Below are 56,404 nucleotides of genomic sequence, written 5' to 3' on the forward strand. Positions count from 1 at the left end.
GTATACCGCTTGCTGCTCATAGACACCTCCGAATCGACCATTTTCCATGGCCATGAGATGTCTAGGAAACCCTGGGCGTATCACCCTGATCCGCGGCTGAAGTCTCCTTTCTTGCTGCTGATCTTAGGCAACTCTAAAACTTGCCAGCCACACGCCATTACATAATCCGGTCTGTATTTTGCTTACGGATCAGTGGGTTAGGGGGGGCTTTACGCCCTACTTTCTCCGCCAACTGTAGTGCAAGCCATCAATCGGCCGACCTTTCTTGCAGCCTCGGCAGCTCTTTCCTTATAGGTCCCGCCGTTTCGCGCGAACGATGGCGAGCATTTGGGCCGCCATGCTCACATCATCGTGGCTGTGACCTTGAACACCTCCACCGCTTGAGTGAGTTGTGTGGAATGTTGCTCCAGCGAACGCGCAGCGGTGCTTGCTGCCTCGACCAGACGTACATTCTGCTGGGTGGTTTCGTCCATCTGGGCGATGGTGTGGTTGACCTGTTCGATGCCGCCGGCCTGTTCCTGCGAGGCGGCGGAGATGTGGCCCATGATGTCGGTGACGTGCTGGACACTGGCGACGACCTCGCCCATGGTGGTGCCGGCGGTATGCACCAGTGCGGAGCCATCGGCGACGCGTTGCACCGAGTCGTCGATCAGGCGCTTGATCTCCTTGGCGGCGTCGGAGGAGCGGTGCGAGAGGGTGCGCACTTCCGATGCCACCACGGCGAATCCGCGGCCCTGTTCGCCGGCGCGTGCGGCTTCGACGGCGGCATTCAGGGCGAGGATGTTGGTCTGGAAGGCGATGCCGTCGATGACGGAGATGATGTCGGCGATGCGCCTGGACGCCGTTTCGATGCCGGACATGGTGTCGATGACCTGGGCGACCACATCGCGGCCCTGCGAGGCAATGGACGCGGCACTTACGGCAAGCTGATTGGCGCGGCCTGCGTGCTCGGCATTCTGCTTGACGGTGGAGGTCAGCTCTTCCATCGAGGCGGCGGTTTCCTCGAGGCTGGCGGCCTGCTGTTCGCTGCGGCGCGCCAGTTCCTGGTTGCCGCTGGCGATGTCTTCAGCGGCAAAGCCAATGCTGTTGGAGGTGGTCTGGATATGCGTGACGATGTCAGTCAACCGGTGCACGGTGCTGTTGGCATCGTCGCGCATGGACGCGAACACGCCGTGGAAGTCGCCGGACATGCGCACGGTCAGATCGCCGTCGGCGATCGAGCGCAGCAGCTCGGAGAACCGGGCCAGGTTGGTGTCGGAAGTGGCCATCATGGTGTTGAGGTTTTCCACCATCAGGCGAAAGTCGTGCTCGAAGTGTTCCGGCTGGCCGCGTAGCGCGAAGTCGCCGGCGCATGCGGCCTGGGTCAGTGCGTGGATCTGCGCATTGATGGCGCGCAGGTTCTGCTTGACCTGCTGCATGGTGGCCGTGATGGCGGCTTTTTCGCCAGGATAGTGTTCGATCTCCGGTGTCAGGTCGCCAACGGCGTAGCGCCCCATGACCTCGGTCATGCGCAGCTGGGTTTGCACATGCGCATGCACCAGCGCATTGGTGTCCTGCACCATGTGGCCGTATTCGCCAGGAAAGCGCTGCGCATCGGTGCGGTAGCTGATCTCGCCGGCGTCATGCCGACTCGCCATGGTGCGCTGTGCGGAGATCACGTCCTGCAGGCGGTGCTGCATCTGCTGCATGGCACGCAGCAACTGGCCGGATTCGTCGTTGGCGGTCGGGGCATCCTGGCTGCGCAGGTCGCCTTCGTTGATGCGCTCGGCCAGCCGCAGCGACTGGCGCAATGGCAACACCACGCTGCGGGTAAGCAGGAATGCGATGCTTGCACCGAGCAGCAATGCAACGATGGTGGAGATCATCATCAGCATCGCAAAGCCGCGTGCGGTGGCGACGGCCTGCCTGGCGGCGAGGCGGTTCTTGGCTTCCTGCAGGTCGATGAAGGCGTTGATGCTGGCCAGCCAGTCGATGAAGGCGGGGCGTGCCTGCTGCAGCAGCTGCTGCTCGGCATGCGGCTTGTCCGCAGCATCGCGAAACGCGCGGACCTGCGCGATCAGCGGCATGGTGCGCTGCTCGATGGATTTGATCCGCTGCAGGATCGCCTTTTCGTTCGCGTCCGTCGACGCCGCAATCAGAGCGTCCAGCGGCTGTGCGGAGCGGGCGTAGTCGGCGGCAAGCTTGTCGATCGATTGCTCGGCGGCGTGACGCTCTGCCGGCTCGTCCATCAGCACCACATCGCGCAAGGCGATCGCGCGGTCGTGCACGCTGCCGCGGAAGTTGATGGCATAGCGTTGCTTGACGCTGTTGACTTCGTTGATGGCAGTGAGCTGCTGATCGATGCTCCGCACGCGCTGGATGCCGACCACGGTCAGGATCACCATCAGAACGATGATGGCGAGAAAGCCGAGCGCCAGGCGCTGACCAATGCGCAGATTCGAGAGGAAATGCATAGGGTGATCCGACAGGCAATAGGGCGGGAGGTCCCCAATAGCAGGGAGGCGAAGACTTGCGATACGGCCGGGGAGGCAGGATGGCCGTAGCATCGGGTGGGTCTCGACCTGATCGATAGCGGCCTCGACCAATGAAACTGAACTCTGCGCCGCAGCGGGTTCAGGTGCGGTTGGATCTGCTCGAAGCGGCCTGGCTTGCCGAATCACGCATGGCGATGCTCACCCCCAAGGCTCGCTCGATCGCCTGACCTGCACTGAGGCGTGGCGCCCGAGTGCCTGTCTCGCGCACTACGGCGGCCTGCGGCGCCGGGGCAGCCTCCGGCGCCGTAAAGCCGGCCTGCGGCCGCCGACGCTCCCGCGCGGCGGAGTGGCCATGTGATCGATTCAGTCGGTTTGCCGCTGGCGGCTGGACGTCGGCGGTCGCAGGCAAGATGATGTGCGGCCGGTGGTGTCCTTGATGCGCTGCGGGTCGTTCGCGTGTGGTGGGTCCTGGTCCTTCTCAATGGTTGAAACGATGCATCGATGGTCGACCGGTCAGCCGGCTGCATGCCGCGCGGGGAGTGCTCGCTGCGGTACGTGCGGCGGCAAGCGTCAAACCGCGCCGTGTGTGCGCGCCGCATGAGCGCCTCGTTTCCGCACGGCAGTAGCACCATGGCGCAAGCGGTCCGCACGCATGATTGGGATGGCAGCGTGCTGGGGCCTGTTGCGCACTGGCCGCCGCCGCTGCGCAATGCGGTGAACCTGATGCTGGCCTCGCCCGAGAGCATGTACGTGGTGTGGGGCGACGCGCTGACGTTCTTCTACAACGATGCGTATGCGCCGATCCTGGGGCCGCGACAGGCGCAGGCGCTGGGCGCGCCGCTGCGCGAGCTGTGGGCCGATGCCTGGGAGGCGGTGCGCGCGCCGATCGAGGCAGCGTTCGCGGGGCGTGCATCGCGCTTTGAAGAAGTGCCGATCGGCATGAACCGCTATGGCGCGCCGGAACAGACCTGGTGGACGTTCTCGTTCTCGCCGATCTATCTCGACGATGGCCAGGTCGGCGGCGCGTTTTGCGTCACCAACGAGGTGACTGCGCGCAAGCTGGCGCAGGCGCGGCTGGCCGACGAGCACGAACGCCTGATCCGCCTGTTCGAGCAGGCGCCGATGTTCATGGCATTCCTGAGTGGGCCGCAGCATCGTGTCGAATTCGCCAATCCGTGTTATTCGCGCCTGGTCGGCCACCGCGACGTGATCGGCCGGCCGTTGGCCGAGGCCTTGCCGGATGCGGTCGAACAGGGGCATGTGCAGCGTCTGGACGAGGTGTACCAGTCCGGGCGCGCCTATTCGGCCAACGCACTGGTGTACGACGTGCAGGCGGTGCCGGGCGGGCCCAGCGAGCGACGCCTGCTGGACCTGGTCTACCAGCCGATTGCCGGCGCCGACGGCACTGTCTCGGGTATTTTCGTGCAGGGCCTGGATATCACCGACCGCATCAGCCTTGAGCGCGCCGTGCGCGAGGCGGAGGTGCGCAACCGGCAGATCCTGGACAGCGTGATGGACTACGCGATCATCGCCACCGACATGCGCGGGCGGGTGACCTCGTGGAACGAGGGCGCGCGTCGCATTCTGGGCTGGAGCGAGGCGGAGATGCTCGGGCAGTCGCTGGAGCGCACCTTTACTCCCGACGATGTCGCACGGCGGCAGATTCTGATCGAAGCCGCTGCCGCGCTGGAGAGCGGCAGCGGCATGGACGAGCGCTGGCATGTGCGCAAGTCCGGCGAATGGTTCTGGGCCAACGGCTCGCTGATGGTGTTGCGCGACGAGACCGGAGCGGCAATCGGCTTCGTCAAGGTATTGCGCGACCGCACCACCGAGCGCCTGGCCAGCGAGGCCTTGATCAAGAGCGAACGTCGGCTGGATGCGCTGGTGCGCGCGTCGTCGCAATCGATCTTTTCCGCCACCGCCGACTGGAGCGCGCTGCGCCTGCATGAAGGCGATGGCCTGCAGGACGATGGCCTGCCCAGCAATGCGCGTTGGCAGCTGGAATGGATCTATCCGGACGATCGCGGGCAACTGGCCGATGCCATCGCAACGGCGATCGCCCACAAGGCCGGCCTGGAGCTGGAGATCCGCGTGCTGGACGCCGCGCAGCGCGTCCGCTGGACCTTGCTGCGTGCGGTGCCCCTGCTGGATGTGCGCGGCGAGATCGAGGAATGGTTCGGCACGGCATCGGATGTCACCGACCGGCGGCAGGCCGAAGAGCAGCTGCGCCTGCTGACCGAGACGCTGGAAGAGCGCGTGCGCGAGCGCAGCGCGGCATTGCTGCTGGCCGAGGAAAAACTGCGCCAGAGCCAGAAGATGGAAGCGGTGGGGCAATTGACCGGAGGGCTGGCGCACGACTTCAACAACCTGCTGACCGCCATCACGGTGGGGCTGGAGCTGTTGCAGACACGTGTGGAGCAGGGCAGGTACGACCGGCTGGAGCGCTACGTGGACATGGCGCAGACCAGCGCTGCGCGCGCGACTGCGCTGACGCAACGCCTGCTGGCGTTTTCGCGTCGGCAGACGCTGGCACCCAGCGCATTGGAGGTGGACACGCTGGTACAGGGCATGCGCGAGATCATCTCGCGGACCCTGGGGCCATCGATCAGCTTGCAGGTGTTGCCGGCGCCGCAGGCGTGGAAGGTGCTGGTGGATGCGCCGCAGCTGGAAAACGCCCTGCTCAATCTCTGCCTCAATGCACGCGATGCCATGCCCGATGGCGGCGAACTCATCATCAGCCTGCATAACCGCTCGCTGGATCAGGCCGCGGCGCAGCAACTGGATCTGCCACCGGGCGACTATGTGTGCCTGAGCGTGCGCGACACCGGCACCGGCATGAGCGCCGATGTCATGTCCAAGGTCTTCGAGCCCTTCTTCACCACCAAGCCGATCGGGCAGGGCACCGGACTGGGCCTGTCGATGATCTATGGATTCACCCGCCAGTCCGGCGGGCACGTGCGCATCGAGTCTGAAGTCGGTGTGGGGACCACCATGGCGCTGTACCTGCCGCGGTTCGACGGCGAGCAGGCGGGCACCGAGACCAGCGACGCGGCCGAGCCGCCGCCGGCCGCCGCGGTGCGGAGTTGCAGTGTGTTGCTGGTGGAAGACGAGCCTGCCATTCGCGCGCTGATCTGCGAAGTTCTCACCGAGGCCGGTTACCGCGTGATCGAAACGGGTGAAGGCAGCGCCGCGGTGGAGCGGCTGCGCTCATCGGAGGCCATCGATGTGCTGGTGACCGATGTCGGGCTGACCGGCGGTTTGAACGGGCGCCAGGTTGCCGATGCGGGCCGGCAGTACCGGCCCGGCTTGCCAGTGCTGTTCGTGACCGGCTATGCAGCGACCGCAGCGGTGGGCGCGGGACAACTGGACGATGGCATGGAAGTGTTGACCAAGCCGTTCCTGGCAGCCGACCTGGAGCGGCGTGTGGCGCGGTTGCTGGAATGGCGTTCGCAGTGACGCAGGATGTCGACGATCACTGTAGGAATGGCGTGGTGCTCGACCGCCAGGGTGCGTGCATGGGGTGATGCGTCGCTCACTGCGGTTTCGAGCAGGCGCAACAGCGATCGCTTTGCGTCTCACGCGATCTGCCTCCTGTGGCGGATGTGTCGGCGTCCTCACAAACAAGGGTGAGAGAAGTCACGAATGACGAGCTTCGCCCATGCGTGTCACAGCGTGAATCATCGGGAATGTCTGATCGATCACGCAAAATTCGGGTGGTGGCCCGGCGTGTCAAGCCAAGCGAGGTGATCAGTTCAGGGCCAGGCAATGGGCAATCGCGCATGCATGTTAGATTTGACGGCATGGAAAACGTGAAGCCGATGATCGCAAACCGTATCACTACCGGAACGACGGGGCTTGACACCATCCTTCGCGGTGGCCTGCCCGCCAACCGGCTGTATCTGCTGGAAGGCCAGCCCGGCTCCGGCAAGACCACCATGTCGCTGCAGTTCCTGCTCGACGGTGCCGCCAAGGGCGAGAGCTGCCTGTATGTCACGCTCTCGGAAACCATCGATGAGCTCAACGAGGTGGCTGCCTCGCATGGCTGGTCTTTGCAGGCGCTGCATGTGTTCGAGCTCGCTTCGGCAGAAGCGTTCCTGGGCGATGGCCGCCAGCAATCCATCCTGCATCCCTGGGAGATGGAGCTGGACGGCACCATCAAGCTGATCCAGGCCGAGGTCGATCGGGTCAAGCCGGCGCGGGTGGTGTTCGACTCGTTGTCGGAGCTGCGCCTGCTTGCGCAGGATTCGTTGCGTTACCGGCGGCAGGTGCTGGCGCTCAAGCAATTCTTCGCGCCACGCAATATCACCGTGTTCCTGGTGGATGATCTGACCGATGAGAATGGCGAGCGCGATGCGCATCTGCATAGCCTGTGTCACGGGGTGATCTCGCTGGAGCGGATGACGCTGGATTTCGGTGCGGCGCGGCGGCGGATGCAGGTGCAGAAACTGCGGGGCGTCAATTTCATCGCCGGCTACCACGACATCGCCATTGCCACCGGCGGCATGCGGATCTATCCGCGGCTGATCGCCTCCGAGCACCACGTGCCGTTCGTCGGTGATACGGTGTCCAGCGGCGTGGAGCGCATCGATGCACTGTTGCATGGCGGCCCATTGCGCGGCACCAGCACGCTGCTGACCGGACCTGCCGGCTCGGGCAAGACCAACGTTGCCCTGCAATACGTGAGCGCGGCCTGCGAACGTGGCGAGCATTGCTGCGTGCTGCAGTTCGACGAGCGCACCGGTACGTTGCTGACGCGGGCCGAGAACCTGGGCATGGATCTGCGCAAGCATCTGGCATCGGGGCTGCTGGAACTGCATCAGATGGACCCGGCCGAGCTGACACCGGGCGAGTTCGCCTGGACGGTGCGGGAGAGTGTGGAGGCGCGCAACTGCCGCGTGCTGGTGATCGACAGCCTCAACGGCTATCTATCGTCGATGCCGCAGGAAAAACAGCTGATGTTGCAGATGCATGAGCTGCTGTCGTATCTCAACCAGAGCGGCGTGACCACGTTCCTGATCAATCCGCAGAGCGGTCTGGTGGGCACGATGTCAACCGGCAATCTCAATATCTCCTACATGGCCGATACCGTCATCCTGTTCCGGTTCTTCGAAGCGCAGGGGCGGATTCGCAAGGCCTTGTCGGTCATCAAGAACCGTAGCGGCGCGCATGAGGATTCGATCCGCGAGATGCAGATCGGCAGCACCGGCCTGCACCTGAGCGAGCCGCTCGAGAAATTCCATGGGGTGCTGACCGGCACGCCGCAATTCGTGGGAGACGGTGCGCCGTTGCTGGATCGTGCACTTGACCAGGTGTGATGCGGATGGATCGATCGTTCATATCATTGCGCCGTTCGGGCGCGATGCCGACAGCATTGCCAGCATCGTCGGCGAGCGCGGGCTGACGCACAGGGTCTACGGCGCCTTGACCGCGCTGGCCGGCGACCTGCGCGACAGCTCCGGGGTGGTGGTACTGACCGAAGAAGCGGTGGGCGGCAATCTGCAGGAGCTGCAGCAGATCCTGCAAAGCCAGGCGGCGTGGTCGGATATTCCGTTCGTGCTGCTGCGCGCACCGCGTGGTAGCCATCGCGGCCGGCATGCCAACCTGCCGGCCGAAATGACCAACGTCATCGAGCTGGAGCGGCCACTGAGTTCGGCCTCGCTGTTGAGCGCGGTCTCCACCGCGTTGCGGTCGCGGCAGAAACAGTTCGTGATCCGCGACCAGATGGCGCAGCTGGCCGAGAGCCGGGCCGCCCTGGCGCTGAGCGAAGCGGAGCTGCGCCGGGTCACCGATGCCTTGCCGGTGTTGATCGCCTTCATCGACAAGCATCTGGTGTACCGCTTCGCCAACCGTTCCTACGAAGACTGGATCGGTATTCCGCCGCAGGATGTGATCGGTCGGCCGCTGGTGGATGTGGTGGGCCCGGCAGTGGTGGCCGAGCGCCGTGCCTGGATCGAGGCGGCACTGGCCGGCCAGGCGCTCACCGTGGAAGCGAGCTGGCCGCACGCCGACGGGCGCCGTCGCGATGCCGAAATCCGCTACATGCCGCGTTTCGACGCGGACGGGCAGGTGGACGGATTCCATGTATTTGCCACCGATATCACGGTGCGCGCGCAGGCGATGGAGTCGATCCAGCAGCAGGCCAGCCTGCTCGAAGCCAAGGTGGCCGAGCGCACCGCCGAGCTGCAGCAGCAGATGCAGGCGCGCGAATCCAGCGAAGCCGCGCTGCGCCAGGCGCAGAAGATGGAGGCGGTGGGCCAGCTCACCGGTGGCATCGCGCACGATTTCAACAACATGCTGACCGGTATCCTGTCGGCGCTGGACCTGGCGCGCTTACGCATCGATCAGGGGCGCACCGAAGGGCTGGGACGCTTTCTGGATGTGGCCTCGGCATCGGCCTTGCGTGCTGCCGCGCTGACCCAGCGGCTGCTGGCATTCTCGCGCCGGCAATCGCTGGAAGCGCGGCATCTGCACGTCAACGATCTGGTGCTATCGCTGCAGGACCTGCTGGCGAGCACGCTGGGCGAGTCGGTGCGCCTGGACACCGATCTGTGCGATGCGCTGCCGCAGGCCTACGTCGACGAGAACCAGCTGGAAAGCGCGCTGCTCAACCTGGCCATCAATGCCCGCGATGCGATGCCCAATGGCGGGCTGTTGCGCATCGCCACGCGGCACCTGCGGGTGGAGGACAGCGCGCTCGAACTCGGCCGTGGCATCGCCCTGGCGCCGGGCGACTACGCGGTGGTGTCGGTGACCGACACCGGCACCGGCATGCCGGCGGATGTGCTGGAGCGCGTGTTCGAGCCGTTCTACACCACCAAGCCGATCGGGCAGGGGACCGGGCTGGGCATGTCGATGATCTATGGCTTCATGCAGCAGTCCCATGGACAGGTGTGGGTGGAGTCGCAGGTGGGCGTGGGTACCACGGTCAGCCTGTACCTGCCGGCCGGCAGCAGCGTGCAGAGCGTGGCGCTGGAGCCGCAGGCCGGCGCGGTGGTGGCCGGCCAGGGACAGCTGGTGCTGGTGGTGGAGGACGACGAACAGGTCCGCCTGTTGGTCACCGAATTGCTGGGCGAATTGGGTTACCAGGCCGAGGTGGTGGCCGATGCCGACGCCGCACTGCCGATCCTGGCATCGCCGCAACGGATCGACCTGCTGGTCACCGATGTGGGCCTGCCGGGGCTCAACGGGCGCCAGCTGGCGGAGATCGCGCGGCAGTCGCGCGGCGATCTGCCGGTGATCTTCATGACCGGCTATGCGGAGACCGCGCGCGACCGCGGCGAATTTCTCGGCCAGGGCATGAGCATGATCGCCAAGCCGTTTACGCTGGGCGAGTTCAGCGGGAAATTGCACGAGGTGCTGGGACTTTCGTCCTGAGCCACGGCGCGGGGTGCTGCTGGGCCGATGGCCAGGGGTGCATCACCACTGCTGGCGTCCCGCTGCCGACGTGGCTGCAGCGCGCCCGAGCAGCATTGCCGAACACCAGGGCCGTTCGACGCGTGCCTGCGCGATGACGTCGCGCGTTGATCGAGCACTTGCAGCAATGCTCAGCGCGCCGCGCGACCGGGTTGCCGGGTACTGGCCATCGCTTCGACCACGGCGATCTTGTCCGCTACCGCCTTCTGCATCGGCGAGCCGGTCTCCAGTAATCCATGCAGATGGCGCCAATGCGTGGTGGCCGCGGTGTAGTCGCGCTGCTGGAAGTCGCTGATGCCCAGCAGCCACAGCCCGCGCTGGTTGTCCGGCTCGCGCGCGATCAGCTGCTGCAACTGCGCGCGTGAGGCCGCATCGATGGCGAAGTCGCTGTGCGTCGCCATGTCGGCGGCGATCCAGCCGACGATGGCGGCGCTGGTATCCGGTGCGATCTTCAGCGCTTGCGCATAGGCTTGGCGTGCCTCTGCGGGGCGGTTGTTCTGCTCATGCGTCTTGGCCTGTTGCATCCACGACTCCAGCGCCTGCATCTGCGCGTCCTGCGCGGCACTGGCAGCCTGCGTTTGCGCAGGCTCGGCCACGGGCACGGCTTGTGCGCCTGGTGGTGCGGCCGGCGGCGGCGCGGCGACCACGCGCTGCACGATCGCCTCGGGCGTGCCCACCAGGCGATACAGGCCGGCGGTGGCGAGCGGCAGGGCCACCGCCAGCAGAACCGGCAGCGCGTAACGTCCACTGCCATGGCGCGTCGGGTTGCGCAGCAGCGGCAACAGCAGTAGCAGCAGCGCTGCGGCGACCAGCAGGGCGCTGGCGAGATAGAAACCGGTCATCACCACTCTTCCTCTGCCTGCGGTGCTGCCGGTGTGCCCACCCGCGCGCGTTTGCGCACGGTGTGGATCACCACGCCGGCGCCGGCGCCGAGCATCAGCAGCGGCCCGAACCACAGCAGCCAGGTGCCGCGCCTGACCGGCGGGTCGTACAGCACGAAGTCCGAATAGCGCTCGACCATGTACTGCTTGATCTGCGCATCGCTCCTGCCGGCCTGCAGTTGCGCAAACACCTGATGGCGCAGGTCGCGTGCCAGGCTGGCGTTGGAATCGGCCAGATTCTCGTTCTGGCACACCAGGCAGCGTAGTTGCGCGGTCAGCCGTTGATAGCGCGCTTCTTCGCTGCGGTCCTTGAAGGGGAGCGGGTCCACCGCCTGCGCCTGCACGCACGGCGCCAGCAGCACGCCCAGCAGCAACACCAGCAACAGGCGCAGCTGCCGGGCCTGTCGACGGCGGTGCGCCTGCAAGCGGCGATAGCCCGCAATCATGGCGCCCCCTTGGGCAACGCGGCGATGGCGGGCAACAGCTCGGCATCAATGACGGCGGGGGTGAGCACGCCGATATGCTTGTAGCGGATCGTGCCCTGCGCATCGATCAGGAAGGTTTCCGGCGCGCCGTAGACGCCGAAGTCGATCGCGGTCTGTCCCGGCTCGTCGGCGATCACCAGCGCATACGGGTTGCCGTAGCGCGCCAGCCACGCGCTGGCATCGGCCGGCGCGTCCTTGTAGTTGTAGCCGATCAATGCCACGCCAAGCGTGCCGGCCTGCGCCATCAGCACCGGATGCTCGTGCACGCATTCGGCGCACCAGCTGCCGAACACGTTGAGCACATAGGGCTTGCCCAGCAGTTGCTCGCGGGTGACGCGCTGCTCGGGCGCATCCAGTCGCGGCAGCGAAAACGCCGGCGCCGGCTTGCCGATCAACGGCGAGGGCACCTCGCGCGGGTTGTGCTGCATGGTCCAGTAGATGCCGAAGCCGAACAGTGCGGCCACCAACAAGAACCCCAGCAGGGGCAGCATGCGCTTCACGGGTGCGACTCCTGCGCGAGCAGGCGCGCATCGTATGCCGGCGAGGTAGCGGCTGTGGGGGCGGACACCGGCGCGCGGAAGCGCCGTGCGCAGGCGCTGACCAAGCCGCCCAGCATCATCAACAGGCCACCGGCCCAGATCCAGCGGATCAGCGGCTTGTAGTACAGCCGCAGCGTCCAGTCGTATTCGATGTGCTGATCGTCCAGCGGCTCGCCGAGCGCCACATACAGGTCGCGGGTGATGCCCGGATCGATCGCCGATTCGGTCTGGATGCGCTCGCTGCTGTACAGGCGTTTTTGCGGGTGCAGTTGCGCCACCAACTGGCCATCGCGGCTGACCCGTACGCTGCCTTGTTCGGCCTTCCAGTTCGGCCCGTCCACCAGCTGCACGCCATCGAAGCGGAAGTTGTAGCCGGCAATCTGCGCGCTCTGGCCGGGCGACAGCCGCACGTCGCGCTCCACCGACAGGCTTTCCGATACCAGCACGCCAGCCACGAACACCGCCACGCCCGCGTGGGCGATCAGCATGCCGGCCATTTCCGCCGGAAAGCGCCGGCCGCGCGGCATCTCGCGCCAGCGCTTGACCACATACAACGCAGTGCCTGCGGCCACCCAGGCGGCGACGCCAATCCCGGCGATCGCCTTGGCCTGGCCGTCGGCAACCAGGCTGCCGCCCAGCGCGCAGGCGATGGCGGCAATGCCGGCACGCGTGCCCAGCGTCTTCAACGGTGCGGCCTCGGCCTTGCCCCAGCGCAGGTACGGGCCGAACGGCAGCAGCAGCACCACCGGCAGCATCAGCAGCGGGAACAGCAGGCCGAAGTAGGGCGGGCCAACGGAGACCTTGCCCATGCCGAACGCGTCGGCGATCAGCGGAAACAGCGTGCCCAGCAACACCATCGCCGCGGCCACGGTCAGCAGCAGGTTGCCGATCAGGATGCCGGTCTCGCGCGATGCGGCGGCGAAGGGTTTGCCGCTGGCGATCTTCGGCGCCCGCAGCGCGTACAGCAGCAGCGAACCGCCGACCACCGCGATCAGGAAGATCAGGATGTACAGGCCGCGCCGCGGATCGGCGGCGAAGGCATGCACCGAGGTCAGCACGCCCGAGCGCACCAGGAAGGTGCCCAGCAGCGACAGCGAAAATGCCAGGATCGACAGCAGGATGGTCCAGGCGCGCAGGCTGCCGCGTTTTTCGGTGACCGCCTGGGTGTGGATCAGTGCGGTACCCACCAGCCACGGCATGAAGCTGGCATTTTCCACCGGGTCCCAGAACCACCAGCCGCCCCAGCCCAGTTCCGCGTAGGCCCACCAGCTGCCGGCCACGATGCCGGCCGTCAGGTAGGCCCAGGCCACATTGGTCCAGGGGCGCGCCCAGCGCACCCAGGCCTGTTCCAGTTCGCCACCCAGCAAGGCGGCGACCGCAAACGCGAAGGCCACCGAAAACCCCACGTAGCCGGTGTACAGCACCGGCGGGTGGAAGGTCATGCCCGGGTCCTGCAGCACGGGGTTGAGTTCGCGGCCGTCAAGCGGAATCGGCGACAGCCGTCCGAACGGATTGGAGGTGAGCAGGATGAAGGCCAGAAAGCCCACCGAGACCAGTCCCAGCACCGCCAGCACGCGCGCGGCGAAGTGCTGCGGCAGATGCCGGCTGAAGGCGGCCAGCAACACCGTCCAGGTGGACAGGATGGCGATCCACAGCAGCAGCGAGCCTTCGTGCGCGCCCCACACCGCAGCAATGCGGTAGTACCAGGGCAGGGCGACGTTGGCGTTGGCGGCGACATAGGCCACCGAAAAATCCAGCGACAGCAGCGACCAGGCCAGCAGGCCGAAGGCCAGCCACACGAACACCGCCTGGCCGGCGGCGGCGGGCCGTGCGATGGCCATCAACGCGGTATTGCCGCGCCAGGCTCCGATCAGTGGCAACACGCCCTGTGCAAGCGAAAGCAGCAGCGCCAGGATCAATGCGATCTGGCCAAGTTCAGGCGTCATGGGCGGGTCGCACGGTGCGGGAGAAGAAGCTCATCGGATGGGGAATGCGTGCTGCGCCCTATCAACGCGGCGCAGCCAATGGCGCGGCGGTGGCAGGGATCGGCTTGCCGACATGGCCTTCGGCCATCGCGTCCTTGAGTTCTTTCGGCATGTAGGTTTCGTCGTGCTTGGCCAGCACTTCGGTGGCGACGAACCGCTCGCCCTGCATGCGCCCGTTGGCGATCACCGATTGGTTGTCGCGGAACAGGTCCGGCAGGATGCCGGTGTACTCGACCTGGGTGGCTGCGTTTTTATCGATGACGGTGAAGCTGACTTTGAGCGAGTCGTTGGCGCGCTGGATCGAGCCGGCCTTGACCATGCCGCCCAGGCGAAACTGCTGGTAGCCGGACGCTTCGCCGGCATGCACCTGGCTGGGCGTGAACAGATAGCTCATGTTCCGCTGCAGCGCCAGCACGATCAGTGTCCCGGCCAGCGCGGCGGCGGCCAGCACCCCGACCACCAGCCACAGGCGTTGTCTGCGGGTGGCGTTCATGGTGCGTCCCGCTCCAGCACCGGCTGCTCGCGGCTGCGGCGCGGCATCTGCCGCTGCAGTTGCCCGCGCAGCGCGCGCGGCAGCCGGCGGCGGCGCAGCCACGGCGACGCAAGATCGGCCAGCAGCACCAGCACGAACACCGCGTACGCGGTCCACACGTACTGGCCGTAGCCGCCCATCGCCAGAAAGGCGCTCATGCGGTGCGCTCCGTCAATACGATGCGGCGTGCCCAGTCCTTACCGCTTTCCAGCGCCAGCAGGTCCACCCGCACGCGGCCGAACAGGCTGGCGACGTAGTAGCACTTGGTGGCCAGCATCATCGTCAGCAACGGCCACAGCATGTCCGCACCCATCTTGGACGGGCCGAGCAGGCGCACGGTGGAGCCTTGATGCAGCGTGTTCCACCACACCACCGAGTAATGCACGATGGGCAGGTTCACCAGGCCGACCAGCGCCAGCAGGCCGGCCGCGCGCATCGCCTGACGGCGGTCTTCCACCGCGTGATACAGGCCAAGCACGCCCAGGTAGAGGAATAGCAGCAACAATTCCGAGGTCAGCCGCGCATCCCAGGTCCACCAGGTGCCCCACATCGGCTTGCCCCACAGCGCGCCGGTGCACAGGGTGATGAAGGTGAAGGCCGCGCCGATCGGCGCAGAGGCCATGGTCACCACTTCGGCGAGCTTGATCCGCCACACCAGCGCGATGAACGCCGACACGCCCATCGCGGCGTAGATGAAAAGGCTCATCCAGGCGCTGGGCACGTGGATGAAGATGATGCGGTAGGCGTCGTGCTGTTGATAATCCGGCGGCGCCAGCACCAGCCCGCCGTAGGCGGCCACTGTGCCGAGCAGCAGCGCCAGCGCCAGCGCCCACGGACGCACGGCACCTGCAACGCGATAGAACATCGGCGGCGAACTGAGCTTGTGCAACCACAACGGGATCCACTTGGTCATGCCGGTGTCGTCAGTTGGAATGTCTGGAAGGCGACAGGGCATCGACTGCGGCGCCGGCGTTGACCTGCAGCTGGCCGTCGGAGACCTTGCTGGTGCGCTGCAGGAGCTCGCGCAGTGCACTGGCATCCATCGATGGCTGCAGCGACAACAGCAGCGCGGCCATGCCGCTGACATGCGCGGTGGCCATCGACGAGCCGGAAGTGAAGTCGTAACGGCCGTTCGGCTGCGTGGTCAGGATGTCCGTGCCGGGGGCGCTCAGCACGCCGGGCATGGCCGCGCCGCTCCCGCTGCTGCGCACCACCAGCACGCCGGGCACATCATTGGGAAACCCATCCAGCCGGCCATTGGGCGGCATCGCCGCGACCACGATGCGGCCCTGCTGCACCAGGTGGGCCAGCATCTTGCTCAGCAGTGGATCGGCCGGGCCACCCAGGCTCAGGTTGACCACGCGCGCGGCGCTGTTGTTGATCGCCGCCAGCGCCTTGGCCAGGGTGAAGGTATTGCAGCGTGCAGTGGCGCCGACGGTGGGCGCGTACCAGCAGGCCTTGTAGATGTTGAGCATGGCCTTGGGCGCCATGCCGACGATGCCCTGATGGTTGTTGCTGCCGGCGGCGATGATCCCGGCCACTTCGGTACCGTGCGAATCGCTGCTGGTCGTGACCGGAGTGTTGTCGACCAGATCGTGCACTTCGCGGATGCGCGCCTTCAGGTCGGGGTGGCTGGTGTCCACGCCGGTATCGACCACCGCCACCACCACACCACGGCCCTGGGTCACCGCCTGCGCGCTGGCGGCATCGGTGTCGATGAAACCGCGCTGCATGTCCACGTACGGGTCGTTGTAACCGGACAACGGTGTGTTCTTGTCTGCGGCGGCATCGGCGGAAAACACCGAGAAATCCTGCACCGGCTGTACCAGCTCCACGCCTTCGTCGTCGGCCAGCGTGCTGACCAGCTCGTCGCGCGAGACGCCCGGCGGCGGCTGCAGCACCGCGCAGTACAGGCCCAGCGAGGTGATCGGCCAGCCGGCCACCTCGCGCAACTTGTAGCGCTGCTTGATGGCTTCCATCCGCACGGCGGCCTTCTGGCCGGCGCCGTAGTAGCTAGAGGCATAGCCGATCAGGCTGGAGCCGGCGCGGGCCGGCGGTGCGCTGAGCGGGTTGGCCACCGCCAGCAGGATGTCGCGGCTGCTGTCGGGCGTGTGCGCATCGGTGGCAGCGGCTGCCGGCGCGGTGCCGGCGGCAGCGGTTTGCGCAGAGTCCTGCAGGGCGGCGGCCTGCGCGGTGCCTTGCGGGCCGGTGCCAAGCAGGGCGGCGAGCAGGCCGATAGTGAACAGGCGGCTCATGGAGCGGAGACGATCTCGGCCAGCCGGATGCCCGGATTGGCACGCAGTTGCTGCACCGTCTGCTGCGGCTGGACTGGCGGCTGCGGTGCGGCCGGCACCACGGTGTAGGCGCCCATGGCGTTGGGTCCGCCCACCACCTGCAGCTGCTGCGCATGCAGCAGACGGTCCCAGTCGGCCACGGTCATGCTGGCGTCCGGCACCACGCGGATGGCGCCTTGCGGCACCGGCAACGCGGTGGCGCTGCTGAGCGTGCGGTAGTCGTGCGACGGCGCCGGCGACGCCAGCTTGACGCCCATGACACCCAGGCCGATGGCCTGTACCAATGCAGCGGCGGCCAGGGCGCGCACCGTCCAGCTGCCGGAGCGGCGTGCGGCCGGCGGCGGTGCGATGCGCTGTTCGGGAGCGTCCAGTCGGCCGAGCAGACGCTGCAATCCGGCGTTGGGGTCGAGCCTGACGGCGCAGGGCAATGCCAGCGCCTGACGCAGGCGGTTCTGCTGGGCGAACTCGGCGCCGCAGGAGGCGCACTTGGCCACGTGCGCGATCAACCAGGCACTCTCTTCCTCGGTGGCGCTATCCAGCAAGACGGCCGGCATCAATTCCCAGGCGTGCGAGCATTCCTTGCCAGGCGCGATGAAAAACGTCTTCATTGCAGGGTCTCCGTGTAAGGAGCGCTGCCGGCCAGGCCGGGCAGCACATTGCGTAATTTGACCCGGGCGTGGAACAGCCGGGCTTTGATCGTGCCCACCGGGCACTGCATGATGTCGGCGACTTCTTCCAGCTTGTGGCCGACGCCGTAGACCAGTTCGATGACCAGGCGCTGGTCCGGCGATAGCCGCTCCATGCCCTTGTCCAGCCAGTCGCGCAGCTCGCGGTCGTCGCCGTCGTCGGCGCTGGGGGCGTGGTCTTCCACCACGGCGGTGTCGTCGATGGCTTCGCCGTCGTGCTGGCGCAGGCATTTGAGCCCGCAGCGGTAGGCGATGCCCATGATCCAGGTGGACACCTGCGAATCGCCCCGGAAGTCGCCGGCTTTCTGCCAGGCGATCCAGAAGCAATCGTTGATGGCCTCTTCGATGATGTCCGGGCGGCGCGTCAGCCGCGACAGGAACCGGCACAGCCGGCCGTGGTAGCTGTGGTACATGCTCGCCAGGGCGTCGCGATCGCCCGCTGCCATGCGACGCAGCAGCATGCGATCGGTGGCATCGCCGAGGGTGTCGGAATCATTCATCGAAGCAGGCATGGCAGAGGACACATCTAGGTGCCCGCGAGCGGGCAAAAGGTTGCGGTTGGATCAAAAGCTGCGCGAGACCATGCCCACCCACGGCGTCTCGCCCGGGCCGCCCTGCGCGCGCGGGGTGTTGTTGCTGGTCAGTACCCGGTCCAGCTTCACCGTCCATGCCGCGCGGTTCCATGTCAGGCCCAGTTGCCCATACCGATAGCGGCCGGAACTCGGTGCGCCGTAGGCCATGGCCGGGAAATCCGAGACGCCGGCGCCTGCCGAAAGGCTGAACCTGGCCGACAGCGGAATGCTGGCGGTGACGTCGACCGCAGTGATCCACAGCGAGCGCTGGGCACGCGGGAAGTTGAAGGTGGACAGCGAGAAGGTCAGCAGGTCGCGGTAGGACCAGGCCAGGCTCGCTTCCTGGCGGTCGAAGCTGCGCGACTGGCGGTCGGCCGGATAGGCGTAGTACAGCAGGCTGGCCTGCATCTGCCAGCGGTCGTTCAGCATCCAGCCACGCGCACCCTGCAACGTGAGCGCCACCGGCCTGCTGAAGGAGGGCGATTGCAACGCCGCGGAGGCCGACATCGACCAACCGGGTGCGGGCAGCCAATAGCCGGCCGCCTGCAGGGTGACGCGATTGGGGGCGATGGAGATGCCGCGGTCGATCAGGGTCGAGGCGACCGCGACCGCGCCGCCCAGACTATCGGCCAGCGCGCTGCCGCAGGGGCTGGCCATCAGCGCGAGCAGCAGTCCCCGGCGCAGCCGCGAGCGGCGAAGCAGCCGCCGCCGGCAGTGCGGGTGTGTGCAGCGTGGGCCGGCGGAAAGGAGTCGGTGGCGCCGCGACGCTGCGCCTGTGGCGGACCATGGCTGCCCGTCGCAGGCGCAGTGGCGGCGCGTTCGCAAGAGGGCCTGCTTGGTAGGCAAAACGTTCGGCAAGGGCGTTGGATATCGGCACGGAGCGGGGCGCGATAGTGACCCATCACGCAGCACGAGACCGCCGCAGCTGCGACGGTTCGGTCCGTATACGCGAAGAGACTGCATCGCGCAACGCGGTCCCGCCCGGCTGCGCGGTGCGGCTGCGGGGGGCTGCGGATGCCCACGGCAGGGGCGACGGCTCGTCGGCCGTGCCTGACTTGATGCAGGCACGGCGGTGTGCGACGCGCTCATCCCCCGCGAGCGCCGAACCCGGCCCAACACGCCGTCGCCGGCATCTCCCGCCTCGCCATCGGCGCCGTGCCGGCCGCCGTGGCGCTGTCCCGCCCGGCGCGGATCAGTGCAGGGTGTTGAGGTAGGCGATCAGGGCGTCCAGTTCCTTTTCGTCTTCCAGGCCCTCGTACTTCATCTTGGTGCCGGGCAGGGCCTTCTTGGAATCCTGCTTGAGAAAGCTTTTCAGGCTGGCCGCATCCCAGGTGCGCTTGCTCGCCTTGAGTTCCGGCGAGTAGCCGCTGAAGTCCGCCACGGTGCCGGCTTGACGGTTGACGATGCCGAACAGGGAGGGGCCCTTCTTGTTCTTGCCTTGGGTGGCGCTGTGGCATTCGGCGCATTCTGTGGTGAACACGCTCTTGCCATCGGCGGCACGTGCCGGCGTGGACAGGGTGGTACCGGCCAGCAGCAGCCCGGCCAGCGAAGCGCACATCAGGGTCTTGTTGAATGGATGCATGTGGGTCCGTACGGTTGCGTGCAACGTGGGGGAGATCAGAACATCAGGTTGACCGACACCGTGAAGCTGTCGAGATCGCGCGGATTGGTGATCGGCGGGCCGCGGAACACGTTGGACGTGCTGCCGTTGAACTTGTCGAAGCGGAACCAGCCGGCGGACAGGCGCAGGTTGGCCATCGAGGTATAGGTGCCGTCCTTGCCGAACGGGGTCCAGTACAGCAGGATCAGATTGCTGGTGGTGTCGGGAATGCCCACTGGCGAGTACCGCGCCGCATCGAACGAGCCGGTGTTGATCATGTGCGCGGCCAGCACGCCATAAGTCTGTTTGTAGGCATAGTTCACGCTGAAGGTCTGATCGCGCACGCTGCCGCGTTCCAGCGCAGGCATGGTCGGGTCGGAAGGAATCAGTGGGCTGCCGTACTTGCGCCGCTCGTAGATGTTGACGTAAGCCAGCGACGCCACGTGTTCGCGGGTGCCGAGGAATTGATAGGTCAGGTCGTAGCCGAAGTCGGTGAGATCGTCGCTGGGCCCGTTGCGCGGACGCTGCCGGCGCGTGTTGAGCGCGGTCAGGCCGACCGAGAAGAACTGCCGCTTCATGTCCTTCATATAGGCCAGGCGTGCATAGCTGGTGTCGCTGAGCTTGCCCGGGTCGCCGTTGATCGGCCAGCCGAGGCGATCCTGCGCCGAGGGCGACAGCGCGCTGTAGCTGCCCACCTCGCCGTACCAGTTCTTGTCGTACAGGCCGTACACGCTGGCGCCGATGACGCGGTTGGACAACGCCGAGGAGCTGAGCATCGTCGATGCACCGCCGTTGGAGGCCGGGGTCAATGTGGAGGCGTTGGGCAGCACATGGATCGGGTCGGAAATGCCCGGATTGTTGTTGACGCTGACACCGATCATGGTGTCCTTGCCGGCCATCTCGAACGGCTTGCTGACAAAGCGCAGGTCCACATCGTCCAGGCGCGTATCGAAGGTGGCATTGCCGCTGTTGGTGGAGCGGATCTTGGAGTAACCGCCCACGTTGTCGCTGACCCGGCCGGCCAGATACAGATCGGCCTGGCGCAGGCGCGCGGTGCTGTCGCCGCGGCTGGGGTTGTTGCGCGACCAGGTGAGCTGGCCGGAAACCGGAATCTTGGTGCCCTCGCCATTGGTATCGGTGAAACCGCCCAGCTTGAAACGCATGCCGTAGGGCGTGAGCGAGGGGCCGTAGGAACCGATATGGCAATCCGCGCACGAAGAGCCGGTCTGGCGAGCGAATGAGGGGATGGCCTGTGCCTGCGTGCTGGCCAGCAGCAACAGCGGGCCGGACACGCACAACAAGGACGTCAGGGAGACAGTGCGCGATGCGGCGGCACGGTGCGGAGCAGGCTGGGGAGTAGGCATGACAAGTCCTTGTTCGACGGAACGGAGTAGGGCAGGGCGGAAACGGCGACGGGCGGGGGAACCGGCAGTGCTCATGCGTGCTTGCCCGGCAGCACGCGGCGCAGCAAGCCGTCGCGCAACACCAGGTGGTGCCAAAGCGCGGCGCCGATATGCACCAGCACCAGGGCCAGCAGCGCCCAGGCGGCGTTCAGATGCCAGGCGCCCAGGGTGTCGCCCAGGTCTGCATCGGCTTCCACCAGGTTGGGCAGGGCCAGGCCGAACAGATAGACCGTCTTGCCGAAGGCATTGCTGAGCGACCAGCCGATCAGCGGCAATGCGAGCATCAGGCCGTACATCGCCAGATGGGTGGTGCCGGCGGCCAGGCGCATGAGCAGCGATGCGGGCGGGCCGGGCGGCAGGGAGCGCAGCCGCAGGCGCAGGCCCACCCGCAGCACGAACAACAGCAGCACCATCAGGCCGAAGTGACGATGGCCTTCCAGCAGCCACTGGCGCAGTGCGCGCCCATCCAGTTCGGCACGCAGCAGGATCAAGCTGGCCGCCATCACCAGGCACAGCACCGTCAGCCAGTGCAGTACGCGCATGGATTTGGGTAGTGGAATGACGCGCGCGGCCGGCGCTGCCTGGTCCGGCAACGGCCGCGTGGCGGCACTGGCGGTGGCTGTCGCGTCGGGCGCCTGAGGGGGTGAACGCATCTGGTCGGTATCCTCACCGGTGGTGGTCGTTGGTTCCGGCAGTCCGCAGTGCGCTGCCAGGCCTGGCTCCCCACGCCGGCCGACAGCAGCGGCCAGGTGAACGTGCATCGATATGTGCGGCGATGCCGATGAAAGGTTGCATCGCGCCAACGAATTTTTATCGCTTCGCTGCGTGACCCACGAGGCATAGCACCGGCTGCTGCGCTTGCGCGGACGCCGTTTCGCAGGGCCGTAACACCGCGCAACCTTTCGCACATCCCGGCGCACTCAGGCATGTCGCACTAAGTGCAGTCAGCGGTTACGCCCACCCGACCATGGCCTTCGAACCCATCCAGTTGCATACCCACGGCGACGATCGCGGCTCGCTCGTTTCGTTGGAGCAGCAGCGCAATGTCCCGTTCGAGATACGTCGTGTGTACTACCTGTTCGGCACCCGTGGCGGCGTGCATCGCGGCCAGCACGCCCACCGTCAGCTCAACCAGCTGGCCGTGGCCCTGCATGGCTCGGTGACGATTCTGCTGGACGACGGCAAGGGCGATGGCCCGACCGAGGTACGCCTGGACGACCCATCGCAAGGCTTGCTGCTGGGACGCATGGTGTGGCGCGACCTGCACCATTTCAGCCCCGATTGCGTGCTGATGGTGCTGGCCGATCAGTACTACGACCCGGGCGATTACATCCTGGATTACGACCAGTTCCTGCGCGAGGTGCGTGGCGAACTTTGCATCCATGACCGCAGGCTGGAAGCATGAGTGCGCGCAAACCGCTGGTGATCGTCGGGGCGGGCGAGTTCGCACAGATCGCCTGCGAATACTTCCAGCACGATAGCGACTACGAAGTGGTGGCCTTCAGCGTGGAGCGCGACTATCTGCTGCGGCCCACGCTGGCCGACCTGCCGGTGGTGGCTTACGAGGAACTGGAGCAACGGTATCCGCCTGGCCAGTACGAGGCGTTCGTCGCCATTCCCGCGACCCAGTTGAATCGCCTGCGCAGGCGGTTCTATCAGGACATGCAGCAACGCGGCTACCGTTGCGCCAGCTACGTCAGCTCGCGCGCCTTCGTGTGGCGCAATGCGCAGATCGGCGCGAACTGCTTCATCTTCGAGGGCAATGTCGTCCAGCCGTTCACCCGCATCGGCGACAACTGCATCCTGTGGAGCGGCAACCATATCGGTCATCGCACCGTGGTGCAGGATCACGTGTTCATTGCATCGCATGCAGTGATCTCCGGCTATTGCGACATCGGGCAGGGCAGCTTCATCGGCGTCAACGCCACGCTCAGCGACAAGGTACGCATTGCCGCAGACAACATCATCGGCGCCGGGGCGCTGGTGACCCGGCACACCGAAGCCGGCCGCGTGTATGTCGGTTCGCCGGCACGCGCGGTGGCCGGCCGGTCCAGTTTCGACGTGGAGCTCTGAAGCCCATGTTCGACTGGATCAAGCGCGGCCTGGTGTTCGATGTGGCACGCGATGGCGTCGGCGGCTGGATGCAGCACGCGGCACTGACGCCGACGCCATACCGGCTGTCTGCGCAGACCCTGCGGGTGTATGCGGGTTTCCGCGATGCGCACGGCGTGAGCCGGATCGGTTATGTGGATGTGCGTGCGGATGCGCCTACCCAGATTGTCGGCGTCAGCCGCGAGCCGGTGCTGGACATCGGGCGCGATGGCTGCTTCGACGACAACGGCATGATCCTGGGCGATGTAGTGGCCGGGCCGGATGGCCTGTACATGTTCTACGTAGGCTTCCAACGCGTGGCCAAGGCGAAGTTCCTCGCGTTCACCGGCCTGGCGGTGTCGCGCGACGGCGGCGGCACGTTCCAGCGTCGCCAGGAAACGCCGCTGCTGGACCGCGCGCCCGGCCGCAGCACGATCGCCGCGGTGCACTCGGCACGTTACGAAGATGGACGCTGGCGGCTGTGGTACGCGGTGGGCGACGACTGGGAAACCATCGCGGGCCAGCCGTATCCGCGTTACCACATCCGCTATGCGCAGACCGATGACCTGGCCTGCATCTGCGGCGACGATCATGTCTGCCTGCGTCCGCGCGACGACGAATACCGCATCGGCCGCCCGCGCGTTTACCGGCTTGGCGAGCGTTACCTGATGTACTTCACCCGCGGCGACACGCGCGGTGGCTACTTCCCCGGCATCGCCTTCAGCCGCGATGGTCTGCACTGGGAGCGCGACGATGGCCAGCTCGGGCTGCAATTGTCCGAGGAGGGCTGGGATGCGCAGACGCTGTGCTACCCGGCATTGATCCAGCAAGGCAATTGCGTACTGATGTTCTACAACGGCAATGCGATGGGGCATGCCGGCTTTGGCCTGGCCGATGCGGCGCTGCCGGCGGAACTGCAGGGCGGCCATGTATTCGGTTAGGCCCTATCGTGCCGGCGATGCATCTGCGTGGGACGCACTGGTGGCGAGCTCGCGCAATGGCAACCTGCTGCATCGGCGCGGATATATGGACTACCACGCCGACCGCTTCGCCGATGCGTCGTTGCTGGTGGAGCGCGGTGGCGAGGTGATTGCGGTGTTTCCTGCGAGCGTGCAGGGCGGCTGCGTCAGCAGCCATGCCGGGCTCACCTATGCCGGCCTGGTGTCGTCGATGGCGATGCGGGCCGGTGCGGCCCTGCAGGTGTTCGAGCAGATCGCCACGCATTACCGGGCCGCAGGCGCGCAGGAGATCGTCTACAAGCCAGTGCCGCATGTCTTCCATGCGTACCCGGCGGAAGAGGAGCTGTACGCCCTGCATCGGGTGGGCGCGCAGGTGTATCGGCGCGACCTGTCGTCGGTGATCGCGCTGCGCCAGCCGTTCGCCTTCAGTGCCGAGCGGCGGCGGTCGATCGCCAAGGCGCGCAAGGCCGGCGTGCAGGTCCAGACCACTAGCAGTCTTGAGGCCTTTCATGCATTGCTGACCGAGGTGCTGCAGCGCCATGGCGTGGCGCCGACCCACCGGCTGGACGAACTGCAACTGCTGCAGCTCCGGTTCCCGCATCACATCGTGCTGCACGAGGCGCGCGCGGGCGGGCAGTTGCTGGCAGCGGCGCTGGTGTACGACTTCGGCCGCAGTGTCCACACCCAGTATCTGGCCGTCTCCGAACCGGGGCGCCGGCTGGACGCGCTGAGCCTGCTGCTGGCCGAGCTGATCACCCAGGTGTACGCAGGGCGCGACTACTTCAGTTTCGGGATTTCAACCGAGCAGGGCGGGCAGGTGCTCAATGAGGGCCTGGTTGAACAGAAGGAGCGCTTCGGCGCGCGTGCAGTGGTACAGGATGTCTATCGATGGACTTTGTAATGGATGTGCCTTTCCTGGATCTGCGTGCAACCAACGCACGCTACGCGAACGAGCTCAAGGCCGCGGCCGCGCGCGTGATCGATGCCGGCTGGTATGTGCTTGGCCAGGAGCTGGCCGCATTCGAGGACGAATTCGCCCGCTATTGCGGCGGCGCGCATGCGGTTGGCGTGGGCAACGGGCTGGATGCGTTGTCGCTGATCCTGCGTGGGTATCGCGAACTGGGCGTGTTGCGCGAAGGCGACGAAATCATCGTGCCGGGCAACACCTTCATCGCGACGTTTCTGGCGATCAGCCAGAACCGGCTGGTGCTGGTGCCGGTGGAGCCGGACCCGGCCACCTTCAACATCGATGCGGCCAGCGTGGAAAAGGCCATCGGGCCCCGCACGCGCGCCATCATGGCAGTGCATCTGTATGGCCAGCTGGCCGATATGGCGGGCCTGCAGAGGCTGGCGCACCGGTACGGGCTGCTACTGATCGAAGATGCCGCGCAGGCGCATGGCGCCACCGCGCACGGAACCCGCGCGGGCGCCTTCGGCGATGCGGCAGCCTTCAGCTTCTTTCCCACCAAAAATCTTGGGGCGCTGGGCGATGGCGGTGCCGTGGTGACCTCCGATGCGCACCTGGCCGAGCGCATCCGCGCACTGCGCAACTACGGTTCCGAGGTGAAGTACCACCACCTGCATCAGGGCGTGAATTCGCGCCTGGACGAGCTGCAGGCCGCCTTGCTGCGGGTCAAGCTGACCTATCTGGACGAGGAGATTGCATTGCGGCGTGCGGTGGCGCAGCGCTATCTGCAGGAGATCGACAATCCGTTGATCAGCCTGCCGGCGGTGGCCTCCGTCGAGCAGCATGTGTGGCATCTGTTCGTGGTGCGCAGCGCGCAGCGCGACGCCTTGCAGGCGCATCTGCTGCAGTGTGGCATCCATACCCAGATCCATTACCCGGTGCCGCCACACCGGCAGCCGGCGTACGCCACCCTGGGAGACGTCTGCCTGCCGCTGAGCGAGCAGTTGCATCGCGAAGTGCTGAGCCTGCCGATGGGTCCGGCGCTGGATGCGGCATCGGTGGAGCGGGTGATTGCCGCTTGCCAGACCTTCGGCGCCCGCGCATGAATCTGCTGCGCAGCAGCGCGTATACCGGCGTGGCGACGCTGGCGAAGTTGCTCGCTGCATTGGTGGTGGTCAAGCTGGTGGCCATCTACGCCGGGCCGCAGGGGGTGGGCCGGCTCGGCCAGTTCCTAAATCTGATGTCGGTGCTGGCGGTCCTGGCCGGTGGCGGCATCAGCGCCGGCATCGTCAAGTACGTGGCAGAGTACCGCGACGATGCGCAGGCGCAGGCGCGGCTACTGGGGGCGGCGCTGTGGTACGCCTTCTGCGCGTCCTGCCTGCTGGCGCTGCTGGCGGTGGTGTTCAGTGGCGCGCTCGCCGAGCGATTGCTGGGCGATGCCAGCTACCAGCCGCTGATCTGCGTGCTGGCGGTCGCGCAACTGGGTATCGCCGTGCTCAATTACCTGCTCGCAGTGATCAACGGCTTCATGGATGTACGGCGTCTGGCGTTCGTACAGGTGAGCGGTGCGGTGCTGAGCGTGGCGCTGGTGGCATGGCTGTCCAGCAGGGCGCAGCTGCAGGGCGCCCTGCTGGGGCTGGTGCTGGGACAGGTGCTCTGGCTGTTGGCCGGCGTGCCGGCGCTGTGGCGCAGCCCGTACTTTCGGCGCGAGATGTTGCGCATGCGTTTCGATGCGGCGATGACGCGGCGGCTGGCGGCGTTTTCGATGATGACGCTCACCTCCACGCTGGTACCACAACTGGTGATCCTATTGGTGCGCGACCATCTGGTTGCCCGGTTCGGATGGCAGCAGGTGGGGTACTGGCAGGCGGTGAGCCGGGTGTCGGACGCGTACCTGCTGTTCTTCACCACCGCCATCAATGTGTATTACCTGCCCAAACTGGCCTGCCTGCACGAGCGTGCGGCACTGGCGCGCGAGCTGCGCGCCGCCTATCGGTATGTCATGCCCGCAGTGATCGTGATGGCGCTGGGCGTGTATGTCTGCCGCGATTGGGTGACCTGGCTGCTGTTCGATCCCCGGTTCGCTGCGGCCAGGTCACTCTATGGCCCGCAGCTGGTAGGCGACGTCATCAAGGTCGCGGCCTTCGTGCTGTCGTATCTGATGCTGGCCAAGGCGATGACGCGCCTGTTCGTGGTGTCCGAGTGCGTGTTCGCAGCCAGCTACCTGGGATTGGTCTATGTGTTCACTGCGCGATACGGGCTGATAGGTGCGATGTATGCCTTCGTGGCCAACTATGTCCTGTACCTGCTGTTCAACATCGTGGTGGCGCGCCGCTACCTGGTGCAGCCGACATGAGCGTGCATGCGCAATCGCCAGGGCGTGCGCGCTGGCCGCTGGTGTCGGTGCTGATTCCTGCGTTCAACCACGAGCGCTTCGTGCAGCGTTGCCTGGACAGCGTGCTGGAAGATCCGTACCCGTGCAAGGAGATCGTCATCATCGACGATGGCTCCAGCGACGCCACTGGCGAACGGATCGCGCAGTGGATCGCCGACAACGGGCAGCGGGTTCCGGTGCAGTTCGTGCAACGGGCCAATCGCGGAGTGGCAGCCACGCTCAACGAGCTGGCGTTGCGTGCGAACGGCGAGTATCTGCGCCTGGGGGCCAGTGACGATTATCTGCTGCCCGGAGGGCTGGATGCGCAGGTGCGTTACCTGCGCGCACATCCGCAGAAACTGGCGGTGATCGGCGATGCCTGCGTGGTCGACGCGCATGGACAGCTGCTGCATGCCAGCGCCATGCGCGATCTGCATAAGGTGAAGGTGGATCTGTACCGCTCCGCATCCGGGATCCGCCGGGCGGTGATCCGGCACTGGGCGGTCAGCGGCGCGGTGGCCTTGCTGCGACGCAGTGCCTTCGACGCGCGTACCGGCTGGGACGAGACGCTGCGGATCGAGGACTGGGATTTCTTTCTGCGTCTGGCCGCACGCGATGCGCTGGGCTTCGTGGACATGCAGGTCTGCGCGTACCGGTTGCACGGCAACAACCTCAGCAAGACGGTCGATGTCGCGGCGCGTATCGCCAATCTCTCCGAGTCGCGGCAGGTGGCGCTGCGCTGCGCCGGATTGTTCGATGAGCCCGAGCGCACCTTGCTGCGTGCGCAGGCATGCTACGTCGCTGCAAAGGTCGCGTTCCTGCAACGTCGTCCGCACGCGGTCATCGCGAATCTGCTGGCCTATGCCTGGCTCTCCCTGCCGGCCGGTGCCCGATCCAGGCATGCGCGCAGCGCGACGGAGCCGGCATGAGCATACTGTTGCGACGTCCGGCAACCTACCTGGCGCTGCCGATGCTGCTCAGCAGCGCGGTGACGCTGGCGACCTATACGTTGCCCGATGGCTACCTGGACGGCATCGCACTGCTTGCCCTTGCCGCGGCGGCCACGGTCGTGCTCGATGCGGTCCTGCAGACCCGGTTGCCGGCGGTGGAGCGGTTCCGCAGCTATCGCTATGCCGGCACCCGCGATGCCTTCCTGGCGATGGCGCTGGCGGCGGCCGTCACGCTGTTCTGCATTGCCGATGTGGTGCTGTTTCCGATTCCGTTGTTCAGCGATCCGTCGTCGTATGCGACCCTGAGTCCGTTGCGCTCGCATGTGCGGCACATCTCCAACATGTGCTGGATCCTGCCGCCGATTGCGCTGCTCTGCGTGCGCCATCGCGGCCTGCGTGCGGCGATGGTGGTGTTTGGGTTCGTCTTTCCCATCCTGGTGATCGACCGCAACCGCATCTTTGCCGGCCTGTTCTCCTTCGTGCTGGTGATGCTGCTGCGCCGCGATCCGCTGCGGCGGCTGCCGTGGAAGACGATAGTCGTGCTGGTGCTGGCCGGTGGCGGGGTGTTTTCGGTGCTGGGCACGCTGCGTTCGGGCTCGTTGGCGACGGTGGCGTTGCCGTTCGGTACGTTCTATCGCGCCATGCCGCAAGGCGTGCAATGGCTGCTGCTGTACATCAGCGCGGGGCCGTACAACTTCGGTGCGATGCTGGCCAAGGGCTACGTCAACGCCAGCTTCCTGATCAACCAGTTGGTGCCCTTCAGTGGCTCCATCGCTACCGCCGGTACCAGCATTCCGCTGGATGCGCCCAATATCAATGTGGGCACCGAGTTCTTTCCGTTCCTGATGGCCTGGGGCGCGCCGGGGGCCGTGCTCGCATGGCTGGCGCTGTACGCCGGGCTGGTGTGGAGCGTGCGGCGGCTCAACGGATCGCTGTCGATCTTCCACGTGCTGATCTTCCTGCGCCTGGCCTATGCCTGCCTGATGTCGCCTTTCGCGCCACAGGCCTTCACCTGGACCAACTTCGGCTTCATCGCGCTGTGTCTGGTGCTGCACGCCTGCACCGTGCTGTTGCCCAACCGCCACGCCGCACAACCGTCTGCTGCGTGAGCGCGGCGATTCCACCCTCCTGTTCCAGAGCCTGCGCCCCATGAATCAACACGACGAAATCTATCTGATCGACCTGTGGCGCATCCTGCGCCGCGAGTGGCGCTGGGCGCTGGCCGCGTTCGTCGTGGTGGTGGGGCTCAGTGTGGTGTTCCTGCGCGTGGCCAGGCCACAGTGGGAGGCCACCGCATGGATCCAGGTGGGCGAGATCGGTCCGACGCCGGCCGGCCGCGACCCGAAGGTCGAGCCGTTCCAGCGCGTGATCGATCGCATGAAGACGCGGCTGTTTCAGGATACGGTGCTGCAGCGGGCCGGCGTGCCGCTCAAGAGCCGCGCCGCCCAGCTGTACCGGGGCAGTCTCAAGCCGGACCCCGATCCGTATGCCAATCTGATCGGCATCACCATCCGTGCCGATTCGTCGCAGCAGGCGCGCCGCCTGGCGATGACGACGGTCGATACGCTGAAGCACCTGCACGACGACACCAACACCACCGCGCTTGCGCTCGCCCGCACCCGCCTGCAGGGCCTGAGCGAGGACCTGCGTGTTGCCACGCGCAACCGCGACCAGCTGCAGCGGCAACTCGACGCCGGGCAGGGTGGCGCGGCGAGCCCGGCACAGGTGCTGGCCGGTGTGCTGCTGACCGACAGCAACACCACCATCCGCGCGATCAAGACCGAGCGCGACGATCTGGTGGCGCGGCTGACCGACCGCTATACCTATCAGACCTCGTTGGCGTGGCCGGTGTATGTGCCAGAGCAGCGCGCATTTCCGAATACCGCGATGGTGGGCGCACTCGGTTTGCTCGGCGGTGCTGGGCTGGGGGTGCTGGCGGCGGTGCTGCGCAATGCCTGGCGCCGCCGCGTGGCGGCGACGTCGGCGGCTGTCGCCTGACATCGACTGCTGCGGCTCGGCGCTTGCGGCCGGCATCCGGCACGGCTGCGCTGCGCACGCCTGTGGCCTGAGCGCTGCGGTCGGGATCGCGGCGAGCGCCATTGGATGTCTGCAGTCTGCAAGTGATCCCCATGCATCGGCGCGCCAACCTGCCTGCAACCAAACCAGCGGGCAGTGGCACTCACGGGTCTATAAAGCGATGCCGCAGTGGCGGCTCCGCGCCCGGAGAGTGCCGTGAGTTCAGCAGGACAGGTGTGGGAGGCGATGCATGTCGGCGGTCAGTGAGCATGCGGCGCGTGGCGGGACGGTCGCACCGGAGCAATTGCTGGAGACGCAACGTGCGTTCGACAGCGTCGCCCCCGACTACGACGGCCCACGCGGCAACAACGCGCTGATCCAGCGTATGCGCACTACCTTGTGGGAGACGGTGACTGCCGAGTTGCCGGTGGGCTCGCGGCTGGTGGACCTGGGCTGCGGAACCGGGCTGGATGCCGCCGAATTCGCACGGCGCGGGTATCGCGTGCTGGCCACCGATTGGTCGCCGGCCATGGTCGAGCGCACTCGCCATCGTGCTGCCAGCCAGGGCCTGGAAGAACGGCTGGCTGCCGCGCATGTCGGCATCCAGCAGCTCGATCGGCTGGACGGCACGTTCGATGGCATGTATTCGAATTTCGGCCCGCTCAACTGCGCGCCGGACCTGCCGGCGGTGGCCGCCGAATGCGCACGCCTGCTGCGTGCCGATGGCTGCCTGGTGTTCTCGGTGATCGGGCGTATCTGTCCGTGGGAAGTGGGCCACTACGCGTTGCGTGGTCGCTTCAAGCGGGCGGCGGTGCGCGCGGCCAAGGGCGCAACGGCGGTGGGCATGAACGGCCACACCATCTGGACCTGGTACCACCTGCCGCGCGAGTTCTATCGCGCCTTCGAGCAGCACTTCGTGCTGGATAGCTATCGCGCCCTGAGCCTGTTCCTGCCGCCGCCGTATCTGGTGGATGTTTGCGAGCGCCACCCGCGCCTGGCACAGCGCCTGGGCGCGCTGGACGATCGGCTCGGCGGACTGCCACTGCTGCGCGACATGGGCGATCACTTCCTGATCGTGATGCGCAAGCGCTGAGTGGAGAGCCCAATGGCCATGGCCGATGTCTGTATGCAGGGCGCGCGCGCGATCACCCTGGCTGGGGTGTCGCACGTGGCGGTCAACATGCGCAATGGCCGCTTCGGCGGTACGGTGGGCACCGGAACCTTGCGGCTGGATCTGCAGGGCCATGTGCTGGCGCCGGGCCTGATCAATGCGCATGAGCACTTGCAGGTCAACTGCGTCCCACCGCTGCCGCAGGTGGCGCCGTTCGCCAACAGCTATGCGTGGATCGAGGCGTTCCAGGCGCATTTCCAGCACCCCGAGGTGGCCGCGGCGCTGCGTGTGCCCAAGGCGGTACGGCTGCGTCACGGCGGCTTGAAGAATCTGCTCGCCGGCGTGACCTGCGTGGCGCAGCACGACCCCTGGCACGCCACCCTGGATGAAGCCGGGTATCCGGTAAGCGTGCTGCGTGAGTTCGGTTGGAGCTACGCGCTGGGCTGGACAGGCTACGGGCCGCCGGTGCAGGGCAGCTTTGCGGCCACGCCGTCGGCGCATCCATGGATGATCCACCTGGCCGAAGGCACCGATGCGGTGGCGCGCGCCGAGCTGGACGACCTCGACCGGCTCGGCTGCCTGGCATCCAATACGGTGCTGATCCACGGCGTGGGGATGGGCGAGCAGGACATCGAACGGGTCATCGCGCGCGGTGCGGCCGTGGTGTGGTGCCCGTCGAGCAATCTGAACCTGCTCGGTCGTACCCTGGACCCCTGGCGCCTGTGCATGGCCGGGCGGCTGGCGCTGGGCAGCGATTCGCGCGTGAGCGGCTCGCGCGATCTGCTCGACGAATTGCTGGTCGCCGCCGACAGCGGCCTGGCGCCGGATCTGCTGCTTGGCCTGGTCACCGAGCACGCGGCACGCATCCTGCGGACGGCATCGCGCGGGCGTATCGCGCCTGGCGCGGTTGCGGACCTGATGATCGTGCGCGACCGCGGCGGCGAGCCCGCCAACAGCATCATCGGTTGCGATCGCAGCGCATTGCGCGCCGTGATCCGCGACGGCAAGCCACGCATTGCCGATCCGGATTTCGCGCCGTGGTTCGATGCCGCCGGCATCCAGAACGTGCCGGTGCTGCTGGACGGCCGTCCCAAGTTGCTCGACGCCGCGCTGGCGGATCCGGCGGTGCTGGCACTGGAACCGGGTCTGCAGTGCGTACAGCGCGCAACGCCTTCGGCATCTGACGCGCTGCTCGCCATCGGGGTCGCGTCGTGAGCGCGGTGCCGGTCCTCGATCCAGTGGATGCGTATGCACTCTGGGCGCAGGCGTATCCGCCGCATGCGCACAATCCGGTGATGCTGGCCGAAGAGCGCGCCATGCTCGGCCTGATGCCGGCGGTGCTGCAGGGGCAGCATGTGCTGGATGCAGGCTGTGGCAGCGGCCGTTACATGTTTCATGCCTTGCGGCGGGGTGCGCGGCACGTCACCGGCGTCGATCTGTCGCCGCAGATGCTGCAGCGTGCCGGTACCGAACTGGCGCAGCACTGGCCAGCTGGGCGGGTGAGCCTGCAGCAGGGCAGCCTCGATCGGTTGCCGCTCGCCGATGCGATGGCCGATTTCAGTGTCTGCGGGCTGGTGGTCGGGCATCTGCCGCGACTATGGCCGGCGCTGGAAGAGCTGCACCGCGTCACCCGTCCCGATGGCATCGTGCTGTGCAGCGACGTGCACCCGATCGGCGATGCGCTGGGGTGGCGCCGCGATTTCAAGGCCGACGGTCGCCATTACGCCGTGCGTCACACCCAGCACCTGTATAGCCACTGGCATGCGGCCTGCACGGCATTGGGCTTTGCGATCGAAGCCGTCGCCGAGCCGATGCTGGACCCGGACGATATTCCCGCTGGTGCGCATTTCGACCAGATGGCGCTGCAGGTCCCGGTGGCCCTGGTGCTGCGGCTGCGGCGCGTCGCGTGAACGACGTGGTGTATCCGCAGTGGCGCCGCGCGGCGCTCGCCACCGGTCTCCCGCTGCAGTGCTACGGACCTGCGCGTCGTGGCGTGCACGTCCATCGCGCGTTGCTGTGCAGCCCATGACCTTGCATGTGGCCCAGCTCAATCTGGTGGCGACTCCCGATGGCCTGAGCATCGAGCAGGTGTTCGCGCACTGGCCGTCGCTGGCCGACATCGCCGAAGCGGTGGCCAGTGCGGGTATCCGCGTGTCGGTGATTCAGGCCTCCGCGCTGGAGGCACGCTTGTCGCGGCACGGCGTGGCCTATCGTTTTACCGCCCTTGGCCTGCGTGGCAGCGCTGCACGCGCCAGCGCGCTGCAGGCACTGCTGCAGGAACTCGACGTCGATGTGATCCATGTGCATGGCCTGGAGTTCGCTGGCGATGCGCGACGGCTTGCGCGTGAGCTGCCGCATACGCCGGTCCTGCTGCAGGATCATGCCAATCGTCCGCCGCGCTGGTGGAGCCGCATGGTGTGGCGTGCGCGCTACCGTGCCGCTGCCGGAATCGCATTCACCTCGCTGGAACTGGCGCGGCCGTTCCAGCGCGCTGGTCTGTTCGGTGCCGCCACGCAGCTGTTTGCCATTCCCGAATCCAGCAGCCGCTTCACACCGGGCGCACAGGCGCTGGCGCGCGAGCAGACCGGCCTGCACGGCGATCCCTGTGTGGTGTGGGTGGGTCATCTGAGCCCGGCCAAGGATCCCCTGTGCGTGCTCGATGCGATCGCCCTGGCCGCACGCGTCGTGCCCGGCCTGCGCCTGTGGTGCGTGTTCGACCAGGCGCCGCTGCTGGCGCAGATCCAGCAACGCCTGCGCGATGATCCGCTGCTGGCGCGCTGCGTGCATTTGCTGGGCAAGGTGGAGCATGCGCACGTGCAGACCCTGCTGCAGGCCAGCGACATCTTCGTCTCTGCCAGCCATACCGAAAGCTGCGGCTACGCGGCGCTGGAAGCCTATGCCTGCGGCAGCCTGCCGCTGCTGACCGATATCCCGGCGTTTCGTGCGCTCAGCGCTGCCGGCGCGGTGGGCGAACTCTGGCCGGTGGGCGATGCCGCCGCGCTGTCGGAACTGCTGGTGCGCGCAGCGCGGCAGCGGCCCAGCCGGGCGCACGTGCGCGCGCATTTCGATGCACACCTGTCGTTTGCCGCAGTGGGGCGGCAATGGGCCCGGGCCTACGCCAGTCTGCTGGGCCACGCGCAGGGGACCACGCGATGAAGCTGGCGCTGGTGGTGCCGGGAGGGGTGGACCGCAGTGGCGAGATCCGCGTGATTCCGGTGTTCCTGACCTTGATCGAATGGCTGGCGCGCCATCACGAGGTGCATGTGTTCGTCCTGCATCAGGAGCCGCTGCCGGCCACCTGGATGCTGCGCGGTGCCAGGGTGCACAACATCGGTGAGCGGCGCACGCGCCTGCGTGCAGTGGCGGCCATCGTCGAGGAACACCGGCGCGCGCCGTTCGATGTGATCCAGGCGATCTTCTCCGGCTACTGCAGCCTGATCGCCGTCCTCGCGGCGCGGCTGTTGCGGCGTCCCAGTGTGGTGCATATCGCCGGCGGTGAACTGGTGGCGTTGCATGCGATCGGCTACGGCGGCCGCCGGCGTTGGCGTGGGCGCCTGCGCGAAGCGGTGATCCTGCGCCTGGCCGACCGGGTGACCGCTGCCAGTGAACCGATCATTGCCTCCCTGCAGGCGCTGGGCCTGCGCGCGCAGCGGGTGCCGTTGGGCGTGGATCTGCGCGCATGGCCGGCGGCGGCGCCCCGTGCCCGCCACGATGCGAGCGCACGTTTGCTGCATGTGGCCAGCCTCAATCCGGTCAAGGATCAGCGCACCTTGCTGCAGGCAATGGCCGCGCTCAAGCGCGCCGGCGTCGCCTTTACGCTGGACATGGTCGGCGTCGATACGCTGGACGGTGCCATGCAGCGTCTGGTGCAGCAGCTCGGCCTGCAGGAGCAGGTGCGCTTCCTCGGCTTCAGGACCCAGCGCGAATTGCGCCCGCTCATGCTATCGGCCGATCTGCTGGTGCTGTCCTCGTTGCATGAAGCCGGCCCCATGGTGTTGCTGGAAGCCGCCGTTGCCGGCGTTCCCACCGTCGGCACCGCGGTTGGGCATCTCACCGAGTGGGCACCGGTTGCAGCGTTGGCGGTTGCGCCAGGCGATTGGGCGGGCATGGCCGAGGCCATCCGGCAGGTGCTTGGCGACGACGAACTGCGCCTGCGCCTGGCATGGGCCGCGCAATGCCGCGCGGTTCGCGAAGATGCGGCGTTCACCACACGCCAGTTCGAACACCTTTACCGCCAGCTCTGCGAGCAGCGACCGCTGCGCTGAGCGCATTGGCCCAGGAATGCGCGCCGTGTCAGAGCGGTACGCATCGCGCAAACCTCAGCTTGGAGATGCGGCTACCGATGCCGTGCGTGTTCGAGTCTCAGCCCGAGGCGATCGAGCGGCGTGAATGCGCGCGTCTTCGCCTGTGCAGCATGCGTGCGATGGTGTAGCGCAAGCTTGGGCCAGCGGCGCTGCCGGGCTGGCGCGTCCATCCAGGGGCGATCCCGCGGCGACGCGCTCCCCGCCTGCCCAGCCTCACGCCGGCTGCAGATATCCATCCAGCGCCGCACGCACCACGTACAGCATGTCGGTGCGCGGAACCGGGCGGGTCAGCCGCGTCATCAGCCGGCGTGCCTGGGTCTGGCGCACCCAGGGCTGATCCTGTAGCCAGAGTTGGGTCTGCAGCATGTCGGCACGCTCCTTGCGGCACTCCGCCGATGGCACCACGCGTTCGCGCAGGTACTGCCGCGCCTCGCTCAACGAACCCGACCACTCGATCCCGGGCAGGGCCGACAGCCACAGGTTGGAGCACGAGGCGGTGGTGAGCGTCTGCCGGGCGGCACGCAGGCGCAGCAGGCGCGGGCACTCGGCGTGCAGCCGCGCCATGACCTGCGCCGGCACCACCGCGCGGTAGTAACGCTGCAGCAACTGCAACGGCGGCAACGCCCACCACGGCGACACCGCCGGGTCTTCCCATAACTGCTGCCAATCGCGTGGGCCCATGCGGGTGGTCAGCAACGCAAGATCGTGCAGATGCATCAGCCGGATGCTGCGATGGCAGATGCCTCCGGCTGCGTGCAGCAGCAGGTGGCACATCAGGGCGCCAATGGAAGGATAGGGGTTCAGGCCCGGCTGTGCGTGCTCCGGCCAGATGCGTGCGGTGATATCCACGCTGCGCACCGGCAGGCGCTCCTGGATGCGCGTGTGCACTTCGATGTTGATGGGGGCATCGCGGTGCTCGCCCAATCCGGCCACCGCATCGCCCTGCACCGGCTTGAACACCTGGTGCTTCCATTGCTGGAACGAGGCCTCATACCCCAGCTCGCACAACAGCGCGGCCGTGGCGAGCGCGTCCTCTGGCGCCACCAGCAGGTCGATATCGGCCATCGGACGATCACCGGGCAGGTACACGCCCAGCCGATGCAGGGCGGTGCCCTTCAATCCCACCAGCGCGATGCCGGCGTTGCGCGCGGCGCTGTCGATGCGGCTCAGCAGTAGCGCGATACGCCGGTGGCGGTCTTCGACATGCTGGCGTTGCTCGTCCAGGAAGCTGTTCCAGTGCGCGTTCTGCCACAACGAGCGGCGCTGCAATAGCGGCGACACGCCATGTGCCGCCGCTGCCGCCGCGGCCAGCTGCCACTGCAGCCGGTCCCATTGCGGCGAATCGTCGCCCGGCTGCGCCAGCTCGTGCGCGAGCCGCTCGGTGGCCGTGTGCAGGCCGTGTCGGATGGTACGAAGCGAAGGCTGCATGCGGGCGTGATCCGGGAGGTCGAAGGGGCGGGGAGGTGCTACGAGTCGGTGGCGGTACTGCACGGTGGTGGCGTATCGGCGTATCGGCGTATTGGCGTATCGGCCTGGCGATGGCGCTGCCGCGCGCCACGATTGCGTCGGGTGCGTCGGTTGCCTTGGCGGGGTGGCAATCCCGATCGCCCGGGTTGGCGATGTCGCGATGCACACCCGTCCGTTTCGCGTTCGCCGGCAGATTCAGGAGACGCTAGCCCACCAGCACCGTGGCCAACGGCCGTGATGGCCGTGATGGCCGTGCGGGCAGGGTGGCAAGCGGTTCGGTGCGGTGCAGCTGTTCGGAGGCGATCAACGCGGACCAGCGCGCTTCCAGCTGCTCGCAGGCCTGCGCAACGGCGTCGGCCGTCATCGTGCCCCGCGCCTGCTGCAGGTCCACCTGGGCGTGCAACAGATCGCGCACGCTGCGGTAGAACTCCGAGTCGTAGGCGCCATGGAACATCATCGCCAGGTCGTCGCTGTCCTGCCAATGCGTCTTGCCGCCGAGCTGGTTCTTCACTTCTTCGTAGAACTTGGTGCCGGGCAACGGATACGACACGCTGACGCCGATGATGTCCGGATTGGCCTGGCTCACCAATGCGCGCGTGGCCAGGATGTCTTCGAGTTCTTCGCCCAGATAGCCCAGCTGGATGAAGAAACCCACGCGGATTCCATGCGCGCCCAGTCGCTGGCGGGCGGCGATCACCCCGGCCACGTCGGTGCCCTTGGTCATCCTGTCGAGGATGCGCTGGCTGCCGCTTTCCGCACCGATCCAGGCCTCTGCACACCCGGCGCGCGCCAGTGCCGCGGCCATGCGTTCGCTGGCCAGATCCGCGCGGGTCTGGATGGTGAATGGAATCGCACCATCGGCCTCGCTCAGGCGCTGCGCAAATGTCTCCACCCAATCGATATGAAAGCCGAAGATGTCGTCGGCCATCCACAGGTGATCGGGCTGGAAGTTGCGCTTGAGATGGATCATTTCGGCGGCCACGTCCTCGGCGCCGCGACGGGTGTAGTGGTTGCCCCAGATCGGCTTGGCGCACCAGTTGCAACGGAACGGGCAACCGCGCGAGGCGGCCATGTTCAGGCTGAAATAGCCGTGTCGCTGCCGCCAGAAGCGTTGGTAGCGCGGCATGTCGACCAGGTCCCAGGCCGGTAGGCCGCTCAGGCGCGGATCCGGTGGCTGCGCACCCGGATGCGCGCGTACCGCCGTCGGATCGCTGCTGGCGATGCGCGCGACACCGGCCAGCCAGGCCTGCGTGTCGATCTGCCGATTGCGTTCGACCCGCTCGATCAATTCGATCAACGGCGCGATGCCTTCGCCGATCAATACCGCATGCGCACCGGCGGCCAGGAACGCGTCCGGGTTGTCGGAGGCATCCGAGCCCGCCACCAACACACGGCAGCCGGCCGCGCGCGCCTGTCCGATCATGCGGCAGGCCGCCTCGCGCATGCGGCTCAGGCACATCTTGGTGAGGAAGTTGAAGTTGTCCTCGTAGAACACCACCAGCTCCGGCTGCGCATCGTGCAGCGCGCCGGCGTAGTCCTCGACGCCGTCGGCCAGCATGGCGTCGAACAGGCTCACGGCATGCCCGCGCTCGCGCAGCAATGCCGCGATCTGCAAGGTGGCCAGCGGCGGGTAAGGCTTGCCGCGCTCCCATTGCTTGGGGTCGTAACGCAGGAAATACGAATGACTGACCTGGATCTTTAGCATCTGCACAAGGCTCTCGTTCTGTCGCCAGGTGGCGCGCAGCGGCGGCGTGCGCAGACACCGGCATTCGGCTCGGCAGTAGGTGCGCGCACAGGCGTCTTTGGTTGCGCCGCTGCGTTGCGCATGGCGGTGACAGGGTGCATCCGCGCATCGCGCACGGCGATGCAACCTTCGCACCTGCCCTCGGCACATACCGGCTGATCGGTGCATTGGATGACAGGCATGCCGCAGTCGGCTGCGTTGGCGCAATACCAGCCGCTGGAACAGACGGCGCAGGCCGCGGTGGCGGCGGACCCGTTCGGCGAGCAACGCGCGCGTGCCTTCAGCGTGCAGCGGCAGATTCTCGGTGCGCTGTTCCACTTCCATAGCGACAGCCCGGCGCTGCTGGCCCTGGTCGATGCCGCCTATGCCGGCCTGCCTGCACATCATCTGGCCGGCGCACCGCAGTTCCATCTCACCCTGGATCTGCTGCCGCGCGCGCACGGCAGCGTGGCCGCCGAGCCGCCACCGGTGCGCACGCATGCGGTGGGCGGCCTGATCTGCGGCGTGATGGACGCCTGCAACCATCTGATGCTGTCGATCCCGGAGCGCCGCGCCATGCTGGTGGTCTCCGAGGACATGCTGGCGCATGCGTACCACGTGCGCTACGAACTGATCGAGTTTGCGGTGTTCCTGCTGGCCGCGCGGGGCATGGGCCTGGTGCCGCTGCACGGCGCCTGCGTGGGCCGGCGCGGCCGCAGCGTGCTGCTGCTCGGCGCCAGTGGCGCGGGCAAATCCACGCTGGCGCTGCACAGCCTGCTGCATGGGCTGGAGTTCATCGCCGAAGACGGCGTGTTCGTGGCGCCGGACAGCCTGCTGACCACCGGCGTCGCCAACTTCCTGCATCTGCGGCCCGAAGCCCTGGGCCTGGTCGATGCGCCCACCCGCGCATGGATCGCTGGCTCGCCGATCATTCGTCGCCGCAGCGGCGTGGAAAAGTTCGAAGTCGACATCCGTCACGGCCAGGCCACGCTTGCGCCCGCGCCCTTGCAGCTGGGTGCCGTGGTGATGTTGTCCAAGCGGCCTGCCAGTACCTCGGGCAATGGTTTGTTGATGCCGGTGCCAGCCGCGCAGATAGCGCCGTGCCTGCAGCGCGACCAGCCCTATGCCGCCGGTCAGCCCGGGTGGCAGCGCTTCGTGGCGCAGGTGCAGCGCATCGGCATGTTCACCCTGCACCGTGGCCCGCATCCGCAGGCCTGCCTGGATGCCTTGCTGCAGGTGCTGCAATGAGACAGCTGCGCGACCGGCCGCATGCGCGTGTCGGCACTGCAGGCGGTGTGGGCGGCTGATGTATCGGCATGCGCGCAATCGGTTCGGGGCGGTGCTGCATCGCTTCGTCGACACGCTGGTGCCGGCGGACCGGCCGGCCGTCGCACTGTACGTGGCATTGTCGCTGGCGGCCGCATTCGTCGGCAGCCTCGTGGCGGTATGTCTGTTGCCGCTGGTGCAACCCGGCCACAGCGTGCAGCTGGCCGGCTACCGGCTGGCCGTGCCCGGTGGCCTGCCGATGCAGGCCGGCGTGTTCGTCGTCGTCAGTGTGCTGTTTGCGCTGTTGCGTTGGCACGGCGCGCGGCTGGCCGCGCGCCTGACCGCCGGGTATGCGCTCGGCCTGCGCCAGCGCGTGCATGCGGCGCTGATGGATGCGCCGCTGCCGGCCTTGTCGGGCGCCAGTTCGGCGGAAATCGCCAACGTGCTCACCTACAACATCGAAATCGCCACACAAGGGTTCAGTGCGGTCTTGCAGTTGCTGGTGGCCGGCATCACCGCGCTGGTCAGTGTGTGCGTGGCGGTGTTGATCGTGCCTGCGTTGCTGCTGGCGACACCGCTGCTCGCGCTGCTGGCATGGCTGGGCCTGCGCATCTCCAGCAGCGATGTGCAAGCGCGCATCAGCCGCGCCTACGTGGCCGACATGACCCAGCTGTTCTGGTTGAGCGAGGACTTCCCGCGCCGCCTGCGCCATGTGCGCTCGTTTCAGCGCGAAGCGGTGGAAACCCTGCAGTACGAGCGCATGTCCACCCGCCTGGCACAGGGTTATGCGCAGCAGCAGGAACTGGTGGCTGCCAGCCGCCTGGTGCTGGAGCTCACCGCGGTGGCTGCCATCGCCGGCATCCTGGTGCTCGCCAACCTGTGGCAGGGCGCCGACCGCGCCGCCTTGATCACGGTCAGTCTGTTGCTCGGCCGCCTGCTGCCGTATCTGGTCACCACGCGGCAGAGCGTGCAGCAGTTGCGATCGGCCTGGCCGGCGCTGCAGCTGTGGCGACGCTACGTGGATCTGGGCACCGCAGGTGCGCATGCATCCAACGCGGTTGCCGACCCGTTGCCGGCGGTGCTGCATGTGGAGCGCATCGATCTGGCACCGCCGCTGCCCGCGCTTGCGATCGACGGCCTGCTGCTCGTGGCGGGGGAGATGACCTTGGTGGTCGGCCCCTCCGGCATCGGCAAGAGCAGCCTGATGGACGTGCTGTCCGGGCAAACGCCGCCGCTGTTGTTCCAGGCGCAGATGAGCGGGCGTCGGCTGGATTTTGCGGCCTATCGACACCTGATTCGCCACAGCGCCTACGTCGGCCAGGCGGTGCGGCCATGGCAACGCAACGTGCGCGAGTGCCTGGACTGGGCGCTGCCGGGGACGCCCGATTTCCGCATGTGGGAAGTGCTGTGCGATGTCGGCCTGAGCGCACGGCTGCAGCGCGAAGGGCAGGGCCTGGACACCGTCATCAATGGGCAGGAGGGGCGCCTGTCCGGCGGTGAGTTGCAACGTCTGTTGCTGGCGCAGGTGTTGCTGCGTGCCCCGACCCTGGCGCTGCTGGACGAGGCCACCAGCGCCCTCGATGCGGATGCCGAACAGCAGGTACTGGTGACGTTGCGGCAGCGGTTGCCGCAGACCGCACTGGTGGTGGTGTCGCACCGCACCAGTCTGGCCGCGGTAGCCGACCGCACGGTTGCGCTGGGCGGTGCACCTGCCGCGAAAGCGCAGGGCAGGGTCGCGGCCATGGCAACCCGCCGCGGCGCATGAGCGCGCAGCGGCGACGCACAACGGTCAGCCGGCGATCTCTTCCAGCGCGCGATTGCGCGTCCGCGGCCCGAAGACAGCGATCACGCTCGCCACGATCGACATGCTGATCACGATGAAGCCCAGCACGCCATGGCTGCCGACCTGGGTGAGCAGCCAGCCGATCAGCACACTGCTCACCGCCGTCGACAAGCGGCTGAACGAATAGCAGAACCCCACCGCCCGCGCACGCAGGCCGGTGGGAAACAGCTCGGCCTGGTAGCCGTGATAGGCAAAGCTCATCCAGGCATTGCAGAACGCAATCATCGCCCCGCACGCCACCATGCCGGCGGCCTGGTGCTGCAGCGAAAACAGCACGCCGAACAGCACCGCGCCCAGCGCCGATGCGGTGATCTGCCATTTGTTTTCCCAGCGCTGCGCAAAGCGCAGCAACAGCAGCGGCGCCAGCGGGTAGGCCAGCGAGATCGCAAACGCATAGGCCAGACTCTTGGTCACCCCGGTGCCCTGCGCCGCGATCAGCGCCGGTAGCCAGTTGCCGAAGCCGAAGAAGCCGATCGCCTGGAAGACATGGAATACCACCAGCATGCCGATACGCCCGCGGTACGGCGCGCGCCACAGCAGCGACAGCTGCACCTGGACGGCGGGCAGGGCGTCGGGCGCCTGCGGCTTCGGCAATGGCGCACCCAGGTCGCGCTCGCAGCGCGCCTCCAGTTGCGCCAGCACCGCATCGGCCTCCGTGTAGCGGCCCTGGCTGGCAAGCCAGCGGGCCGATTCCGGCAGGCGGCTGCGCAGCCACCAGATCGCCAGTGCGAACACGCCGCTCAGCAGCACCACCCAGCGCCAGCCGCTGACGCCCAGGGGCGCGTGCGGCACCAGCAGCCATGCACTCAGTGCCACCGCCGGCACCGCCAGGAACTGCACGAAGAACGCAAACGCGAACGCCGCGCCGCGCATATGCCGGGGCACCAGTTCGGACAGGTAGGTGTCGATGGTCACCAGCTCGATGCCCAAGCCGATCCCGACCACGAAGCGCAACACGATCACGCCGGTGGCCGTGCTCTGCAGCCCCATCGCCACGGTGGCCGCGGTGTACCAAACCAGGGCGAGGGTGAACACCAGGCGTCGACCGAAGCGATCGGCGAACGGGCTCAGCAGCGCGGCGCCCACGAACAGCCCCAGAAAGGTGGCTGCGGCGAATGCGGCCTGATCGGACATGCCGAATGCGCCATCGCTACCCTGGGCGAAGATGCCGTCGGCGATCAGGCCGGGGCTGATGTAGGCGGTCTGGAACAGGTCGTACAGCTCGAAGAAGCCGCCCAGCGCCAGCAGGCCGACCAGCCGCCACAAGCTGGCGCTGGCGGGCAGGCGATCGATGCGCGCGGCAATCTGTGCAACGTCGGCACTGCGCGCGGATACAGCAGGGGAGGCCATGGTCGTAGCGTGCAGCCAAGTGAACGCCATCATAGCCAGCGGCCGCTCGCCACCCGGCGCGTGCTTCGTCGGGCGCTCGACGCGTTCGTGCCGGCGTCCATGCCGGCCGGCTGCCGATCGGTTGACGCAGGCGCATGGGCGCCTCCCGCTTACGGCCGAGGCCGCTGGCTCGCCGTCCCGCTGTTTGATTGCTGGAATGCTGTAATCCCGCGCGGCGGCGCGCAGGCGGCTGGCAATGCCGGCGGTCGGCCCCATCTCTGGCACATCCTCTTTGATCCGGAGTCATTTCATGACCCCTATTTCCGTGCTCGATCTGGCGCCAGTCTGCGAAGGCAGCGACACCACCCGCGCCTTCGCCAACATGCTGGACTTGGCACAGCACGCCGAGCGTTGGGGCTACCAGCGCTATTGGCTGGCCGAACACCACAACATGCCGGGTATCGCCAGCGCCGCCACCGCGGTGCTGATCGGCCATGTGGCCGGCGGCACCAAGACCATTCGCGTCGGTGCCGGCGGCATCATGCTGCCCAACCACGCACCGCTGCAGGTGGCCGAACAGTTCGGCACGCTGGCCTCGCTGTATCCGCAGCGCATCGATCTGGGCCTGGGCCGCGCGCCCGGCACCGACCAACCCACCGCACGTGCGTTGCGCCGTTATTTCGATAGCGCCGACCAGTTCCCGCAGGACGTGGCCGAACTGCTGCGCTACTTCGCGCCGGCCGTGCCGGGGCAGCTGGTACAGGCAGTCCCCGGTGCCGGTCTCGACGTGCCGGTGTGGTTGCTGGGGTCGAGCCTGTTCAGTGCGCGGCTGGCGGCGGCCATGGGGCTGTCGTTCGCCTTCGCCTCGCATTTCGCTCCCGATGCGATGGATGAAGCGGTGGCGATCTACCGCCGCGAATTCCGCCCGTCCGCGCAGTTGGCCAAGCCATACGTGATGCTGGCCTTGAACGTGGTTGCCGCCGAAACGCAGGCGCAGGCACGCCGGTTGTTCACCACCCAGCAGCAGAGCTTCGTCAATCTGCGCCGCGGCAAGCCGGGCAAGATTCCGGCGCCGATCGACGACATCGACAGTTTCTGGCAGCCGCACGAGCGCGCCGGAGTGGAACGCGCGCTCGCCTGCACGGTGCTGGGCGACGCCGAGCAGGTGGCGCAGGGCGTGGCGGCCTTCATCGAGCGGCATGCGCCCGATGAGTTGCTGTTCACCGCCAACATCTACGAGCACAGCGCACGTTTGCGCTCGTTCGAAATCGCCGCCGCCGCGGTGCGCGAGCTGGACGTGACCATTGCGTGATTCACGTCGTTTTGCACGGCGATCCGCTCAGATGCGTGCACATCCATTAGGAAGGCACGCATGCAACTTCACGAACGCAGCGAGAGCATCAAGCAGCTGGCCGAATTGATACGCGGGGTGGACATCGCCATGTTCACCACCGTCTCGGCCGACGGCAAGCTAGTGAGCCGCCCCTTGGGCACGCAGGAGGTCGAATTCGACGGCGACCTGTGGTTCGCCACCGCCGCCGACAGCCCGAAAGTGGCGGAAATCGCCGCCGACCCGCGCGTCAACGTGGCCTACGCCTCGGCATCGAAGAACACCTATGTGTCGGTGGCCGGCACTTCGCAGGTGGTGCACGACCGCGCCAAGATCGAGCAACTGTGGTCGCCGGCGATGAAGGTGTTCTTCCCAGGCGGCAAGGACGATCCCACCTTGCGCCTGATCCATGTACGCGCCGAATCGGCCGAATACTGGGATGGCCCCAGCGGCCTGCTCGGCAAGGCGCTGTATTTCGTCATGACCGCGGTGACCGACGATCCCGGCAGCCTGTCCGACAACCGTGTGGTCGACCTGAAGTAAAGCCCCAATCGGCTACCTCTGATAAATGCAGAACAGGCTGCAAGTGCAGCACAGCGCACGAGTCCCTCGCTTGCGGGATTACCCATCACCTCCGCCCGGTTAGCCCCTCTCCCTGCGGGAGAGGGGTTGGGGTGAGGGTACGAAGCGACTGGAAACTACGATTAGCCTGCGCTTTAAGGCTAGCGAGACCTGCTGCACTGATCCGCCTAACAACATCCCCACTGCGCAGATCAGCACCGGTTGACTCAACCACTGGCAACACCGGGACACGCGCAACCAAAGGCGCTAAAACGTGCGCCGGCTCCAGCCCTATCGCCAAGCCACCGGCCACCATCCGCGAATCAGATCCACCAGCTGATCCGAGGTCACCCCGAACACGGCCACCGAGATCAGCGCCGCCGCCCAGCCTGCCAGCAGCAGCGCGCCGTCGCGTTCCAGCAAGGCCAATGCGAACAACAGCAGGATCAGCCCGAAAATGTAGTTGGTGAACGGGATCGGCAAGGTCAGCAGAACGCCGACCATCACCAGCAGTACGCCGGTGAACACCTGCGCCGGCAGGCGATCCAGCAGCCCATGCAGGCGTGGCTTGAGCAGGCGGTCCAGCCGCCGTAAGGTGGGCGCAAGTTTGGTCACGAAACGCTGGCTGGTACGCCGCCGCGGCCCACGTGCGCCGATGAAGGCCGGCACCCATGGCTTGCGCAGGCAGCACATCATCTGCAGCCCGATCAGCACCGTCAGCGGGCCGCTGATGCCGCCGGCCACGCCGGGAATCGGAATGAACGAGGGCAGGATCGCCAGAAACAGGAACACGCCGAACGCGCTTTGCTGCAGGTCCGCCAGAATCTCGCGCACGCGCAGCACCTGCTCTGGGTCGCCATCGCTGAAGGCCGCCAGCAGGCTGCGGATGCCTTCGTTGCGATAGCGCATCTGGTCCTCGTCCGCATCCCCGGCCGGCGGCCGGCCCTCAGCCGACGATGTCATCGCTGCCCTCGTCGCCGACCCGGCTCAGCAACAGCTTGTCCACGCGCGCGCCGTCCAGGTCCACGATCTCGATGCGCCAGCCGGCCCAGTCGAAGAATTCGCCGGCCTGCGGAATTCGCCCGAAGTAGTAGATGCACAGCCCGGCCAGCGTGTGGTAATCGCCATCCTCGGCGTCCGGCAGCTCGGCGCCCAGCACTTCGCGCAGTTCTTCCACCGGCAGCGAGCCGTCGATCAGCAGCGACCCGTCGGCACGCGTGACCACCAGCGCGTCCTCGTCGGTATTTTCCACCGCCTGCAGACGCCCGACCACCGCGCCCATCAGGTCGCTGATGGTCACCAGGCCACGGATCTCGCCGTATTCGTCCACCACTAGCGCCATCGACTGCTGTTCTTCGCGGAAGATCTCCAGCAGCTTCATCGCATGCGTGGATTCGGACACGAACACCGTGTCGCGCAAGGCCTGGAACAGGTGCGCGCCATGCCCGTCCATGCGCGTGACCAGCGATTTGACTTCCAGCACGCCGGCGATGTCCTGGTCGCTGCCGCGATACACCGGGTAGCGCGAGAATTCGTGTTCGCGCATGACCGCCAGGTTGCGTTCCGGCGCGGCATTGGCGTCCAGCCAGGCAATGCGGTTGCGCGGGGTCATCAGGCTGTCGGCAGTGCGGTCGCCCAGCCGCATCACGCGGTTCATCATGTCGCGCTCGTGCGCGTCGATCACCCCGGCCTCGTGGCTTTCGGCCACCAGCATGCGGATCTCCTCTTCGGTCACCGAGGCCGATTCGTCCTTGCCCATGCCCAGCAGGCGCAGCACCAGCCGGGTGGAACGGGCCAGCACCCATACCCCGGGCGCGGCGATCCTGGCCAGCCAGGCCATCGGCACCGCAACGACGCCTGCGATGTCCTCGGAATTGCGCAGGGCCAGCCGCTTTGGGACAAGTTCGCCGAAGATCAGCGTCAGGAAGGTGATCAACGCCACCGCCAGGGCGCTGCCGATCACCACCGAATACGGGCGCGGCTTGCCGACCAGTTCGAAGGTGGCCGACAGTGCCGGAAACAGTCCCTGCAGCCAGTTGCTGATGGCCTCGCCGATCGCCTCGCCACCGAACACGCCGGTCAGGATGCCGATCAGGGTGATGCCGATCTGGACCGTGGACAGGAAGTTTTCCGGGCTTTCGGCCAGCGCCAGCGCCCGCGCAGCGCGCTTGCTGGAGCCGGCCATCTGCTTCAGGCGGCTCTTGCGCGAGGTCATCAACGACATCTCCGACATGGCGAAGAAACCGTTCAAGACGATCAGGGCGATGACGATCAGAAACTCAACCACGGGCGCAGTCCCCGGTCAATGAAGGGGAGGGCGGGGTTGCACTGCATTGGCCGGCGCGCACGGGGGCGGGGCGGCAAGCGGGGGGGATAGGGTCGTCTTCCATAGGGTGCGCCCGAAGGCGCGGGAGGCATGGTAGCAAACCACAGGGTGGTTCGAGCCGGGAAATGCCGATGTGAAGGCCGTCGCCTGCACCGATATACCCAGACGGGTCATTGAACGGTCATAATTCGCCCTTGGTGCCGTCCTCCCTCGACGGCAGGAAGTTCTCCACCCATGTTCTCGTTGCAGACCATCTTCGGTTCCGGCAAGCAGTTCTATTCGCTCCTGAACGAAGCGGCGCAGGCCGCCTACGACAGCACCAAGGCCTTGCACGCCATGATGCGCGAGTCCGACCGGCAGCCCGCGCTGGACGCCTTCAAGCTCGCCCGCCTGCGCGAACGCGCGGCCTCCGACAAGATCGGCCAGGCCCTGGTGGACAGCTTCATGACCCCGATCGAGCGCGAAGACATCGAAGCGCTGGGCTCGGCGTTGTACAAGATTCCCAAGCAGGTGGAAAAATTCGCCGACCGCTATTCGCTGGCGACCAAGCACCTGGAACACATCGACTTCGCCCCGCGCGCCGCGATGCTGGAACAGGCGGCCGCGGTGGTGGTGGAGATGGTCGACGACCTGCCGCGCATGAACATCGATCGCATGACCGCGCTCAACGACAAGCTGCGCATGCTCGAGAACGAGGCCGACCGGCTGATGCTGGAGTTGTACCGCGACATCTATTCCGGCCGCCTGGACACGCTGCAGATGTTCCTGCTCAAGGAGTTCTTCGAGATCCTGGAAAAAGCCATCGACCGTTGCCGCGAGGCGGGGGTGGTGGTGTACCAGATCGTGTTGAAGAACAGCTGAGGCCGCCGCGTGCTTACCCTTGTACTGGTGGTGATCCTGGCCGCGTTGGTGTTCGAGTTCATCAACGGCTTCCACGACACCGCCAACTCCATCGCCACCGTCGTCGCCACCAAGGTGCTCTCGCCGGGCTGGGCGGTGATGCTGGCGGCCGGCATGAACCTGATCGGCGCCCTCACCGGCACCGCAGTGGCGCTGACCATCGCTTCGGGCCTGCTCAACACCAACGTGGTGGACGTCACCCCGCAGGTGATCCTGTGCGCGCTGCTGGGCGGCATCATCTGGAACCTGATCACCTGGTGGAAGGGCCTGCCGTCGTCGTCCTCGCATGCGCTGATCGGTGGGCTGTGCGGCGCCGGCCTGGCCGCCGCGCACAACAACTGGGATGCCTTGATCTGGTCGGAGAACATCGGCAACTGGGCCAAGAACAAGGGCCTGTTGTGGAAGGTGTTCGTGCCGATGGTCACCTCGCCGATCGCCGGTTTCCTGCTCGGCATCGTGGTGATGGTGCTGCTGTGGGCGATCATCGCCGGCATGTCCAGGCTGGGCGGTCCGATCGGGCGGCTGGCGCGGCCGCGCTGGGTCAATGCCTTCTTCGGCAAGGCGCAGATCGCTTCGGCCGCGTACATGGGCTACGCGCACGGGCACAACGATGCGCAGAAGACCATGGGCATCATCGCCATGACCCTGATCGGCGCGCAGTCGGCCGGCGCGCTGGACAATCTGCCGGGCTGGCTGGCCTTCCTGCACCCGGGTACCGGGCTGGCGGCCGGCGACGGCATCCCGATGTGGATCGTACTGACCTGCGCGGTGGTGATGGCGGCCGGCACCGCGTCGGGCGGCTGGAAGATCATCAAGACGCTCGGCCACAAGATGGTCAAGCTGCATCCCATCCATGGTTTTGCCGCCGAAACCAGCTCGGCCACGGTGCTGACCATGGCCGCGCATTTCGGCATGCCGGTCTCCACCACCCACAGCATCTCCACCGCCATCATGGGCGTGGGCTTTGCCAAAAATCCGCGCTCGCTGCGGCTGGGCGTGATCGAGCGCATCGTCTGGGCGTGGATCCTCACCATTCCCGCTGCCGGCGGTGTGGCCTACCTGATCCTGCGCGCCTTCGAACTGTTCGGCTGGACATGAGTGGTGTCGCGGTGCGGTCATGCACCGTGATCACGATGCAGTGCCATTGGCGCCGGCCGTCCGCATGCAGCGCGATCGCCGGCGCGCCCTGAGCGAGACCCTTCTTCGATGATGCTGGCATTGGTGTGCGTGTTGTTCGGGCTTGCCTGGTTGATCGACCGCCGCGGGCTGCGGCGGTTTTCCCGCACGCTGGGTGCGCTCACGCTGGCGCTGGTGCTGGCGGTGGGCTGCGGACCGCTGCCGTCGTGGATGCTGCAACACCTGCAGCGCACCGGGGTCAACGATTTCGACGCGTGGGGTGCGCGCAATGTCATCGTGCTGCTCGGCGCCGGCACCGTGCGCCCGGAGGGACCGGATGCGGTGGCCGAGGCCAATCTGTTCGCGTACGGCCGCATCGTCGAAGCGGCGCGGTTGTACCAGCAGTGCCATCGTCGCGGTGGCGACTGCAAGATCGAGATCAGCGGCGGCGATGCGCGCGGCCTGGGCCTGTCCGAGGCGGTGGTTTACCAGCGCGTGCTGATCGGGTTGGGCATCGATCGCGCGGACCTGATCATGGAGCCGTCCAGCATGAATACCTGGCAGAACGCCCAGTTCAGCCAGCCGCTGTTGCGCGCGCATCGGCCCGATCGCATCGTGCTGGTGTCCTCGGCCACCCATCTGCGCCGCGCCGAGCTGTACTTCCGCCATTTCGGCATCGACGCGGTGCCGGTGCGCGCCGACTGGCTGACCGCTTCGTGGTCGATCCTGCCGCAGAGCTACAACTTCACCCTGGCCGATGTCGCCCTGCACGAGTACCTGGGCATCGCGCGTTATCAGCTCTACCAATGGCTGGGCTGGAACGTGAAGGCCAGCGAGCCTGGTGCGTTGTGATTGGGGAGTCGGGATTAGGGATTAGGGATTGGGGATTCGTAACGGCTGGTGCGCTGTCAGATCTGTTCGGCTGATGTGCTGGCGACGGTGCTTGCCACTTGTGGATTGACGGCAGCCACGCTGACGCGCGGTGCTTGGAAATGATGATGCGGGTCGATGATGCGTCACCGCACCTTCTCCCGTGCGGCAAGGTGCCCCGCAGGGGCGGATGAGGGGCGCCTTGGAGGGATATCACTGCCTGCGATGGCCAGCGCGTCGCCACGCGCCACCAGGGTGAATCATCGGCTTCACCCTCACACCAACTTTCGCTTCGCACCCCGGCCCGTTTGGCGGCGCGGGCGCTAGAAGACAGGTGCGCAAGCGGCGCCTTCTCGCCCCGATGGGGGCGAAGCTTTAGCTGCTTGGTGTTTTCAGATTTTCCGCCAATTCAAACTTCCAGCGACGCCAGATCGCCCTTGGTTTCCAGCCATTGCTTGCGGTCGCCCGCGCGCTTCTTGGCCAGCAGCATGTCCATCAGCGAACGGGTCTGCTCGCCATCGTCGATGGTCAGCTGCACCAGGCGGCGCGTATCCGGATGGATGGTGGATTCGCGCAGCTGCTGCGGATTCATTTCGCCCAGGCCCTTGAAGCGGGTCACGCTGATCTGGCCCTTCATCTTCTCGCGCGCGATCTTGTCCAGCAGCGTGGTCTTTTCTTCCTCGTCCAGCGCGTAGAACACCTGCTTGCCCACGTCCACGCGAAACAGCGGCGGCATCGCCACGAACACGTGGCCGGCGGCCACCAGCGCAGGGAAGTGCTGCAGGAACAGCGCGGTCAGCAGCGTGGCGATATGCAGGCCATCGGAGTCGGCGTCGGCCAGGATCACCACCTTGCCGTAGCGCAGCCCGGTGATGTCGTCCTTACCCGGGTCGCAGCCGATCGCGATCGCCAGGTTATGCACTTCTTCCGAGGCCAGCACGCTGCCGGAGGCCACTTCCCAGGTATTGAGGATCTTGCCGCGCAGCGGCAGGATGGCCTGGAAATCCTTGTCGCGCGCCTGCTTGGCCGAACCGCCGGCCGAGTCGCCTTCCACCAGGAACAGTTCGGTGCGCGACAGGTCCTGGCTGATGCAGTCGGCCAGCTTGCCGGGCAGGGCCGGGCCCTGGGTGACCTTCTTGCGGACGATCTGCTTTTCGGTCTTCAGGCGCGCGCTGGCGCGGTCGATGGCGATCTGCGCGATCTTCTCGCCGATCTCCACGTTCTGGTTGAGATACAGGCTGAAGGCGTCGTGCGCGGCGCCTTCGATGAAGCCGGCGGCCTGGCGCGAGGACAGGCGCTCCTTGGTCTGCCCGGAGAACTGCGGGTCGGTCATCTTCAGGCTGAGCACGAAGGTGACCCGGTCCCACACGTCCTCCGGCGCCAGCTTGACCCCGCGCGGCAGCAGGTTGCGGAAGTCGCAGAACTCGCGCAGCGCATCGGTCAGGCCCGAGCGCAGGCCGTTGACATGGGTGCCGTGCTGCGCGGTCGGAATCAGGTTGACGTAGCTTTCCTGCACCAGCTCGCCTTCCGGCACCCAGGCCGCGGCCCAGTCGACGATCTCGGTGTCCTTCTTCAGGCTGCCCACGAACAGCTCGGCCGGCAGCAGCTCGTGCTGGGCCATCTCGCCCTTGAGGTAATCGCGCAGGCCGTTCTCGAAATACCAGCTGTCCTGCTCGCCGGTGGCCTCGTCGTGCAGCTTGACGGTCAGGCCGGGGCACAGCACGGCCTTGGCGCGCAGCAGATGGCGCAGCGCACGCACATTGAACTTGGGCGTGTCGAAATACTTGGGGTCGGCCCAGAAACGCAGCCGCGTGCCGGTGTTCTTCTTGCCCACCGTGCCGACCACTTCCAGCTTGGAGGCGGCGTTGCCGTCGCGGAACTCCATACGGTGCTCGCTGCCTTCGCGCTTGATGAACAGCTCGACCTTGGTCGAGAGCGCATTGACCACGCTCACGCCCACGCCGTGCAGGCCGCCGGAGAAGGTGTAGTTGCGGTTGCTGAACTTGCCGCCGGCATGCAGGCGGGTCAGGATCAGTTCCACGCCCGGGATCTTCTCTTCCGGATGGATGTCCACCGGCATGCCGCGGCCGTCGTCGGACACCTCGCAGCTGCCATCCTTGTACAGGGTGACTTCGACCTGCTTGGCGTGTCCGGCCAGCGCCTCGTCGACGGAGTTGTCGATCACTTCCTGCGCCAAATGGTTCGGGCGCGCGGTGTCGGTGTACATGCCCGGGCGGCGTTTGACCGGGTCCAGGCCCGACAGTACTTCAATATCGGCGGCGTTATAACGGGTGTTCATGCATCTCGTTGGCACGTGAAACGACGCGCAAGTGTGCGGGCTGGGGCGACTTTTTGCACGCGGCAGGCGTTCAGTGCAGGGCTGGGTGCGCTTGGCTACCCTGGCGTTGGTTTCGGAACCGAACGTCCCCACCTGAGGATGTGACCGAACCGGAGGACACCATGAAGTTCAAACATATCCTGATGCTCACCCTAGGCGCGGCCGCCGTGGCGGCATTGCCGGCGCTGGCCCAGGCCGCCCCGCAGCAGACCGGGCAGGGCGCCACCACGCAGAAGGCCGACGACGCCAAGGCCAAGACCGAAGCCGAGCGCAAGGCCGAGCGCCGCGCCGCCGCTGCCGCGCAGAAGCCCAAGGCCGACAGCGCCCCGCGCGAGGAAGAAGAAGAGGAAAAGCCGGCGCGCTGATCCTCGCGCATCGGCAACTCGCACCACGCAACGCCCCGACTCAGCCCGGGGCGTCTGCATTTACAGCGGGTTGCAGGCTTTTTTCCGCGCGGGATGACCTCCTCGTCACGCAACCCTTGGGCATTGGCCCATCACCCGTTAAACTATGGCTTTCCGGGAGGCCTTGAGCCCCATGACTCCCCTGATTTTCGTAACAGGCGGTGTAGTGTCCTCGCTAGGCAAGGGCATCGCCGCAGCTTCGCTTGCGTCCATTCTCGAAGCGCGTGGCCTGAAGGTCACGATGATGAAGCTGGACCCCTACATCAACGTCGACCCGGGCACGATGAGCCCGTTCCAGCATGGCGAGGTCTACGTCACCGACGATGGTGCCGAAACCGACCTGGACCTTGGCCACTACGAGCGCTACGTGCGTACGCGGCTGTCGCGCAAGAACTCGGTCACCACCGGCCGGATCTACGAGAACGTGATCCGCAAGGAGCGCCGCGGCGACTACCTGGGCGCCACCGTGCAGGTGATTCCGCATATCACCGACGAGATCCGCCGTTGCATCGACGAGGCCACGGCCGGCTTCGACGTGGCGCTGATCGAGATCGGCGGCACCGTCGGCGACATCGAATCGCTGCCGTTCCTGGAGGCGATCCGCCAGGTGCGCACCGAGCGCGGCGCCGAGAAGGCCATGTTCATGCATCTCACCCTGGTGCCGTACATCTCGGCGGCCGGTGAGCTGAAGACCAAGCCGACCCAGCATTCGGTCAAGGAACTGCGCTCGATCGGCATCCAGCCGGACGTGCTGCTGTGCCGGTCCGAGCAGGCGGTGCCGGATTCGGAGCGTCGCAAGATCGCGCTGTTCACCAACGTGTCCGAGCGCGCGGTGATCAGCTGCCCGGACATCGACGTGCTGTATGGCATGCCGCTGGAACTGCTGCGCCAGGGCCTGGACGAACTGGTCATCGATCAGTTCAAGCTGCGCGACAAGGTCGCCGCGGCCGATCTGTCCGAGTGGGCGGCGGTGGTGGATGCGGTCAAGCACCCGCTGGATGAAGTCACCATTGCGGTGGTCGGCAAGTACGTCGATCACCAGGACGCCTACAAGTCGGTGGCCGAAGCGCTGCGTCACGGCGGCCTGCGCCAGCGCACCAAGGTCAATCTGAAATGGCTGGAAGCCCAGGACCTGGAAGGCAGCGACATGGCGGCCTTGCAGGATATCGACGGCATCCTGGTGCCGGGCGGCTTCGGCGACCGCGGCTTCGAAGGCAAGGTACTGACCTCCAAGTACGCGCGTGAGCACAAGGTGCCGTACTTCGGCATCTGCTACGGCATGCAGGCCGCCGTGGTGGACTACGCGCGCCACGTGGCCGCGCTGGACGCGGCCAACAGCACCGAGAACGATCGCCAGTCGCCGCATCCGGTGATCGGCCTGATCACCGAGTGGCGCACCGCCACCGGCGAAGTCGAAAAGCGCGACGAAAAGTCGGACCTGGGCGGCACCATGCGGCTGGGCCTGCAGGAGCAGCGCCTGAAGCCGGGCACGCTGGCGCGCGAGGTCTATGGTAAGGACGTGGTGGCCGAGCGTCACCGTCACCGCTACGAGTTCAACAACCGCTACCGCACCCAGCTGGAAGATGCCGGCCTGGTGATTTCCGGCAAGTCGATGGACGACACGCTGGTGGAAGTGGTGGAGCTGCCGCGCGAGGCGCACCCGTGGTTCCTGGCCTGCCAGGCGCATCCGGAGTTCCTGTCCACGCCGCGCGACGGGCATCCGCTGTTCATCGGCTTCGTGCGCGCTGCGCGCGAGAAGAAGGCTGGCGGCAAGTTGTTGAAGGAAGCGCGTGCGTGAGTTGTTCTTTCTCCTGTCAGGAGCAGGTGCCCCGAAGCGGCGGATGAAGATGCGCCGCAATGCACTGGAAGGTGGCAGCCATGACGAGCGCATCGCTGCGCGCCAGTTAGGCAAACCATCATGCTTCAGCAGTGCTTCGCAACCGCACCCTCACCCCAACCCCTCTCCCGACGGGAGAGGGCTCAGATCATGGCAATTCCCTTCTCCCGTCGGGAGAAGGTGGCGCGAAGCGCCGGATGAGGGTACGGGCGAAGCCTCATGCACCCAATCACTCAGTTACCACGCGCAAGCCTTACCCTCACCCCAACCCCTCTCCCGATGGGAGAGGGGCTTTAATCAATAGGTGACCTGATGAAACTGTGTGACTTCGAAGTCGGCCTCGACCAGCCGTTGTTCCTGATTGCAGGCCCGTGCGTGATCGAGTCGATGCAGTTGCAGCTCGATGTCGCCGGCAAGCTCAAGGAGATCACCGGCAAGCTGGGGATCAACTTCATCTTCAAGTCGAGCTTCGACAAGGCCAACCGCACCTCGGGCACCAGCTTTCGTGGCCCCGGCCTGGAAGAAGGCCTGAAGGTACTGGCTGCGGTGAAGCAGCAGATCGGCGTGCCGGTGCTCACCGATGTGCATGAATACACCCCGATGAACGAAGTGGCCGCGGTGGTCGATGTGCTGCAGACCCCGGCATTTCTGGTGCGCCAGACCGACTTCATCAGGAACGTCTGCGCCGCCGGCAAGCCGGTGAACATCAAGAAGGGCCAGTTCCTGGCGCCCTGGGACATGAAACCGGTGGTAGACAAGGCCAAGTCCACCGGCAACGAGCAGATCATGGTCTGCGAGCGTGGCGCCTCGTTCGGCTACAACAACCTGGTCAGCGACATGCGCTCGTTGAGCGTGATGCGTGACACCGGTTGCCCGGTGGTGTTCGACGCCACCCATTCGGTGCAGTTGCCGGGCGGGCAGGGCAGCAGCTCCGGCGGCCAGCGCGAGTTCGTGCCGGTACTGGCGCGCGCCGCCGTGGCAGTGGGCATTTCCGGCCTGTTCGCCGAAACCCATCCGGATCCGTCCAAGGCGCTGTCCGATGGTCCCAATGCGTGGCCGCTGGATCGCATGGAAGAACTGCTGGAAACGCTGATGGAACTGGACGCAGTGACCAAGAAGCACGGGTTCGCGCGCTTCGCATGAGTTCCGTGCCGCGGGCGTTGGCAACGCATCGCCAGCGCCGGCGGTGGCGGAAGTGGCCCTGGGGCTGGATGGCCTTAGGTCTGTCGCTCGCTGCATGGGCCTGCCTGGCCGTCATGGTCTTGCTGGTGACCGCCAGCATCGGCATGCCGGGCGACGGCAACCAGGCGATGCAGGCCACGCGCATTCCGATGCTTGTCACGCTGTTGGCAGGCGCGCTGGCGACCGTAGGCGGTCTTGTCGCCAGCCCGGTCGCGTTCTCGCTGCGTCGCCAGCCGGGCGCTGCCGCCATGGGCGTGGCGCTGCTGTTGCTCTTGCTCCTGCTGTTTTGCGTGTCGCTGCCGGGCCTGAGGGCCTAGCTGCGCAGTCGTGCCGGTC

At 66.7% G+C, this 56,404-nt stretch carries 48 protein-coding genes and 1 pseudogene; 28 read left to right on the forward strand and 21 right to left on the reverse strand.

From position 1 onward, the window contains the following. Positions 1-341 precede the first annotated feature (341 nt). Complete coding sequence (locus XcodCFBP4690_RS07535; protein ID WP_104540373.1) at positions 342-2,453, reverse strand: methyl-accepting chemotaxis protein; 2,112 nt, start codon at positions 2,451-2,453, stop codon at positions 342-344. Positions 2,454-3,071: 618 nt separating this feature from the next. Here XcodCFBP4690_RS07535 and XcodCFBP4690_RS07540 point away from each other — a divergent pair. From XcodCFBP4690_RS07540 to XcodCFBP4690_RS07550, 3 genes are all read left to right on the forward strand, one after another. Continuing rightward, positions 3,072-5,930: a hybrid sensor histidine kinase/response regulator gene (locus XcodCFBP4690_RS07540; RefSeq protein ID WP_104540374.1), complete on the forward strand. Its 2,859-nt coding sequence runs from the start codon at positions 3,072-3,074 to the stop codon at positions 5,928-5,930. 344 nt (positions 5,931-6,274) lie between these two features. Continuing rightward, a complete protein-coding gene (locus XcodCFBP4690_RS07545; protein ID WP_104540375.1) occupies positions 6,275-7,789 on the forward strand; it encodes an ATPase domain-containing protein in 1,515 nt (504 codons plus the stop codon). Then, positions 7,776-9,848, forward strand: a complete 2,073-nt coding sequence (locus tag XcodCFBP4690_RS07550; protein WP_104540376.1) for a PAS domain-containing sensor histidine kinase — start codon at positions 7,776-7,778, stop codon at positions 9,846-9,848. The genes XcodCFBP4690_RS07545 and XcodCFBP4690_RS07550 overlap by 14 nt, the downstream gene beginning before the upstream one ends. A 170-nt stretch (positions 9,849-10,018) precedes the next feature. Here the strand turns inward: XcodCFBP4690_RS07550 and XcodCFBP4690_RS07555 are convergent, their stop codons facing one another. The 14 genes from XcodCFBP4690_RS07555 to XcodCFBP4690_RS07620 form a co-directional block, all read right to left on the reverse strand. Beyond that, positions 10,019-10,729 carry a tetratricopeptide repeat protein gene (locus tag XcodCFBP4690_RS07555; RefSeq protein ID WP_104540377.1) on the reverse strand — a complete coding sequence of 237 codons (711 nt, stop codon included), beginning with the start codon at positions 10,727-10,729 and terminating at the stop codon, positions 10,019-10,021. Continuing rightward, positions 10,729-11,214, reverse strand: a complete 486-nt coding sequence (locus tag XcodCFBP4690_RS07560; RefSeq protein ID WP_104540378.1) for a cytochrome c-type biogenesis protein — start codon at positions 11,212-11,214, stop codon at positions 10,729-10,731. Before XcodCFBP4690_RS07560 ends, XcodCFBP4690_RS07555 begins: the two co-directional genes overlap by 1 nt. Beyond that, positions 11,211-11,753, reverse strand: coding sequence for a DsbE family thiol:disulfide interchange protein (locus XcodCFBP4690_RS07565; protein WP_104540379.1), 543 nt, complete (start codon positions 11,751-11,753; stop codon positions 11,211-11,213). Before XcodCFBP4690_RS07565 ends, XcodCFBP4690_RS07560 begins: the two co-directional genes overlap by 4 nt. After that, positions 11,750-13,738: a heme lyase CcmF/NrfE family subunit gene (locus XcodCFBP4690_RS07570; RefSeq protein WP_104540380.1), complete on the reverse strand. Its 1,989-nt coding sequence runs from the start codon at positions 13,736-13,738 to the stop codon at positions 11,750-11,752. Before XcodCFBP4690_RS07570 ends, XcodCFBP4690_RS07565 begins: the two co-directional genes overlap by 4 nt. 61 nt (positions 13,739-13,799) lie before the next feature. Next, positions 13,800-14,270: a cytochrome c maturation protein CcmE gene (gene ccmE / locus XcodCFBP4690_RS07575; RefSeq protein ID WP_104540381.1), complete on the reverse strand. Its 471-nt coding sequence runs from the start codon at positions 14,268-14,270 to the stop codon at positions 13,800-13,802. Then, positions 14,267-14,467 carry a heme exporter protein CcmD gene (gene ccmD, locus XcodCFBP4690_RS07580; protein ID WP_104540382.1) on the reverse strand — a complete coding sequence of 67 codons (201 nt, stop codon included), beginning with the start codon at positions 14,465-14,467 and terminating at the stop codon, positions 14,267-14,269. Before ccmD ends, ccmE begins: the two co-directional genes overlap by 4 nt. Continuing rightward, the gene (gene ccmC / locus XcodCFBP4690_RS07585; RefSeq protein WP_104540383.1) at positions 14,464-15,222 is read right to left on the reverse strand and encodes a heme ABC transporter permease CcmC; all 759 of its coding nucleotides are present in this window, start codon (positions 15,220-15,222) and stop codon (positions 14,464-14,466) included. Before ccmC ends, ccmD begins: the two co-directional genes overlap by 4 nt. A gap of 10 nt (positions 15,223-15,232) precedes the next feature. Beyond that, positions 15,233-16,564 (reverse strand): S8 family serine peptidase, encoded by a 1,332-nt coding sequence (locus XcodCFBP4690_RS07590; RefSeq protein WP_104540384.1) that lies wholly within the window; start codon positions 16,562-16,564, stop codon positions 15,233-15,235. Then, a complete protein-coding gene (locus XcodCFBP4690_RS07595) occupies positions 16,561-17,211 on the reverse strand; it encodes a zf-HC2 domain-containing protein (protein WP_167394514.1) in 651 nt (216 codons plus the stop codon). The genes XcodCFBP4690_RS07590 and XcodCFBP4690_RS07595 overlap by 4 nt, the downstream gene beginning before the upstream one ends. Then, positions 17,208-17,801 (reverse strand): RNA polymerase sigma factor, encoded by a 594-nt coding sequence (locus XcodCFBP4690_RS07600; protein ID WP_208622709.1) that lies wholly within the window; start codon positions 17,799-17,801, stop codon positions 17,208-17,210. The genes XcodCFBP4690_RS07595 and XcodCFBP4690_RS07600 overlap by 4 nt, the downstream gene beginning before the upstream one ends. A gap of 51 nt (positions 17,802-17,852) precedes the next feature. Then, a complete protein-coding gene (locus XcodCFBP4690_RS07605) occupies positions 17,853-18,518 on the reverse strand; it encodes a hypothetical protein (protein WP_104540387.1) in 666 nt (221 codons plus the stop codon). Between the two features lie 535 nt (positions 18,519-19,053). Continuing rightward, on the reverse strand, positions 19,054-19,443 hold the full coding sequence (locus XcodCFBP4690_RS07610) for a c-type cytochrome (RefSeq protein ID WP_104540388.1): 390 nt from the start codon (positions 19,441-19,443) through the stop codon (positions 19,054-19,056). A 35-nt stretch (positions 19,444-19,478) separates the two neighbouring features. Next, positions 19,479-20,825 carry a cytochrome C gene (locus XcodCFBP4690_RS07615; RefSeq protein ID WP_104540389.1) on the reverse strand — a complete coding sequence of 449 codons (1,347 nt, stop codon included), beginning with the start codon at positions 20,823-20,825 and terminating at the stop codon, positions 19,479-19,481. 71 nt (positions 20,826-20,896) lie between these two features. Then, complete coding sequence (locus tag XcodCFBP4690_RS07620) at positions 20,897-21,517, reverse strand: cytochrome b (RefSeq protein WP_146091859.1); 621 nt, start codon at positions 21,515-21,517, stop codon at positions 20,897-20,899. 314 nt (positions 21,518-21,831) lie between these two features. Between XcodCFBP4690_RS07620 and XcodCFBP4690_RS07625 the strand changes: the two genes are divergently transcribed. The 14 genes from XcodCFBP4690_RS07625 (at position 21,832) to XcodCFBP4690_RS07690 (ending at position 35,537) form a co-directional block, all read left to right on the forward strand. Then, complete coding sequence (locus XcodCFBP4690_RS07625) at positions 21,832-22,269, forward strand: sugar 3,4-ketoisomerase (protein WP_104540391.1); 438 nt, start codon at positions 21,832-21,834, stop codon at positions 22,267-22,269. After that, complete coding sequence (locus XcodCFBP4690_RS07630) at positions 22,266-22,937, forward strand: acetyltransferase (RefSeq protein ID WP_104540392.1); 672 nt, start codon at positions 22,266-22,268, stop codon at positions 22,935-22,937. Before XcodCFBP4690_RS07625 ends, XcodCFBP4690_RS07630 begins: the two co-directional genes overlap by 4 nt. Positions 22,938-22,942: 5 nt before the next feature. Then, positions 22,943-23,896: a hypothetical protein gene (locus tag XcodCFBP4690_RS07635; protein ID WP_104540393.1), complete on the forward strand. Its 954-nt coding sequence runs from the start codon at positions 22,943-22,945 to the stop codon at positions 23,894-23,896. Further along, positions 23,883-24,815 (forward strand): GNAT family N-acetyltransferase, encoded by a 933-nt coding sequence (locus XcodCFBP4690_RS07640; RefSeq protein WP_104540394.1) that lies wholly within the window; start codon positions 23,883-23,885, stop codon positions 24,813-24,815. Before XcodCFBP4690_RS07635 ends, XcodCFBP4690_RS07640 begins: the two co-directional genes overlap by 14 nt. After that, positions 24,815-25,927 carry a DegT/DnrJ/EryC1/StrS family aminotransferase gene (locus XcodCFBP4690_RS07645; protein WP_104540395.1) on the forward strand — a complete coding sequence of 371 codons (1,113 nt, stop codon included), beginning with the start codon at positions 24,815-24,817 and terminating at the stop codon, positions 25,925-25,927. The genes XcodCFBP4690_RS07640 and XcodCFBP4690_RS07645 overlap by 1 nt, the downstream gene beginning before the upstream one ends. Continuing rightward, complete coding sequence (locus XcodCFBP4690_RS07650) at positions 25,924-27,177, forward strand: O-antigen translocase (RefSeq protein ID WP_104540396.1); 1,254 nt, start codon at positions 25,924-25,926, stop codon at positions 27,175-27,177. Before XcodCFBP4690_RS07645 ends, XcodCFBP4690_RS07650 begins: the two co-directional genes overlap by 4 nt. Then, positions 27,174-28,124 carry a glycosyltransferase gene (locus XcodCFBP4690_RS07655; protein WP_104540397.1) on the forward strand — a complete coding sequence of 317 codons (951 nt, stop codon included), beginning with the start codon at positions 27,174-27,176 and terminating at the stop codon, positions 28,122-28,124. Before XcodCFBP4690_RS07650 ends, XcodCFBP4690_RS07655 begins: the two co-directional genes overlap by 4 nt. After that, complete coding sequence (locus tag XcodCFBP4690_RS07660; protein ID WP_104540398.1) at positions 28,121-29,254, forward strand: hypothetical protein; 1,134 nt, start codon at positions 28,121-28,123, stop codon at positions 29,252-29,254. The genes XcodCFBP4690_RS07655 and XcodCFBP4690_RS07660 overlap by 4 nt, the downstream gene beginning before the upstream one ends. Before the next feature lie 40 nt (positions 29,255-29,294). Beyond that, positions 29,295-30,143, forward strand: a complete 849-nt coding sequence (locus XcodCFBP4690_RS07665) for a Wzz/FepE/Etk N-terminal domain-containing protein (protein WP_104540399.1) — start codon at positions 29,295-29,297, stop codon at positions 30,141-30,143. A gap of 268 nt (positions 30,144-30,411) precedes the next feature. Continuing rightward, positions 30,412-31,254, forward strand: a complete 843-nt coding sequence (locus XcodCFBP4690_RS07670; RefSeq protein ID WP_104540400.1) for a class I SAM-dependent methyltransferase — start codon at positions 30,412-30,414, stop codon at positions 31,252-31,254. Between the two features lie 12 nt (positions 31,255-31,266). Continuing rightward, positions 31,267-32,487, forward strand: coding sequence for an amidohydrolase family protein (locus XcodCFBP4690_RS07675; RefSeq protein WP_146091860.1), 1,221 nt, complete (start codon positions 31,267-31,269; stop codon positions 32,485-32,487). After that, complete coding sequence (locus tag XcodCFBP4690_RS07680; RefSeq protein ID WP_104540402.1) at positions 32,484-33,182, forward strand: class I SAM-dependent methyltransferase; 699 nt, start codon at positions 32,484-32,486, stop codon at positions 33,180-33,182. The genes XcodCFBP4690_RS07675 and XcodCFBP4690_RS07680 overlap by 4 nt, the downstream gene beginning before the upstream one ends. A gap of 115 nt (positions 33,183-33,297) precedes the next feature. After that, the gene (locus tag XcodCFBP4690_RS07685; RefSeq protein ID WP_104540403.1) at positions 33,298-34,428 is read left to right on the forward strand and encodes a glycosyltransferase family 4 protein; all 1,131 of its coding nucleotides are present in this window, start codon (positions 33,298-33,300) and stop codon (positions 34,426-34,428) included. Next, positions 34,425-35,537 (forward strand): glycosyltransferase family 4 protein, encoded by a 1,113-nt coding sequence (locus tag XcodCFBP4690_RS07690; RefSeq protein ID WP_104540404.1) that lies wholly within the window; start codon positions 34,425-34,427, stop codon positions 35,535-35,537. Before XcodCFBP4690_RS07685 ends, XcodCFBP4690_RS07690 begins: the two co-directional genes overlap by 4 nt. Positions 35,538-35,789: 252 nt before the next feature. On the opposite strand, the gene XcodCFBP4690_RS07695 is transcribed toward XcodCFBP4690_RS07690, so the two are convergent. Together XcodCFBP4690_RS07695 and XcodCFBP4690_RS07700 are read right to left on the reverse strand one after the other, a co-directional pair. Continuing rightward, positions 35,790-37,004: a nucleotidyltransferase family protein gene (locus XcodCFBP4690_RS07695; protein ID WP_104540405.1), complete on the reverse strand. Its 1,215-nt coding sequence runs from the start codon at positions 37,002-37,004 to the stop codon at positions 35,790-35,792. A 244-nt stretch (positions 37,005-37,248) separates the two neighbouring features. Beyond that, positions 37,249-38,812, reverse strand: a pseudogene (locus tag XcodCFBP4690_RS07700) (B12-binding domain-containing radical SAM protein). Positions 38,813-38,967: 155 nt separating this feature from the next. On the opposite strand from XcodCFBP4690_RS07700, the gene XcodCFBP4690_RS07705 reads away from it, so the two are divergent. Both XcodCFBP4690_RS07705 and XcodCFBP4690_RS07710 read left to right on the forward strand, forming a co-directional pair. Beyond that, positions 38,968-40,014, forward strand: coding sequence for a phosphoenolpyruvate carboxykinase (ATP) (locus XcodCFBP4690_RS07705; protein ID WP_104540407.1), 1,047 nt, complete (start codon positions 38,968-38,970; stop codon positions 40,012-40,014). 58 nt (positions 40,015-40,072) lie between these two features. Next, positions 40,073-41,797 carry an ATP-binding cassette domain-containing protein gene (locus tag XcodCFBP4690_RS07710; RefSeq protein ID WP_104540408.1) on the forward strand — a complete coding sequence of 575 codons (1,725 nt, stop codon included), beginning with the start codon at positions 40,073-40,075 and terminating at the stop codon, positions 41,795-41,797. A gap of 24 nt (positions 41,798-41,821) precedes the next feature. Here XcodCFBP4690_RS07710 and XcodCFBP4690_RS07715 read toward each other — a convergent pair whose 3' ends face one another. Then, positions 41,822-43,225, reverse strand: coding sequence for an MFS transporter (locus XcodCFBP4690_RS07715; protein WP_104540409.1), 1,404 nt, complete (start codon positions 43,223-43,225; stop codon positions 41,822-41,824). Between the two features lie 289 nt (positions 43,226-43,514). On the opposite strand from XcodCFBP4690_RS07715, the gene XcodCFBP4690_RS07720 reads away from it, so the two are divergent. Beyond that, a complete protein-coding gene (locus tag XcodCFBP4690_RS07720; protein WP_104540410.1) occupies positions 43,515-44,516 on the forward strand; it encodes an LLM class flavin-dependent oxidoreductase in 1,002 nt (333 codons plus the stop codon). Between the two features lie 60 nt (positions 44,517-44,576). Beyond that, on the forward strand, positions 44,577-45,077 hold the full coding sequence (locus XcodCFBP4690_RS07725; RefSeq protein WP_104540411.1) for a pyridoxamine 5'-phosphate oxidase family protein: 501 nt from the start codon (positions 44,577-44,579) through the stop codon (positions 45,075-45,077). Between the two features lie 309 nt (positions 45,078-45,386). Here XcodCFBP4690_RS07725 and XcodCFBP4690_RS07730 read toward each other — a convergent pair whose 3' ends face one another. Together XcodCFBP4690_RS07730 and XcodCFBP4690_RS07735 are read right to left on the reverse strand one after the other, a co-directional pair. Continuing rightward, the gene (locus XcodCFBP4690_RS07730; protein WP_167394515.1) at positions 45,387-46,058 is read right to left on the reverse strand and encodes an exopolysaccharide biosynthesis protein; all 672 of its coding nucleotides are present in this window, start codon (positions 46,056-46,058) and stop codon (positions 45,387-45,389) included. Continuing rightward, positions 46,042-47,382 (reverse strand): hemolysin family protein, encoded by a 1,341-nt coding sequence (locus XcodCFBP4690_RS07735; protein WP_104540413.1) that lies wholly within the window; start codon positions 47,380-47,382, stop codon positions 46,042-46,044. The genes XcodCFBP4690_RS07730 and XcodCFBP4690_RS07735 overlap by 17 nt, the downstream gene beginning before the upstream one ends. A 273-nt stretch (positions 47,383-47,655) precedes the next feature. Between XcodCFBP4690_RS07735 and XcodCFBP4690_RS07745 the strand changes: the two genes are divergently transcribed. The 3 genes from XcodCFBP4690_RS07745 (at position 47,656) to XcodCFBP4690_RS07755 (ending at position 50,289) form a co-directional block, all read left to right on the forward strand. Continuing rightward, positions 47,656-48,282 carry a DUF47 domain-containing protein gene (locus XcodCFBP4690_RS07745; RefSeq protein WP_029219564.1) on the forward strand — a complete coding sequence of 209 codons (627 nt, stop codon included), beginning with the start codon at positions 47,656-47,658 and terminating at the stop codon, positions 48,280-48,282. Between the two features lie 9 nt (positions 48,283-48,291). Further along, positions 48,292-49,419: an inorganic phosphate transporter gene (locus XcodCFBP4690_RS07750; RefSeq protein WP_104540414.1), complete on the forward strand. Its 1,128-nt coding sequence runs from the start codon at positions 48,292-48,294 to the stop codon at positions 49,417-49,419. A gap of 108 nt (positions 49,420-49,527) precedes the next feature. Continuing rightward, positions 49,528-50,289 (forward strand): YdcF family protein, encoded by a 762-nt coding sequence (locus tag XcodCFBP4690_RS07755; RefSeq protein WP_104540415.1) that lies wholly within the window; start codon positions 49,528-49,530, stop codon positions 50,287-50,289. Positions 50,290-50,716: 427 nt separating this feature from the next. On the opposite strand, the gene parE is transcribed toward XcodCFBP4690_RS07755, so the two are convergent. Beyond that, on the reverse strand, positions 50,717-52,606 hold the full coding sequence (gene parE / locus XcodCFBP4690_RS07760) for a DNA topoisomerase IV subunit B (protein WP_064508358.1): 1,890 nt from the start codon (positions 52,604-52,606) through the stop codon (positions 50,717-50,719). Positions 52,607-52,767: 161 nt separating this feature from the next. Between parE and XcodCFBP4690_RS07765 the strand changes: the two genes are divergently transcribed. The 4 genes from XcodCFBP4690_RS07765 (at position 52,768) to XcodCFBP4690_RS23325 (ending at position 56,385) form a co-directional block, all read left to right on the forward strand. Then, positions 52,768-53,010, forward strand: a complete 243-nt coding sequence (locus tag XcodCFBP4690_RS07765; protein WP_104540495.1) for a hypothetical protein — start codon at positions 52,768-52,770, stop codon at positions 53,008-53,010. Between the two features lie 172 nt (positions 53,011-53,182). After that, positions 53,183-54,847, forward strand: a complete 1,665-nt coding sequence (pyrG, locus tag XcodCFBP4690_RS07770; RefSeq protein ID WP_104540416.1) for a CTP synthase — start codon at positions 53,183-53,185, stop codon at positions 54,845-54,847. Between the two features lie 351 nt (positions 54,848-55,198). After that, entirely contained in the window at positions 55,199-56,029 is an 831-nt protein-coding gene (gene kdsA, locus XcodCFBP4690_RS07775) for a 3-deoxy-8-phosphooctulonate synthase (RefSeq protein WP_104540417.1), read from the forward strand. 113 nt (positions 56,030-56,142) lie between these two features. Then, positions 56,143-56,385: a hypothetical protein gene (locus tag XcodCFBP4690_RS23325; RefSeq protein WP_410049645.1), complete on the forward strand. Its 243-nt coding sequence runs from the start codon at positions 56,143-56,145 to the stop codon at positions 56,383-56,385. Positions 56,386-56,404: the final 19 nt, after the last annotated feature.

Origin of the sequence: Xanthomonas codiaei, from assembly GCF_002939785.1 — a bacterium.
Lineage (GTDB): Bacteria > Pseudomonadota > Gammaproteobacteria > Xanthomonadales > Xanthomonadaceae > Xanthomonas > Xanthomonas codiaei.

Bases quoted from the DNA above. Each gene is read 5' to 3' on its own strand.
- XcodCFBP4690_RS07595 (WP_167394514.1), bottom strand. From the start codon at position 17,211: ATGAAGACGTTTTTCATCGCGCCTGGCAAGGAATGCTCGCACGCCTGG.
- ccmC (WP_104540383.1), bottom strand. From the start codon at position 15,222: ATGACCAAGTGGATCCCGTTGTGGTTGCACAAGCTCAGTTCGCCGCCG.
- XcodCFBP4690_RS07690 (WP_104540404.1), top strand. From the start codon at position 34,425: ATGAAGCTGGCGCTGGTGGTGCCGGGAGGGGTGGACCGCAGTGGCGAG.
- XcodCFBP4690_RS07570 (WP_104540380.1), bottom strand. From the start codon at position 13,738: ATGACGCCTGAACTTGGCCAGATCGCATTGATCCTGGCGCTGCTGCTT.
- XcodCFBP4690_RS07540 (WP_104540374.1), top strand. From the start codon at position 3,072: ATGAGCGCCTCGTTTCCGCACGGCAGTAGCACCATGGCGCAAGCGGTC.
- kdsA (WP_104540417.1), top strand. From the start codon at position 55,199: ATGAAACTGTGTGACTTCGAAGTCGGCCTCGACCAGCCGTTGTTCCTG.
- parE (WP_064508358.1), bottom strand. From the start codon at position 52,606: ATGAACACCCGTTATAACGCCGCCGATATTGAAGTACTGTCGGGCCTG.
- XcodCFBP4690_RS07695 (WP_104540405.1), bottom strand. From the start codon at position 37,004: ATGCAGCCTTCGCTTCGTACCATCCGACACGGCCTGCACACGGCCACC.
- XcodCFBP4690_RS07655 (WP_104540397.1), top strand. From the start codon at position 27,174: ATGAGCGTGCATGCGCAATCGCCAGGGCGTGCGCGCTGGCCGCTGGTG.
- XcodCFBP4690_RS07635 (WP_104540393.1), top strand. From the start codon at position 22,943: ATGTTCGACTGGATCAAGCGCGGCCTGGTGTTCGATGTGGCACGCGAT.
- XcodCFBP4690_RS07625 (WP_104540391.1), top strand. From the start codon at position 21,832: ATGGCCTTCGAACCCATCCAGTTGCATACCCACGGCGACGATCGCGGC.
- XcodCFBP4690_RS07605 (WP_104540387.1), bottom strand. From the start codon at position 18,518: ATGGCCAGCCCCTGCGGCAGCGCGCTGGCCGATAGTCTGGGCGGCGCG.
- XcodCFBP4690_RS07620 (WP_146091859.1), bottom strand. From the start codon at position 21,517: ATGCGTTCACCCCCTCAGGCGCCCGACGCGACAGCCACCGCCAGTGCC.
- XcodCFBP4690_RS07665 (WP_104540399.1), top strand. From the start codon at position 29,295: ATGAATCAACACGACGAAATCTATCTGATCGACCTGTGGCGCATCCTG.
- ccmE (WP_104540381.1), bottom strand. From the start codon at position 14,270: ATGAACGCCACCCGCAGACAACGCCTGTGGCTGGTGGTCGGGGTGCTG.
- pyrG (WP_104540416.1), top strand. From the start codon at position 53,183: ATGACTCCCCTGATTTTCGTAACAGGCGGTGTAGTGTCCTCGCTAGGC.
- XcodCFBP4690_RS23325 (WP_410049645.1), top strand. From the start codon at position 56,143: ATGGTCTTGCTGGTGACCGCCAGCATCGGCATGCCGGGCGACGGCAAC.
- XcodCFBP4690_RS07640 (WP_104540394.1), top strand. From the start codon at position 23,883: ATGTATTCGGTTAGGCCCTATCGTGCCGGCGATGCATCTGCGTGGGAC.
- XcodCFBP4690_RS07660 (WP_104540398.1), top strand. From the start codon at position 28,121: ATGAGCATACTGTTGCGACGTCCGGCAACCTACCTGGCGCTGCCGATG.
- XcodCFBP4690_RS07725 (WP_104540411.1), top strand. From the start codon at position 44,577: ATGCAACTTCACGAACGCAGCGAGAGCATCAAGCAGCTGGCCGAATTG.
- XcodCFBP4690_RS07630 (WP_104540392.1), top strand. From the start codon at position 22,266: ATGAGTGCGCGCAAACCGCTGGTGATCGTCGGGGCGGGCGAGTTCGCA.
- XcodCFBP4690_RS07555 (WP_104540377.1), bottom strand. From the start codon at position 10,729: ATGACCGGTTTCTATCTCGCCAGCGCCCTGCTGGTCGCCGCAGCGCTG.
- XcodCFBP4690_RS07560 (WP_104540378.1), bottom strand. From the start codon at position 11,214: ATGATTGCGGGCTATCGCCGCTTGCAGGCGCACCGCCGTCGACAGGCC.
- XcodCFBP4690_RS07685 (WP_104540403.1), top strand. From the start codon at position 33,298: ATGACCTTGCATGTGGCCCAGCTCAATCTGGTGGCGACTCCCGATGGC.
- XcodCFBP4690_RS07590 (WP_104540384.1), bottom strand. From the start codon at position 16,564: ATGAGCCGCCTGTTCACTATCGGCCTGCTCGCCGCCCTGCTTGGCACC.
- XcodCFBP4690_RS07715 (WP_104540409.1), bottom strand. From the start codon at position 43,225: ATGGCCTCCCCTGCTGTATCCGCGCGCAGTGCCGACGTTGCACAGATT.
- ccmD (WP_104540382.1), bottom strand. From the start codon at position 14,467: ATGAGCGCCTTTCTGGCGATGGGCGGCTACGGCCAGTACGTGTGGACC.
- XcodCFBP4690_RS07720 (WP_104540410.1), top strand. From the start codon at position 43,515: ATGACCCCTATTTCCGTGCTCGATCTGGCGCCAGTCTGCGAAGGCAGC.
- XcodCFBP4690_RS07755 (WP_104540415.1), top strand. From the start codon at position 49,528: ATGATGCTGGCATTGGTGTGCGTGTTGTTCGGGCTTGCCTGGTTGATC.
- XcodCFBP4690_RS07535 (WP_104540373.1), bottom strand. From the start codon at position 2,453: ATGCATTTCCTCTCGAATCTGCGCATTGGTCAGCGCCTGGCGCTCGGC.
- XcodCFBP4690_RS07745 (WP_029219564.1), top strand. From the start codon at position 47,656: ATGTTCTCGTTGCAGACCATCTTCGGTTCCGGCAAGCAGTTCTATTCG.
- XcodCFBP4690_RS07650 (WP_104540396.1), top strand. From the start codon at position 25,924: ATGAATCTGCTGCGCAGCAGCGCGTATACCGGCGTGGCGACGCTGGCG.
- XcodCFBP4690_RS07670 (WP_104540400.1), top strand. From the start codon at position 30,412: ATGTCGGCGGTCAGTGAGCATGCGGCGCGTGGCGGGACGGTCGCACCG.
- XcodCFBP4690_RS07710 (WP_104540408.1), top strand. From the start codon at position 40,073: ATGTATCGGCATGCGCGCAATCGGTTCGGGGCGGTGCTGCATCGCTTC.
- XcodCFBP4690_RS07730 (WP_167394515.1), bottom strand. From the start codon at position 46,058: ATGACATCGTCGGCTGAGGGCCGGCCGCCGGCCGGGGATGCGGACGAG.
- XcodCFBP4690_RS07645 (WP_104540395.1), top strand. From the start codon at position 24,815: ATGGATGTGCCTTTCCTGGATCTGCGTGCAACCAACGCACGCTACGCG.
- XcodCFBP4690_RS07600 (WP_208622709.1), bottom strand. From the start codon at position 17,801: ATGCCTGCTTCGATGAATGATTCCGACACCCTCGGCGATGCCACCGAT.
- XcodCFBP4690_RS07705 (WP_104540407.1), top strand. From the start codon at position 38,968: ATGCCGCAGTCGGCTGCGTTGGCGCAATACCAGCCGCTGGAACAGACG.
- XcodCFBP4690_RS07675 (WP_146091860.1), top strand. From the start codon at position 31,267: ATGGCCATGGCCGATGTCTGTATGCAGGGCGCGCGCGCGATCACCCTG.
- XcodCFBP4690_RS07765 (WP_104540495.1), top strand. From the start codon at position 52,768: ATGAAGTTCAAACATATCCTGATGCTCACCCTAGGCGCGGCCGCCGTG.
- XcodCFBP4690_RS07615 (WP_104540389.1), bottom strand. From the start codon at position 20,825: ATGCCTACTCCCCAGCCTGCTCCGCACCGTGCCGCCGCATCGCGCACT.
- XcodCFBP4690_RS07610 (WP_104540388.1), bottom strand. From the start codon at position 19,443: ATGCATCCATTCAACAAGACCCTGATGTGCGCTTCGCTGGCCGGGCTG.
- XcodCFBP4690_RS07545 (WP_104540375.1), top strand. From the start codon at position 6,275: ATGGAAAACGTGAAGCCGATGATCGCAAACCGTATCACTACCGGAACG.